Origin of the sequence: Jiangella anatolica, assembly GCF_003236295.1 — a bacterium.
GTDB lineage: Bacteria > Actinomycetota > Actinomycetes > Jiangellales > Jiangellaceae > Jiangella > Jiangella anatolica.
The window spans coordinates 55,256-108,969 of sequence record NZ_POTW01000010.1 but is presented as its reverse complement, the minus strand read 5'-3'; the positions used below and the strand labels follow the sequence as shown (position 1 = coordinate 108,969).

Below are 53,714 nucleotides of genomic sequence, written 5' to 3'. Positions count from 1 at the left end.
CGGCTGCGCTGGGCGATCGCCGCCGACGTCGTGCTGGCGGCGGTCGTGGTGTGGCTGGCGGTCGCCTCGCCCGTGCGCGACTTCTGGGCGGTCGTGCTGACGGTGCTCGCGGCGGCCGGCTGCGTGGTCCTGCTGATGCTCGCCGGCGACGCGTATCGGTCGCTCGGCCACGACCTCGACGGTGAGTTCCTCGTCGCACGGAAGGGCAGCGTCCGGCGGGCGACGGTGTACCTGCAGCGGCAGGGCATCATCGGCTGGCGGGTGAGCCAGTCCGTGTTCCAGCGGCGGGCCGGCCTGTTGACCCTCACGGCCACGACGGCCGCCGGCGCCCGCAGCTACTCCATCATCGACGCCGACGAGCACGAGGTCCTCGAGTTCGGCGCCGACGCCGTTCCCGGCCTGCTCGACCCGTTCCTCGTCCGCGACCCGCCGATCGCGGACGACCCCGAGGAGGTGGTGCTGCACGACGGACGGTGAGCTCGCCTGCGTCACTCCCAGCGGAACCAGCGCGCCGCCGCAGCGAGGCCAGCCACGGCCCAGGCCGCCAGCACGGCGACCGATCCCCACGGCAGCCCGGCGCCGTCGGCCAGCACCGACCGCAGCCCGTCGGCCAGGGCGCCGGTCGGGGTCAGCTCCAGCACCGTCCGCACCCCGGATGGGAAGCCCGACAGCGGGATCACCACGCCGCCGAGGACCAGGAGCAACAGGTAGACGAGGTTGGCGGCCGCCAGCGTCGCCTCGGCGCGCAGGGTCCCGGCCATCAGCAGGCCCAGGCCGGCGAACGCCAGCGTGCCGGTGACCAGCAGCAGGATCACCGCCAGCGGCGATCCGGACGGACGCCAGCCCAGCGCCAGGCCGAGACCGCCGACGAGCACCACCTGCAGCGCCTCGACCACCAGGACGGTCAGCGCCTTGGCCAGCAGCAACGTCCAGCGGGGGAGCGGCGACGCGGCCAGGCGCTTCAGTGCGCCGTAGCGACGCTCGTAACCGGTCGCGATCGCCAGCGACGTGAACGCCGTCGACATCACGCACAGCGCGAGGATCCCGGGCACGAGGAAGTCCACCCGCTCGTAGCCGCCGGTGTCGAAGACCGGCGCCGCCGTCAGCAACCACAGCAGCACGACCGGGATCGCGGCGGTCAGCAGCAGCTGCTCGCCGTTGCGCAGCAGCAGGCGGGTCTCGAACAGGGCCTGCGCGAGCAGCATCCGGCCGACGGGCGCTGCGCCCGGCGCCGGCGCGAACAGCGACGGCACGGCCGGGCGCGGTGGCACGGCCGGGCGCGGTGGTTCCGGTGGCGGCGTCGCGGACCCGTTCACCGCCCGCCCCTCCCGGCTCCGATCAGCTCCAGGTACACGTCCTCCAGCGTCCGATGCCCGACCTGCAGACCCTCGGCCAGGATGTCGTTCGCCGCGCACCAGGAGGTGAGGGTCGCCAGCAGCCGCGGGTCGACCGGGGCGGTGACCTCGTAGCTGCCCGGCGTCACCTCGCGCACCGAGGCGTGGTCCGGCAACGCCGCGCGCAGCGACGCGACGTCAAGGCGGGGCGGTCCGCCGAAGCGGATGACGTCGTCGGGGACGCCGCCGGTCAGCTCCTGCGGCGTGCCCTCGGCCAGCACCCGGCCGGCGTCGATGACGACGACGTGGTCGGCGAGCCGCTCGGCCTCGTCGATGAGGTGGGTCGTCAGCACGACGGTCACGCCGGCGGACCGCAGCTCGTCCAGCAGTTCCCACGTCGACCGGCGACCCTGCGGATCCAGCCCGGCGGTCGGCTCGTCGAGGAACACCAGCTCGGGCCGGCCGATCAGCGCCGCCGCCAGCGCGACCCGCTGCAGTTCGCCGCCGGACAACCGCCGCAGCGGCGCCCCGCGCTCCCGGTGACCGCCGTGCTCCAGGTGACCGCCGCGCTCCCGGCGATCGCCCCTCTCGCGGTCATCGCTCGACGCCCGGTTCCGGTCCAGGCCGAGCCGCGCCATCAGCATCTCCACGTCCAGCGGCGCGGCGTGCAGCCGAGCCAGATGCGTCAGCATCTCCACCGGCCGCGCCCCCGGGTAGAACCCGGCGCCCTCCTGCAGCATGACGCCCACCCGCGGCCGCAGCCGGGCGCCGTCGTGCCAGGGATCCAGCCCGAGCACCCGCACCGCTCCGGCGGACGGACGGCGGAAGCCCTCGCAGATCTCGATCGTCGTCGTCTTGCCGGCGCCGTTCGGTCCGAGGACGGCGGTGATCGTGCCGGCCGCGACCTCCAGCGAGAGCCCGTCGACGGCGGTGAGGGAGCCGTAGCGCTTGACCAGGGAGGAGATCTCGACGGCCGGCGCTGCGCTCATCCCGCGAGTGTCGCACGAGCCGGCGAACCCGCCGACGACCGGTCAGACCTCGCCGACGTCGTCCTGTTCGTCGACGACCTCGGGCTCGCGCGCCGCCCGGGCCGGGCCGACGATGAAGGCGAGGGCGAAGACCAAGAGGCCGACGCCGGTCAGGATCCAGCCGATGACGCTGAGGTCGAACGTGCCCACCCGGTCCCGCACCCCGAGGGCCAGGATCAGCCCCAGGGTCATCAGGAAGATGCCACGGCCAAGGGTCATGTCAGCGACGTACCCCCGGTTGACCCGCACAAACCGGAGCCGGCCCGGGGCTCAGCCGGCGACCGGGCCGCTCCCGTGCCGCCACGCCTCGGCCGGGATCCGGTCCAGCACGTCCGAAAACGCGTCCAAGCCGCTCAGCAGCCGCTCCGGGGTGAGCCGGCCGGGCTGGTAGCCGATCATCGTGTCGCCGGCGAACCGCCAGTCCCACGGCGGTCCGGCGTCCAGCCACTCGACGACGGTCGGCTGCAGCACGGTCGACGCGAACAGCGGGTCGGCGCAGGCGACGCGGTGGTGACGGTGCTCGCCGGCGACGTCCGGAACCGGCCGGTCCAGGACCCGCGCGACGGCGTTCTTCCTGGTCACGGCCAGGTCGGGGACGGAGCCGGGCAGCGAGATCGTGATGACGAGGCGCCGGTGCGGGATCGCCGTCTTCGCCGTCGGCGACGGCGTGATCTCGTAGACGTACTCGAAGGCGACGAACGACCGGCCCCGGTGCGTGCCGCTGACGACGGGGCGCGCGACGCCGCCGCCGGGGTGGAACGGCGGGCCGGGCCAGCGCCGGGTCAGCTGCGGATCGCCGGAAGCGCTGAACCCCCAGCCGCGCGATCGGACGTCCCCGCGCAGGTCGGCATGGCGCCGCTGGGCGGCGAAGCGTCCGTGGCGGACGGCGAGGAAGGCCGCGCCGGCGAGCGCGGCGAAGAGCAGGACGACGACAGCCTCCATGGCCGGCACGTACCCCCGCCCGCCGGCGATCATGTGGCCGGCCGACAAAGGTAAGGCTGACCTGCGTGATGTATCGCACGGCAAGGAGGTTGTGACGGCGAATGAAAAAGAGCACGATGGTGTTGTGAAATACGTGCGCGACGCCACCCAGACACCGGGCGCCGGTCCCGGCGCCGGGCCGGTCGCTGCGCGCGCCCAGGACACACCGCAGGACGCGCACGCCCGCACCCGCGAACGCGTCGCCCGGTCCATCCTCGAGAACGGCCCGTCGACGGCGGCGGCGCTGGGCGAGCGGCTGGGCCTGACCCCGGCGGCCGTCCGCCGTCACCTCGACACGCTGCTCGGCGACGGCGTCATCGAGGCGCGCGAGGAACGAGTCTACGGCCATCGCGGCCGTGGCCGCCCCGCCAAGGTCTTCGTGCTGACGCCCGCCGGCCGCGACGCGTTCGAGCAGGCCTACGACGACCTCGCCGTCGGCGCGCTGAAGTTCCTGGCCGAGACCGGGGGAGAGCACCTCGTCGCCGAGTTCGCGAGACGGCGGATCGCCGACCTGGAGGACCGTTACCGGCCTATCATCGAATCGGTACCTCCGGAGCAGCGCGCGGCCGCGCTCGCCGACGCCCTCAGCGCCGACGGGTACGCCGCGTCGGCCCAGGCCTCGCCGGTCACCGGAGAGCAGCTGTGCCAGCACCACTGCCCGGTTGCGCACGTTGCCGAGCAGTTCCCGCAGCTGTGCGAGGCCGAAACCGAGGCCTTCGCCCGGCTGCTCGACACCCACGTCCAGCGCATCGCGACGATCGCGCACGGCGAGGGCGTCTGCACCACGCACATCCCCCGCAGCCCTGCCGCCACGGGGACCACAGGAAAAATGAACGAGTCCGCGGAGAGGATCTCCTGAATATGACCACCACCGCTCATCCCGAGCTCGAGGGCCTGGGTCGTTACGAATACGGCTGGGCCGACAGCGACACCGCCGGCGCGGCCGCGAAGCGCGGGCTGAACGAGGACGTGGTCCGCGGGATCTCCGCCCTCAAGAACGAGCCCGAGTGGATGCTCGAGACCCGGCTCAAGGCGCTGCGGCTGTTCGACAAGAAGCCGATGCCGACGTGGGGCGCCGACCTCTCGACCATCGACTTCGACAACATCAAGTACTTCGTCCGGTCGACGGAGAAGCAGGCGGCCTCGTGGGAGGAGCTCCCCGAGGACATCAAGAACACCTACGACAAGCTCGGCATCCCCGAGGCGGAGAAGCAGCGGCTGGTCTCCGGTGTCGCCGCGCAGTACGAGTCCGAGGTCGTCTACCACAAGATCCGTGAGGACCTCGAGGAGCAGGGCGTCATCTTCCTCGACACCGACACCGGCCTCAGGGAGCACCCGGAGCTGTTCAAGGAGTACTTCGCCTCGGTGATCCCGGCCGGCGACAACAAGTTCTCCGCGCTGAACACGGCGGTGTGGTCCGGCGGGTCGTTCATCTACGTGCCGAAGGGCGTGCACGTCGACATCCCGCTGCAGGCCTACTTCCGCATCAACACCGAGAACATGGGCCAGTTCGAGCGGACGCTGATCATCGCCGACGAGGACTCCTACGTCCACTACGTCGAGGGCTGCACGGCGCCCATCTACACGTCCGACTCGCTGCACAGCGCGGTCGTCGAGATCGTCGTGAAGAAGGGCGCCCGGGTCCGCTACACGACCATCCAGAACTGGTCGAACAACGTGTACAACCTGGTGACGAAGCGCGCCACGGCCGCCGAGGGCGCCACCATGGAGTGGATCGACGGCAACATCGGCTCGAAGATCACCATGAAGTACCCGGCGATCTACCTGATGGGCGAGCACGCCAAGGGCGAGACGCTGTCGCTGGCGTTCGCCGGCGAGGGCCAGCACCAGGACTCCGGCTCGAAGATGGTGCACCTGGCGCCGAACACGTCCAGCTCGATCGTGTCCAAGTCGGTCGCCCGCGGCGGCGGCCGGACGTCGTACCGCGGCCTGGTGCAGGTCATGCCGCGCGCCAGCCACAGCGCCAGCACGGTGCGCTGCGACGCGCTGCTGGTCGACACCATCTCGCGCTCTGACACCTACCCGTACGTCGACATCCGCAACGACGATGTCTCCATGGGCCACGAGGCCACCGTCTCCAAGGTCAGCGAGGACCAGCTCTTCTACCTGATGAGCCGCGGCCTGACCGAGGAGGAGGCGATGGCGATGATCGTGCGCGGCTTCATCGAGCCGATCGCGCGGGAGCTGCCGATGGAGTACGCGCTGGAGCTGAACCGGCTGATCGAGCTGCAGATGGAGGGCGCGGTCGGCTGACGCCGCCGCCCGAAGCCAGCAGAACCCACGAGAGAGAGCAGATGACCACCGACACCGCTCAGCAGGCGCAGCACGGCCTCACCGAGCACTCGCACGGGGCAGGCGCACCCGACCACGGCGGGAGCGCCTTCGACACCGTCGCCTCGTTCGACGTCGCCGACCACGTCGTGCCGCGCGGGCGCGAGGAGGAGTGGCGTTTCACGCCGATGGCGCGGCTGCGCGGCCTGCACGACGACGCCCCGCTCGACGGCCACGACTACGAGGTCAGCGTCGACGCCGACCCGAAGGTGGTCGTCGAGACGGTCGAGGCGACGGACCCGCGGCGCGGCTCGTCCGGCTACGTGCCGAACGACCGCGTCAGCGCGCGGGCGTGGGCCGAGGCCGACAAGGTGCTGGCCATCACGATCCCGGCCGACGTGGTCACGACGAAGCCGACCATCGTGCGGCTACGCGGCCTGAGCGCGGAGAAGGCCGCCGCCGGCCACGTCGTCATCACCGCCGAGCGGTTCAGCCAGTCCGTCGTCGTCCTCGAGCACGAGGGCTCGGCGGCGTTCGCCGACAACGTCGAGATCGTCACCCACGACGGCGCCCGGCTCACGCTGGTCAGCCTGCAGGACTGGGCCGACGACGCCGTGCACCTGTCGCACCACCACGTCAGCGTCGGCCGCGACGCCGTCATCAAGCACGTCGTGGTGAGCTTCGGCGGCGACCTCGTGCGCACGTCGGTCACGCTCGACTACGCCGCGCCCGGCGGCGACGCGGAGCTGCTCGGCCTGTACTTCGCCGACAGCGGCCAGCACCTGGAGAAGCGGCTGTTCGTCGACCACAACCAGCCCAACTGCCGCAGCAACGTGCTCTACAAGGGCGCGCTGCAGGGCGCGAAGGCGCACACGGTGTGGATCGGCAACGTGCTCATCCGGCCGGCCGCCGAGGGCATCAGCACCTACGAGCTCAACCGCAACCTAGTGCTCACCGACGGCGCCCGCGCCGACTCCGTCCCGAACCTGGAGATCGAGACCGGCGAGATCGAGGGCGCCGGTCACGCCAGCGCCACCGGCCGGTTCGACGACGAGCAGCTGTTCTACCTGATGGCGCGGGGCATCCCGGCCGACGAGGCACGCCGGCTGGTCGTGCACGGCTTCTTCACCGAGCTGATCAACAAGATCGGCGTACCGGAGATCGCCGAGCGGCTGATCGCCACCGTCGAGCGCGAGCTGGCGCTGGGCGAGGGTCTCCCGGCCGCCGCGACGACGCACTGACCACCGAAGAACCGAGAGGCAAGAGAAGACAATGAGCACCCTGGAGATCCGCGACCTGCACGTCTCCGTCGAGACCGAGTCCGGTCCCAAGGAGATCCTGCGCGGCGTCGACCTCACCGTGAACAGCGGCCAGACGCACGCCATCATGGGCCCCAACGGCTCGGGCAAGTCGACGCTGGCCTACTCGCTGGCCGGGCACCCGAAGTACACCGTCACCAGCGGCGAGGTGCTGCTCGACGGTGAGGACGTGCTGGCCATGACGGTCGACGAGCGGGCCCGCGCCGGCCTGTTCCTCGCCATGCAGTACCCGGTCGAGGTGCCGGGCGTGTCAGTGTCGAACTTCCTGCGCACGGCCAAGACGGCCGTCGACGGCGAGGCGCCGAAGCTGCGCACCTGGGTCAAGGACGTCAAGCAGGCCATGGACCAGCTGGCCATCGCCGACGACTTCGCCGAGCGCGACCTCAACACCGGCTTCTCCGGTGGTGAGAAGAAGCGGCACGAGATCCTGCAGCTGGAGCTGCTCAACCCGAAGTTCGCCGTCCTCGACGAGACCGACTCCGGCCTCGACATCGACGCGCTGCGGGTCGTCTCCGACGGCGTCAACCGCTTCGCCGCCAACGGCGACAAGGGCGTCCTGCTGATCACGCACTACACGCGGATCCTGCGCTACATCAAGCCCGACTTCGTGCACGTCTTCGTGGGCGGCCGCGTCGCCGAGGAGGGCGGCTCGGAGCTGGCGGAGAAGCTGGAGGAGAAGGGCTACGTCGACTACGTCGGCACCCCCGCCTGACCCCGCCGCATCCCGAGTAGAGGAGCCATCGTGAGCGCACCGCACAGCCCGCTGGACGTGGATCGGGTCCGCAAGGACTTCCCGATCCTCGAACGGCGGCTCGCCGGTGACCACCCGCTGGTGTACCTCGACTCGGCGAACACCTCGCAGAAGCCGACGGCCGTCCTCGACGCCCTCGCCGAGCACTACACGCAGCACAACGCCAACGTGGCGCGTGCGGTGCACCAGCTCGGCGAGGAGTCGACGGCCGCGTACGAGGGCGCCCGCGACAAGATCGCCGCGCTGATCAAGGCGCCCAGCCGCGACGAGATCATCTTCACCAAGAACGCCTCCGAGGCGCTCAACCTCGTCGCGCACACGCTGGCCAGCGGCCTGGCCGAGGACCCGCGGTACCGCCTGGGGCCCGGCGACGAGATCGTCGTCACCGAGATGGAGCACCACTCCAACATCGTGCCGTGGCAGCTGGCGGCGCAGCGCACCGGCGCGGCGTTCCGCTGGTTCGGGCTCACCGACGAGGGCCGGCTGGACCTGTCGACGATCGGCGAGCTGATCAACGAGCGGACGAAGATCGTCTCGCTGGTGCACCAGTCGAACAGCCTCGGCACCGTCAACGACGTCGCCACCGTCGTCGCCCGGGCGCGTGAGGTGGGTGCGCTGGTCCTGCTCGACGGCTCGCAGTCGGTGCCGCACCAGCCGATCGACGTCACCGAGCTGGGTGTGGACCTGCTCGCGTTCACCGGCCACAAGATGGTCGGCCCGACGGGCATCGGCGTGCTGTGGGGCCGCCGCGACGTGCTCGACGCGCTGCCGCCGTTCCTCGGCGGCGGCGAGATGATCGAGACCGTCGCGATGACGGGCTCCACGTTCGCGCCGATCCCGCACAAGTTCGAGGCCGGGACGCCGCCGATCGCGCAGGCCATCGGCCTGGGCGCGGCCGTCGACTACCTCACCGGCGTCGGCCTGGACCGCATCCACGAGCACGAGCAGGCGCTGACGGCGTACGCGCTGGACCAGCTCAACGCCGTCGACGGCGTCCGGATCATCGGCCCGAACTCCATGGAGTCGCGCGGCGGCACCGTCTCGTTCGTCGTCGACGGCGTCCACCCGCACGACGTCGGCCAGCTCCTCGACGAGCAGGGCGTCGCCGTCCGCGTCGGGCACCACTGCGCCCGGCCGGTCTGCGTCCGCTACGGAATACCCGCGACCACGCGAGCGTCGTTCTACCTGTACACCACGTTCGACGAGATCGACGCGATGGCGGCCGGTCTCCAGCAGGTGAAGAGGTTCTTCGGGTGAGCGACAGCCTGTACCAGGAGATCATCCTGGACCACTACAAGCACCCGCACGGGCGCGGGCTGCGCGAGCCGTTCGGCGGCGAGGCGCACCACGTCAACCCCACCTGCGGCGACGAGATCACCGTCCGGGTCGAGCTGGACGGCTCCACCATCACCGACGTCTCGTACGACGGCCAGGGCTGCTCGATCAGCCAGGCCTCGGCGAGCGTCCTGCACGAGCTGCTCACCGGCCGCACCGTCGAGGACGCGTTCGCCGTCGACAAGACCTTCACCGAGCTCATGCAGGGCCGCGGCCAGGTCGAGCCGGACGAGGACGTGCTCGGCGACGGCATCGCCTTCGCCGGCGTCGCCAAGTACCCGGCCCGGGTCAAGTGCGCGCTGCTGAGCTGGATGGCGTTCAAGGACGCGACCGCCCGCGCGCTCACCGGCGCCGGACCGATCTCGAAGGAGTCCCGATGACCACCACCGTCGACCTCGAGGACCTCAAGGAGGCCCTCCGCGACGTCGTCGACCCCGAGCTGGGCATCAACGTCGTCGACCTCGGCCTGATCTACGGCGTCACCGTCGATGAGCAGAACGTCGCGACCGTCGACATGACGCTCACCAGCGCCGCCTGCCCGCTCACCGACCTCATCGAGGAGCAGGCCAACGCGGCCACCGACGGCCTCGTCACCGAGTTGCGCATCAACTGGGTGTGGATGCCGCCGTGGGGGCCGGACAAGATCACCGACGAGGGACGGGAGCAGCTGCGCGCGCTCGGTTTCAACGTATGAGCGCGCCGCAGGCCGTCGTCTTCGACCTCGGGGGAGTGCTGGTCGACTGGGACCCGCGCTACCTCTACCGGACGCTGCTGCCGTCCGAGGAGTCGGTCGAGCGGTTCCTGGCCGAGGTCACGACGCCGTCCTGGAACGCCGCGCAGGACGCGGGCCGGACCTGGGCGGACGCCGTCGCCGAGCTGACGGCCCTGCACCCTCAGTACACAGCGTTGATCGAGGCCTACGACGCGCGGTGGATCGAGACCATCGGCGGCGAGATCGACGGCACCGTCGAGCTGCTGCGCGAGCTGCGTTCCAGCGGGTCCGTCGGCCTGTACGCGTTGACCAACTGGTCGGCGGAGAAGTTCCCGCTGGCCGTCGAGCGGTTCGAGTGGCTGTCCTGGTTCGAGGGCATCGTCGTGTCCGGGGTCGAGCGGTTGGTGAAGCCGGACCCGCGGATCTTCCGGCTGCTGCTGGACCGGTACGGCCTGGACGCGTCGTCGACGGTGTACATCGACGACAACCCGCCCAACGTCGACGCCGCCGCCGAGCTCGGCATGACCAGCCTGCACTTCACCGGCCCGGACCGGCTGCGCGACGAGCTGTCGCAGCTGGGCCTGGTCGCGTCCGACCGTCCCACCGAGGAGTAAGAGATGGCCGTCCGACCGATCCGGCTGTTCGGCGACCCCGTGCTGCGCACCAAGGCCGAGCCCGTCGTCGACTTCGACCGCGAGCTGCGCCAGCTCGTCACCGACCTCGTCGATACCATGCAGGCCGCGCCCGGCGCCGGCCTCGCCGCCCCGCAGATCGGCGTCTCCCTCCGCGTCTTCACCTACGACGTCGACGACGTCGTCGGTCACCTGATCAACCCGACGCTGGAGCTGTCGGAGGAGGAGCAGTTCGGCCCCGAGGGCTGCCTCTCGCTGCCCGGCCTTGAGTACGACTGCCTGCGCGCCCTGCGCGTCGTCGCGCACGGCTTCAACATGTACGGCGACCCGGTCGCGATCGAGGGGTCGGAGCGGCTGGCGCGTGCGATCCAGCACGAGACCGACCACCTCGACGGCATCCTGTTCATCGACAAGCTTGACCGCGAGGCCCGCAAGGCCGCGATGAAGGTCATCCGCGAGGCCGACTGGGCGGGGGAGCAGGTCCCGGTCATCAGGGACTCGCCGCACGCCACCTTCGGCCGCGCCATCTGACCGCCTCCCGGGTCAGCGGAAGAAGCTCTCGGGCAGCCTGGCGACCGCCCTGGCCATGTGGTCGGCGGTGACCCGCTCGACCACGATCAGCCGGGCGATCGGCACCGTCCGCCCGGCCGCGAGGTCGGCCTCGACGTCGTGCCGGAGCCGCACCGGGTCGTAGAACGTCACCCGGTACGTGGTGCCGTCGGGCGCCGTCACGTCCGCCGGGAACCATCCCTTGGCCTCGACTTCCCACGCATAGTCGCCGAAGTCGGCGGGCAGTCGCAGCTCGTAGGTCATCGGAGCCCGCGCGGGTCAGAGGGCGCCTCGGTCGCCGCTCCCGTCATGACAGCAGGCCCTCGTCGAACCAGACGTCCTCGTGGTCCGGCGCGAGCAGGAACCTCCAGCCCGGCGGCAGTCCGAGGTAGGGGAGCGCCTGCGGGCACCAGTCCGCGAGGTGCGTCACGTGCAGCGGCACGAAGAAGTCCCGTCGCCGGGGCAGCTTCCCACCGGCCCACACGTACCAGCCGCAGGTCCCGCCTTCGGGCGGATGCCGCAATCCGTTGAGCGGCACCAGCCCGTCACGGACGTTGCGCGCGATGCCGATCTTCGCGTCCGGCGCCGGCACGTCCGGCACGACGCCGAACCGCTCTGCGACGCGCGCCTGCGCCGCGGCGAGGTCGTCCGTCATGGCGGCACGATAGCCCTCACCCAGCAGGACAGAGACAGGCGCTGTCGCGGATTTCAGCGGTCCGGCGGGGCGAAGTCGTGCGCGATCAGGCGGGCGAGGCAGTCGGTCCAGCCCTGGGCGTGGTTCGCGCAGTCGCCCGCGTCGGTGAACCGCTCGTGCGTGACGACGACGTCCGTGCCACCGTCGGCGCCGGCCAGGAACTCGACCGTCACCAGCGTCTCCACCTCTTCGCCGTCCCAGCGCCAGGTGTGCACGAGCCGGCCGGCCGGTGGCGGCTCGACGGCGGCGAACTCACCGCTGACGGCCATCGCGGCGGTCGCCGACGCGATCCGGAACCGGCCGCCGACCCGCAGGTCGACGTCGCACGTCGTCTGGAACGAGGCCGGCCAGTACCAGCGGGCCAGCTCGGCGGGGTCGGTCCACGCCCGCCAGACCCGCTCGGGCGCGGCCGGCACATGCCGCTTGAGCTGCAGCGTCAACGGAATCGTCACGGGTTCTCCTTCAGATAGCCGGTCAGGGCGTCCAGCCGCTCGTCCCAGTACGCGGCGTACTCGGCGAGCCACGCGGCGGCGTCGCGCAGCGGGGCGGCCGTGAGCGCGCAGAACCGCTGCCGCCCCCGCTTCGCCGTCGTCACCAGACCGGCCCGCTCCAGGACGGCGAGGTGCTTGGTCAACGCGGGGAGCGTGGCCGACAGGGGAGTGGCCAGCTCCGTCATCGTCGCCGGCCCGAGCCGCAGTCGTTCGACGACGGCGCGCCGCGTCGGGTCGGAGAGCGCGGCGAAGACGACGTCGAGGCTGGCGGGCGCGGACGGGGACACGCCACGCACAATACTTCACCAAGTGGTGAACTATCAAGCTCTCGATTGCGTTCTTCGGTTCACTGGTGCTACGGTTCATTAGTCAAGTAATGAACCTAGGAACCGGAGGGGGTGCACATGTTCGACGATCGGAGCCCGATCTACCACCAGATCGCGGAGGCCATCAAGAACGACATCCTCAGCGGCGAGTTGGGAGCTGACGAGCAGGTGATGTCCACCAACCAGTACGCGGCGTTCTACCGCATCAACCCGGCGACGGCCGCCAAGGGGTTCCAGCAGCTGGTGGACGAGGGCGTCCTCTACAAGCGGCGGGGGATCGGCATGTTCGTCAGCGCCGACGCCCGCGACGCGCTGTTGGCCCAGCGGCGCGAACGGTTCTTCGCCGACGTCGTCGAGCCGATGGTCGCCGAGGCCCGGGTCATCGGCATCCCGCTCGACGACGTCGTCGCCCACCTCCAGACGCTGAAGGGTCGTGATCAGGCATGACGTTCGGCATCGAGATCCAGGACCTGACCGTCCGCTACCCGGGCGTCACCGCGATCGACAGCCTCACGCTGAAGCTCGAGGGCGGCAAGATCTACGGGCTGCTCGGCCGCAACGGCTCGGGCAAGACGACGCTGCTGTCGCTGATCGCGGCGTTCCGCCGGGTCACCGAGGGCACGATCCTCGTCGACGGCGAGGCGCCGTTCGAGAACGAGCGGCTGACCCAGCAGATCTGCCTGATCCGCGAGAGCGGCGACCTCGTCGTCGAGGGCGAGTACGTCAAGGGCATCCTGCACCGGGCCCGGATGCTGCGCCCCGGCTGGGACGAGGAGTTCGCGCAGCGGCTGCTCGACCTGTTCGAGGTGCCGGTGAACCGCGGCGTCACCAAGCTGTCGCGCGGGCAGCGCTCGGCGCTCGGCATCACCGTCGGGCTGGCCTCGCGGGCGCCGCTGACCATGCTCGACGAGTCCTACCTCGGCATGGACGCGCCGTCGCGGTACGCGTTCTACGACGTCCTGCTCGAGGACTACATCGCGCACCCGCGCACGATCATCCTGTCGACCCACCTCATCGAGGAGGTCGCGCGGCTGTTCGAGCAGGTCGTGATCATCGACAACGGCCGGCTGGTCGCCCACGAGGACACCGAGTCCCTGCGCATGCGTGGCGCCGCCGTCGTCGGACCCGCGGCGGCCGTCGACGACTTCACCACCGGCATGACGGTGCTCGGCGAGCAGCGGCTCGGCGGCACCAAGTCGGTCACCGTCTACGGCGAGATCGGCCGCGACGCGCGCGCCGTCGCCGCCGACTGGGGCCTGGAGCTGTCGCCCGTCGCGCTGCAGGACCTGTTCGTCCACCTCACGAAGGGAGACCGGGCATGAGCGCCCTCACGTTCCGTCGCGCCCGCGCGTCGTTCCTGGACCTCTCCTACGGGTACGCGCGGTCCGTCGGGTGGTTCCTGCTGATCGTTGTGGCGATCTTCCTGGCGATCGGCGTGATCATCGCGCTGACGGCGGGGCTGGGCGGCGACGAGGGCGAGAGCATCTGGGAGAACTCCGCCTACGCGACGCGCTACTTCCCGCTCTCGATGGGCGTCATGATCACCGCCGCCTACCTGCCGGTGGCCGTCGCCTCCGGGGTGACGCGGCGCAGCTTCGGCTGGGCCGGCTCGGCCGTCGTCATCGCGATGGCCGGCGTCATGGCGCTGATCGAGGCCCTCGGCTACCTCGTCGAGTACGGGGCCTACCGGCTGTCCGACGCGACGCCGCAGTTCACGCAGCCGCACCTGTTCGAGCACGGCTACGAGTTCTGGATCGTCATCCCCGAGGTCTGGATCGTCGTCGCCGGCAACGTGGCCGGCGGCTGGCTGATCGGCTCGGCGTACTACAAGTGGGGCTGGTTCGGCCCGACGATCGCGTTGCCGCTGCTGGTGCTGCCGATCCTCGCCGTCGAGGCGGTCATGTCCGTCGGCTGGGGCGGCGCGGCCATGGAGGCGATGGGCTTCGAGCGGCTGCCGAACGCCGCCGCCATCGCCGTCTCGCTCGCCCTCGTCGTCCTCACCCTCGCGGGCATCCAGCGCTTCGTCCGCAGCATCGACCTCCGGCCGCAGAAGGCCTGACCCTCCGACCTGGAAGGACGGCAGCACCATGCCGATCATCGACGTCACCAACCTCCACAAGGTCTACGGCTCCACGGTCGCCGTCGACGACGTGTCGTTCACCGTCGAGGAGGGCGAGATCTTCGGGATCCTCGGTCCCAACGGCGCCGGCAAGACCACCACCGTCGAGTGCATCGGCGGGCTGCGGCGGCCCGACGGCGGCAGCGTCCGCGTGCTGGGCCTGGACCCCGTCCGCGACCGTGCCGAGGTGCGCAAGGTGCTCGGCGCGCAGCTGCAGGAGAGCGAGCTGCCGGAGAAGATCACCGTCGCCGAGGCGCTGGACCTCTACGCGTCGTTCTACCCGTCGCCGGCGAACCCGGCCGAACTGCTCGGCGACCTCGGCCTGGCGGGCAAGGCGGACACCCGGTTCGAGAAGCTGTCCGGCGGGCAGAAGCAGCGGCTGTCGATCGCGCTCGCGCTGGTCGGCAACCCGCGCATCGCCGTCCTCGACGAGCTCACCACCGGGCTGGACCCGCAGGCGCGGCGCGACACCTGGCAGCTGATCGAGCAGGTCCGGGCGCGCGGCGTCACGATCGTCCTGGTCACGCACTTCATGGACGAGGCCGAGCGGCTGTGCGACCGGCTCGCGCTGATCGACGGCGGCCGGGTCGCGGCCATCGACAGCCCGGCCGGCCTGATCGCTCGCGTCGCCACCGAGCAGACGCTGCGGTTCCGGCCGTCGTCGCCGCTGGAGGAGTCGGTGCTGACGGCGCTACCGGACGTCACCGCGGTCAGCCGCGAGGGCGCCCACTACGTCGTCACCGGCACCGGCAACCTGCCCTACGCCGTCATCACCACCCTGGCCGCGCACGACGTCGTCGCCGCCGAGCTGCGGATGGACCAGGCCAGTCTCGAGGACGCGTTCGTCGCGATGACCGGCCGCACGTTCGAGCCCGCGGCCGGCTGAGAGGAGCTTGCCATGTCCACGCTGACCAAGATCACCACCGTCGAGTCCAAGCTGTTCCTGCGCGACAGCACGTCCGCCGTCATGACGTTCGCCCTGCCGATCGGCCTCATGGTCGTGTTCGGCTCGATCGGGCTGGGGGAGGACGACCCCGAGACCGGAATCACCAAGGCGTTCCTGCCGGTCATGGCGCTGGCGCTGTCGGCGGCGCTGCTCGGGCTCAGCATCCTTCCCACGGTGCTCGCGACCTACCGCGAGAAGGGCATCCTGCGCCGGATGTCGACGACGCCGGTTCACCCCGGCAACGTCCTGGGCGCCCAGTTGCTGGTCAACCTGGTCGCGCTGGTGGCGGCGGCGGTGATGGTGCTGCTGCTCGCGGCGCTCGTCTTCGACCTGGGCACCCCGTCGAACATGCTCGGGTTCGTCGTGGCGTTCGTGCTGACGGCGACGGCGCTGTTCGCGATCGGCCTGCTGGTCGCGGCGCTGGCCCCGACCGGCAAGGCGGCGACGTCGATCGGGATGCTGCTGTTCTTCCCGAGCATGTTCTTCGCCGGCGTCTGGACGCCCGGCGACCTGATGCCGTCGTGGGCGCGGCCGATCCGCGACGTGTCGCCGCTGGGCGCCGGCATGGAGGCGCTGCAGGACGCGTGGAACGGCTCCTGGCCCGGCGCGACGAACCTGCTCGCCCTGGCCGTCGTGACGGTGGTCGTCGGCGCGATCGCCGCGCGGACGTTCCGCTGGGAGTGAGGCCTACTCAGACGACGTCGGCCAGCTGCGGCGCCTGCCCGGCCGGCAGGACGGGGAGCGAGCGCGCGGTGTCCGCCAGCAGGTGGACGCCGCGCGTGAGCTCGTCCACCCGGCCCGTGTAGGGGAGCCGGAGGAACCGCTCGAACGCGCCGTCCACGCCGAACTTCGGGCCGGCGGTGAGGCTGACGCCCCTGGTCAGGCCGAACAGAGCCAGGGCCGAGCTGATCGGCGCCCCGAGCCCGACCCACAGCGACGCGCCGCCGTCGGGCACAGGCACGTCCCAGTGCGGCAGGCGCTCCCGCAGCTCCCGCACCAGGACGTCGCGGTGGTGGCGCAGCTGGGCGGTGCGGCGCTGCACCAGCGCGGTGTAGTCGTCGAACACCTCGGTGGCGACGAGCTGCTCCAGCTCCGGCGTGCCGAGGTCGCCGGCGGCGCGGGCCCCGTGCAGCGCGCCGATGACGTCGTCGTCGGCCCTGATCCAGCCGATGCGCAGGCCGCCCCACACCGTCTTGGCGAGCGAGCCGATGGTGACGGTGTGGTGGTCGTCCGCGCGGACGGCGAACGGCACGTCGGTCCAGCCGCGCTCGATGTCGAGATCGGCCGTCGTCTCGTCGATGACGAGGACGGTGCCCGCCCGCCGCGCGTGGCGGACGACGTCGTCGCGCTGCCCCGGCGGCATCGAGGCGCCGGTCGGGTTCTGGAAGTCGGGGACGAGGTACGCGACCGCCGGCCGGGCCCGCTCGAACGCGTCGCGCAGCCGGTCGCCGTCCCAGCCGCTCGTGGTGACCGGCGTGGTGACCAGCCGCCCGCCGCTCAGCCGGAACGCGTCGATCGCGTGCGGGTACGTCGGCGCCTCGACCAGCACCCGGTCGGCCTGGCGGACCAGCGTGCGCGCGATGAGGGCGATCGCGTGCTGCGCGCCGAGCGTGATCATGAGCTGCCCCGGTCGCGTCGGCAGGCCCCGCTCGGTGTAGTGGTGTGCGATCCGCTCGCGCAGCACGAGGCTCCCGACCAGGTCGAACCCGCTCTTCGCCAGCACCCGAGGCACGTCGCTCATCGCCCGCTGGATGACTGCCTCCAGCCCGCCGATCGCCGTCGGCGCCGCCTTCGAGAACTCGATGACGGCCGGCTGCGGCCGCGCGCTGGGCGGCTCCTGTGCGTGCGGAAGCGCGACGACGCTGCCGGATCCTCGGACGCTGACCAAGTGCCCGGACTCCCGCAGCTCCCGGTACGCCGACACGATGGTCGTCCGGCTCTTCTGGATGGCGTCGGCCAACTCCCGCTCCGCCGGCAGCCTCGTCCGCGTCGGTATCCGCCCGTCGATGATCAGCAGCCGGATCCGGTCGGCCAGCGCCTGGTAGGCGCTGCGCCCGCCGGTCTCCCATTCCCCGAGCAGGGTCCGGAGATCCTTCGGCCCCAGTCGTCCACCGTCGTTCATCAGTCCAGTTGTACCTGATTGGCATCTTGTTGGAAAGGGTGGACTGGTGTTTTGTGGGAGGTGGTAGTGGATTGGCCTTCTCTCTAGGGTGTGGATGATCATGGGCGCGATGTTGGTCGTGACGGTGCTGCTGCTGGCCGCTCTCGTGGCGTCCGGGCTCTGGACCGTTCGCTACGGCGACGTGCGGCCGCAGCCCGACCGCTTCGACTACGACAGCCGGCGGCCGCTGCCCTGAACGCCGCGGGGTGGTCTTCGCGCCGTCCGGGAGGTTGTAGACTGTCCACGCCTCGCCGCGCTCGTGGCTGGGGCAGCCACGGGCTGTGGCGCAGCTTGGTAGCGCACCTGACTGGGGGTCAGGGGGTCGCAGGTTCAAATCCTGTCAGCCCGACTCGTGGACGAGTCCCGTTGACGCAGGTCAACGGGGCTTTTTTCTGGTCCAGAACCGCCGCCGATCACCCGGAGCCGGGGCGGCTTTGGACCAGGCTTGGACCACCAGGCCGAGAACGACTCCCCGGCGGCCTTCAACGCCGACAGGTCCGGGTGCAGGTAGCGCGACGTCACGTCGGGGGACTGGTGCCCAGCGACCTGCTGCAACACGTCGAGCGAGATGCCCGCGTCAGCCATCCACGTGAGCGCGGTGTGCCGCAACCCGTGCCGGACCAAGGCTGGGTGACCGAGGCGCGTCACCAGCTCGTCCCACCGGGTCGCGTCGCGCAGGGTCGCCGTGGTGATCACGCCCCCGCGGGGACCACGCAGCAGCCGATCATCTGGCTTCCGACCCTTCATCAGGCGCTCCAGCGTCGGCATCAGCGGTTCGATGATCGGGACCTTCCGCCGGCGCCGGCCTTTCGTGCGCTTGCGGACCAGCCCGCCGCGACCAGGGTAGAGCTGCCACTCGACCCGGATGATCCCGTTGTCCCAGTCGACGTACCGCGCTTCCAGACCGGATGCCTCGCTGATCCGCATTGCTGTTGTGGCCAGCATCGTCACCATGTCGCCCCAACACGGATGCCGCCCGGCCTTGACCACTTCGGCCACCAGCTCCTCTAGCGCGGCGACGTCGGGCAGCGCGAAGTCGCGCGGGTTCGGCGCTTCCTCCTCGTCGTGGCCGGTTCGTCGGCCGACGGCAGTCCGGCGGGCGCGGTCGTCGGCCGGGTTGCGCTCGATCAGCTCGTCCCGCTTGGCCTCGTTGAGCACCAGGACCAGGGGAGCGATGGTGTTCTTGATGGTCGACCGGCCGATGCCCTTGTCCTCCCAGTCATCGATCACGCGATCGATCAGCCCCGCCGTGATCATGTTCACCGGCAAGTGACCAAGAGCCGGGACCACCCGCAGCCGCAGGCCGGACGAGTACCCATCGAACGTCGAGGTCTTGTCGATCTGACGCGCCCAGCGATCACCGATGCTGGCGATGTAGTCCGCGAGCGTCTGGCCGGGGTCCAGGCCGGTCGCTGCGGTGCGCCTCATGCGGTCGAACCACGCCTCGCACTCGTCCTGGCTGTTGTGGGTCTTCTTGACGACCTCGCGCCGCTTGGTGACCGGGTCGGTCCAGCGGACTCGTGCCCAGTAGACAGTTCCGCGTTTGAGCTGGCCCACCTCGACATCACAGAAGATCCGCACGCCGAGTGGTGGAAGGCGTTCCGGGCGGGTCACGAGGCTGCCCGCCGGCTCAGGTTGGCGGCGATCCACGCTTCCAGCTCCCGGGCCGGGTAGCGATACGTGGTCGCCCCGATCTGAAGGAACCGAGGCCCGACGCCCGCCTGTCGCCAACGGCGAAGCGTGGAGTCGTCGACCCGAAGGCGAGCAGCGGCCTCCTGAGTCTTGAGAAGCCGACCGAGGTTCGGCGGGTTCATGGGGTTCTCCTTCTGTAATCGCCGGAAGATCTTCTGTTCGAGCAGCTGGCCGGCGGGCGAATCCGGCAGCCGCGGTCGAAGGATTTACGCCGCTCGCCGGATGCGGGTGAGGGTGTGCGTCCTGACGGCCTGGGCGGCGTCGTGGTCGGTGAGGTAGCCGCGACCGGCATAGACCCAGGACCCGAGCGTGATGACAGCGTCGGCCTGGTCGACGGCGGTGGGGTCGAGGTCGAGCACGTCACGCACCAGGGCATCGGCCTCGAGGCGGGCGCGGCGGCGTCGCCAGGTGCGGCGTGCCTCGCGGCGGGACCCGAACGTCACCGAGTACGCGCGTGACTTGGTGATCGGGTGCCCCCGGTAGCCGAGCGTGCCAAGCCGTCGAACGATGGGCCGGTAGTCCTCGTGGACGGTGACGAGCCGCGCGGCGGCGGCAATGATCCGGCAGGCGTGGTCAGTGGCCCCGGCATGCCGAGCGTCGCTAACGGAGCGGACGCGGCCGGTCGTCGGCAGCCCGAAGTCCTCGACACCCTTGGTCAGATACTTGCTGAGGTACGCGCCGACCATCTCCGGGTGAGCCGGGCCGGTGGAGTCGTCGCGGCCCGCACCCTGGGTGATGGTGCGGGTGTCGAGCTGGGCACCCCAGCGCAGCCGCAGCGTGCCGCCCTCCGGGGTGGGCGCATCGACGGCGACGGCGGATGCGGCGGCCCAGACAGCGGCGGTGATGTCGTCGGCGGTCAGGTCAAGCCGCGGTGGCGTGTCGGGACCGTCCGGGCCGTCGAGCCGGATCACGGCGTGGAAGTGCACGACCCCGCGAGCCTGGAACTCGGTCACCTTGGTGTAAGAGAGCCGGGCGAGGTCACGGAACCGCGTGACCGTCATGCCGCAGGCACGAGCGAGCTGACGGCGCAACGCGATCGTGGTCCGCCGCCACAGCTCCGGGGCGTGCCACTGCCACACGGCGTGGGCGGTGTAGTCGTAGCAGTCCCGGCACAACGGCTGACCGGTCCACCGGTCGTCGTCGGTGTGGCGGCGCGTGCACGACAGCGCCCGGCCGTGCGGGCAGACAGGCCGGTCCCGGCGTGCCCGACACGGTGTCTTGCCCTTGTCGCCCTTCTTGCCGGCGGCCCGGTGCACGGGGCCGAACGACGGCGCGGTCAGGGTGACGAACACCGACGGATGCGTGGTCACCGACTCGGGCACACCGAGGCCGCCAGCCAGCCCACACATCAGCACATGCCAGGCGTCGCCCTTGTACTCCCGCGAGCACGACGGGCACACCGAGGCGCGGCGATTGCCGCAGCGGACGTAGGTGTGACCGTCGTGCTCGTCAGCGGAGGAGTAGGTGCCGACAACTTCACCCGTCCGGGCGTCGATGTGCACCGAGCTGCCTTGCAGGCGGATCGGGTTGGTACACCCCCCGCGTCGACTGCTCGGCGCGCGACTGCGAGAGCCGGGCGGCGAGCTGGTCGACGTCGAGGGCGTCCAGGCTGGCGGTCGAGGTCACGACCGGCTCCGAGCGCGGATCGTGACGACCCACTCCGCCGGGTGCGAGCCGTAGGCGGGGCGGTACTCCTTCTCTGCCGTCTCGGTAACTTCGAGCAGGTCTGACAGCAGGTCGGCCAGGTCGCGGCAGGCGGCGCGGGTGCCGTAGATGCGGATGCGGATCATGCCGCCACCGCCGCACGGTCATCGTTGTCGGGGACAGCGACCAGCGCGGCGGCCGGGGGTGCCGGTGGTGGTGTCGGGTTGGTCCAGGCCAGGGCGCGGACGTCGTCGTCGGAGAGGTAGGAGAACCGCACACGGCGCGGGGTGGGGTCGCCGTCGATGAGGACATAGCCGACGCCGGGCAGACCCGTGGGGATGGCTTCGCAGTGGCCGCCCCGCTCGTAGCCGGCGTCGCCGAGGATCATCCGGGACTCCGACGCGCTGTCGAGCCGAAGCCCGATCTTGACCGGGAACAGCGACCGTTCCGGCACGGTCTCCTTGCGCGGGTCCTGCAGGAGGCCCACGATGGTGACGCCGACGGCGCGGCCCTGGGTCAGGACGGTGGCCATCGCCTGACTGAACGTCTTCTTGAGCGCGGGGAAGGGCATGTACTTCGTCAGGTACGCCAGCTCGTCGATGACCAGCACGATGTACGGCTCGTCCGGCGAGGGAGCGAATTTGCGCAGCTTCCCCGCGTACCGGGCGGCCCTGGCGGCGGACACGTCGGCCAGGTCTTCCATCACGCGGACGAGGTCGGCGGCGCGTTCCTCCCCGGTCCGGTCGTCACCGGTATCGTAGGCCAAGCGGTGGAACAGCGACCGGCCAAGAGCGAGTTCCATGCCGCCCTTGGGGTCGATGCCGTAGAGCCGCACCAGCCCGACCGGGATGCCCGGCGCGAGCGCGTTGACGATGGACCACAGCACCGAGCCTTTGCCGGAGCCGGTCGCACCCGCGACCAGGACGTGCGTGTACAGCAGCGGCAGCCGGTAGGCGTCCATCGTGGAATCCAGGCGCGCCACGGGCAGTGCGGACAGGTCGAGCCGTTCGGCCGGCGGATGCCGGAACGGTGGCACGTAGTGGCGCAGCGGGTCCGCCCGGGGGAAGGTGATGGTGACCATGCCGGACTTCGTGCAGGTCGCGGTAACCCGGTCGATGTACTCGGGGTGCGAGCTGGCGATGCGGAACGCGTGCGCCAACGGGACCACCCGGGTCAGGTACAGGTCCGGGGTCTGGCCGGGCAGCATCCGCACCTTAAGTTCGTCGCGCCCGGGCTTGGACAGCACCCGCACCAGGCGCGGGGTGATGACCTCGCCGTCCTTGTCGCGCATGCCCAGCCCGCAGGCGATCGCGTGGTGACGCCACCGCCACCGGTACAGCAGCCCGCAGCGGACACAGCCGAGCAGCCAGGCACCGACCGGCGCGAACGACGAGCGATGCGCCGTGCGCCAGGCCGCGAGCAGCACGACGGGCGCCACTGTCGCGGCCGCGACTAGGGTCCAGTCCGCTACCAGGTAGCTCGCCGCATAGACCGCGCCAGCGGCGACGACCAGGGCGGCGACGAGGATCGGGAACTTCCACACCAGCACCAGCGGCCAGGCGATCAGCAGCAGGGCCATCCTGGCGAGCTGGCGGGGGAAAGAGTCGGGATCCCGCAGGCCCTTGGCGAACGTGGCCGCCTGGGACGGAGTGATCGGCGAAGTGGTCGGAGCGGGCATCGGGGTTACACCACCCTCACGAGGTCATCGGGATTGAAGCCGCGACGGCAGTCGTCGCAGTAGAAGAAGGCCGTGACGATGTGCTGCCAGAGCGGATCGCAGCCGGTCCGGCCGCACACGTCACAGGCGTAGTCACCGGGCAGGTGACGCACGAACGAGCGAGTCATCGGGGCGTCCCTCGGGTCAGAGCCGGGACGGGTCGGGCAGCGTCACGGGTCGGACTGGTCGGGCAGACACTCCGGGCAGCGGGCATTGCCACCCACGTCCCCGGAGTCGTTGAAGACGAACCAGTCACCGGCCGACCCGGTGTCGACGGTCGAGGCGGGACAGGAGTCGCAGCACAAGATGCGGTAGCTCACGGCTCACGCCCCCTTGGCCCGGGCGGGCCGGGACTTCACCGCACGACGCCGTGACGGCTTGACAGCCTTCTCGCAACGCGGGCATGGGCTGTCGGGCTGGGCGGCCTGGTGCAGACCGCACGACGGGCAGGCGAATCCGTAGGTCGGCCCGGTAGCTGTGGACATGGCCGCGAACAGGACCGGGTCGCCGTTCACCGGGACCACAGCCCAAGAGCGGTGGCAGTCGTGCCGACGACGCCGGTCAGGACCAGCAGCGCGGCGAGCAGCAGTGGGAGCGCCCACGAGGTCGCGCGGGCGGTACGGTTGAACATGCCTCTCCCCTCCTTCTAGGGGTTGGAGATGGAAGCCGCCCGGGACCGAAGGTGTAGGAGCCAGTCCGGTCCCGGGCGGTGCTCATCGAGGGGCGGCAGCCCTCGTGGTGCTCGCGGCCTGGGCGGCGAGCTTCGTCGTCAGGGTGTCGGCGGCGACCATCGCGCACGCGGCGATCCGGTACAGCACGCCCGGATCGAGCGTGACGAGCTGGACCGGGCCACCGTCGATACCGTCGAAGGTGACGCCGCAGTCGAGCGGGTCGACCGACACGGCGTCATCGACGTACAAGACACCACCGGACGGGGCGAGAACCCCGGCCATCACGCGGCCACCTTGGACAGCGCCGCAACCAGGTTGGCGCGAGCCTCCGGGATCACGGCGGCGAACGCGTCCAGCACAGCCAGGTCGTGCACCAGGAACGCCACCCGCGCATCCCTGCCCGCCACCACCACGGTGACGAACGGACCAGCCGCGCAGTTCGGGAACGCGTCAGTCGTGACCGGCATCGAGGCGTCTGCGACGACGCTGATATCGAAGGCGGACACGGTGATCACGCGGCCTGGTTCTCGCCGGACTTGCGGGCACCCTTGGACGGGGCCTGCACGCCGGTGGCGCGGAAGCTGTACGCGATACTCCGTCGAGTGCCCCGCTCATCCACGTACGGCGTCACCGTCATGCCGGTGAACTCGACCGGACGGAACGGCAGACCGGGGATGGTGTCCGGCAGCGACGGGCACACATCGGCCAGGATCTTGACCGTGATCGTGTCCTGACCCTTCCGCGCCTCCGGATCAAGGTCATCCACGCGGACCTGCCACACCCGGAGCTTGGTGACCTTGTCGATCTCCTGAACCCGGTTGTCCTTCGTGGACTGGTCGAAGTCGTCGACCTGGGTGACCTCACCACGCACCATCGCGCCGTGCGGGAACACCATGTCGTGGGTGACCGGGATACGTCCCTGCAGAGCCATCTCGGCTCTCCTTCCTTGTTGCGGCCCGCTAACCGGACCTGACATTGACCTAGACTGTACTAGGTCAGTATGGGTCGGTCAATAGATCAGACTAGGTCGATCTACATTGACCTACGTTCCGGAGTACGCTGGTCTTCGTGGCGAAGATCAGTGACGACGACCCCCGACCGTCGTACGTGCAGATCGCTGACGACCTGAGGTCGGCCATCGCATCCGGTGCGTTGAAGCCGGGGCAGCGAGTGGAGTCCGGGCGTGAGCTCGCAAGCAGGTATGGCGTAGCGCTCATGACGGCCCAAAAGGCCGTGCAGCTCCTGGGTAGCGAAGGCGTCCTAATCACCAGCCAGGGTCGGGGCATCTTCGTCGCCGAGCCGCAGCCGCAGTCGACGACCCGCGTCGGCACCGTCGAGCAGCGCCTCGCGGATTTGGAGCGCCGCGTCCAGGCACTCGAATCCGACCGGGGTGAATAACCCACTGCTGTCAACCTCATGCCGACCAGTCAAGGCGGGCGGCAACTCCAGCGGGAGAGCGTGCGCACCTGCCCTTCGTGCACTCGGTTCACACGGGGTGTGAATGCGTGCTCGTTACTCTGAGTAAGCACGGTCAGTACCAGCGAGAGGGAGTGAGACGGTGGCAGGGCCGAACTCGCTGCTGGACGCGTTGCTCTCAGAGGCCGGGATGTCCAGGCAAGGACTGGCGGTCCGAGTCAACCAAGCAGCCTCGCGACATGGCCGCGTTTTCCGGTACGACCACACCGCCGTCGCTCGTTGGCTCCGTGGTCAACGGCCAAGAGGCCCGGTCCCGGACCTGATATGCGAGGTTCTAGGCGCGCAGCTCGGGCGGCCCCTCACGCTGGCAGACATCGGACTCGACACGTCGGAGACCGACCCATCGGCCCCGGTGCCACTGCCTACCTTCGTCAACCGCGCAACGTCGATGTGGCGCGCAGACCACATGCGGCGACCCGAGCTGCTGTCGTCACCCATAGTCACTGGCATGGACGCGGTGCGGCCGGTATGGGAGTGGGAGAACCCGCCCGGCGACGTTGACTTGTCGGGGCACGGTGAGCGTCACGTCGGGGTCAACGACGTCCGCACGCTCCACGACGCAAGGCAACACTACGAGCACATGTACCGCAGCGCAGGCGGCCTCGCGACGCATGTTCGAGTGGCGGGCTTCCTGAGCCAGCAGACCACGCCGATGCTCTACGGGACGTTCACAGATGCGGTTGGCAGAGAGCTGCACCGCGCCGTCGGCGGCCTGACTGCCATAGCAGGCATCAGCGCCTATGACGCGGAATTCCACGGCGTCGCACAGAGGTACTTTCACCAGGCACTGCGGCTCGCGAAGTCGTCAGGGGACCGCGCGTTCGGCGGATATGTGCTGGCCCTGTTGGTCAACCAGTCGTTGGCACTTGGTGACCCGCGTCAGGCCATAGCGTTCTCGCAAGCTGCCCTTCGCACCGCCGGCGCGGCCGTCTCTCCAGCGCTCAACGCCGATCTGCACGTGATGCAAGCCAAGGGCTTTGCCATCATCGGTGACGCAGCAGCGGCGCGCCTGGCCATGCACGAAGCAGAGCGCGCTGCCGCTCGCATCGACATTGGCAGTGAGCCGGCGGAGACAAGCTACGTGCAACCTGGCCTGATCGAAGCGCAGATGACTGAGGCCCTGATCAGCCTTGGCGACCTACGGCCAGCGGCCGACCTAGTAGCGGCTTCACTCGACGCTCCGACGCACGCGCGGGGCCGCGTGAACAGACTTGCCACCGCCGCCACCTTGGCACTCCGGGCAGGCGAGGCCGACCGAGCTGCGGGCTTGGTACTCGATATGCTCGACCACGCCCAGGGCATGGAGTCCGGCCGCCTCGTGCAGCGGTTCCGCAAGCTGCGCCACGCATTGGCTACTCACCAGTCGGCAGCCACCCGCGACGCCATTGAACGACTTGACCGAACGCTCGACCTGCTCACCTGAAACCGGTCCACGGAAGGCTACGCACCATGCAGTGGAAGAACCTCGGTGAACACACGGTCTACGAGAACCGTTGGTTCACCGTGAACCTTGCCGACGTCGAGCTTCCTGACGGCCGCCACTTGGATCACTACCTCATCAGGCAACGTCCGGTGGTTCTCACTGCCGCTGTGGCCAACGGGGCGGCGCTCCTTCTCTGGCGACACCGTTTCATCACGAACACGTGGGGCTGGGAGTTGCCGGCGGGTGTGGTCGACGACGGCGAGACCCTCGAAGAGGCAGCAGCGCGGGAAGCGCTCGAAGAGACGGGTTGGCGGCCCGGTCCACTCCACCACCTGATGACCCTTGAACCAGCCAACGGGCTGTCCGACTCGCGCCACCACATCTACTGGGCCGAAGGTGCAGAGTACGTCGGGCATCCAGAGGACGACTTCGAATCGTCGCGACGCGAATGGGTGCCGCTGTCGCAAGTTCCCGAACTCGTGCGCAAGGGCGAGATTCCTGCCGCCAACACTGCGGCCGCACTAATGTTGCTGTTCCATATCAACGGCGAAGTAGCGTAAACAGTCTAGGTCTCCGAGAAGTCGCCTGCTATTTCTTGCAGTCGAGTTAGCGACATGCGCTGCTCAACGATCCAGAGAAACTTGTCCACTGACATAGCTATCGCGCGCGCTGTATCGTCCCGTGTAGTCGGAAACGGGCCGACCCCATTCGATGGCGGTGGATAATGGCTCGCCTGTCGCCCAACAACGCTTCCGGTCAAGTATTGCCCTGCGGCGTTTTGGAATGGACCCACACATGCGCTACTTATCGCAGGTGTCGCTCCATTGTACCAAAAAGGTGCTGAGTTAGACACAATGAGGTCAACATCGACCGCGTCACCGGGCTGCGCGGGCGGAGGCACCGCAAACCCGGTGGCACGATGCTTCAAGTCTCCGGGCGAGGGCGCGACTCCCATTCGTGTGCAGGCGTCCCAAGTCCACCGAAGACGCGCTACCAAGGTCGCGTCCTCAGTTAGGGAAACGCCAGGAAACCATATCGGCCATTTACCGCGACGGCGCACCAGCACGTCGCCGCGCGCGATTGCCGCTTGAAGGTCAGACTCGCGGTCCGCCGCGATCTTGAAACCTGCCCGGCCTACGTGCTCAGGACGTGGGTCATCACCGTGAATGCTGAGCTTCAAATGCAGGGAGTTAGGTACCTTGGACGTCATGTAGAAGGATGTCCTGCTAGCCCACAACCTCCACGTGTACCCGCGAATTCCTACCGTCTTGTTTCCGACGGTCACGTACGTCGCTCCGGTCATGGGGTCACCTTTACGGGTGGGTGCAGTCATATTCCGAGCAGGAACGACAGGTGCTCGCGGACCGCCACCATCTCGGAATCGGTCAGCTCGCCACCCTGGTCTGAGAGCCAGTGCCGGGGGTGCGTCAGGAGCCGGTCAGCGAGCACGTAGCCGGCACTGACCCGGACCACGAACGGCTGGAACGACTTCATCTCAGGGACGACCTGGCACGTGACGACCATGTTCCCCTTTGACGCGTTGTACGTAGGGTGCGACAGCACCAACCGCAGGGTCCCGTCAGGCAGGCTCCACAGCTCGCCGGGGTTCACGCCTCGGCCTGCAACCGCAGCGCGGCACGAGCCAGCGTCTCGTCATCCTCCGTCCACGACGGACCCTCGACCTGATCGAGCAGCCGCCGGTAGTGCTCGTTCCTGACAGCACGTTCGACGAACTCCGAACGGTTCAGGCCCGACGCCTTCGCGTCGGCGTCCAAGAGCGCTAGCGACGACGAACTGATCGCTACAGTAACCTTCTCTTTCGCCATACAGTCATCATACCGCATCCCATACAGATGGGCGGCCGTCGGCTAGCCCACGTCACTCCACCGACTGTTGCCCGCACGGGAGTTCTCGCGAGTCTTGTTCATCGTCTCGATCGCTAGCTCCATGCCGCCGTTACCGATCTCCGCTCCGCCGGCCCGGATGAGGAACCCTGCCGCGATCAGCGGTTCGCCATGCGGTAGGGGATTGGCCAGCCACCCGCCGACATGCACGCCGGCCGCCACGGCGAGCAGATCGAACCGGCCAGCGGCTAGCGCCCGTAACTCCGACGCGGCATCCGCCGGCGTTGGCATCGACGAACGCGAGTCGCCGGGCGGTTGCGTTCAGCGAGGCAGTGAGGAGCCGATCAGGGTTCGGAGCAGGTCTGCGAGTTCCCATAGTGCCTAGTATCGAATCTGTGTTCGATTAACGCAACTAGGCTGCCGCTGAGCAGTAACGATGTTGAGTCCGGCTCATCCAGTAGAGTCCGCAAATGACCTGGGAACTACTCGTTGCGTTAGGCGCGGCGGTCGTTGGCACCGCTGGCGCTGCGGGCTTGGTGACCGCCCTGAACGAGCTGACGAAGCCAGCTCGGTTGCGTCGGCAGATCGACGGCTTGGTCAAGACTCGTGAGGAAGTTGACGCCGGCGAGACCAGAGATCGACTCACGAGCGTCATCCACGAGCTTGCCGAGGAGCTGGCCGCGCACATTCGGTTGCGTAAGCGGCGACCCCGGGCATTTGTTAGTGCCTTCAAAATGGCCCTCTTCGCCGCAGTCGGCGGCGTTCTAATCGTCGAGGGTGCAATCCGGATCCGTCCCGAAGGCAACCCATTCGATCGCCCGGGCTTCTACTGGAGCTACGTCTTTGGCGCGGCGGCCGCTGGTTGGGCCCTCGGGTTCGAGCTCGTTATGCGCCGTAAACGCGCGCAGCGGTGGATTATGACAACAACGATCCCGCCACTCCGAGCGCCAATGGTCAAGTTGTACCTTTGGGGCGTCGAGCGCGAAAAGCGCAAGAAGAATAAGCCTCCTAGCCTGGTCGACCGATTCTACGCCTGGACTTGGGAGCCAGATTCACCGGATGCTCCCTATAAGCCATTCACTGATGAGGCAGAACGGCAAGCGTTACAGGCTGGCGATCAGAAAAGGGATCAGTCGGATTAAGTGAACCTCCAATTCTTGACGAGACTGATGGAAGGGCTGCCATATCATGCGATTCATGAGCGACCAGACCTCGTGTTTAGCATCATCGGACATCTCCGTTGCCGATGTGGCAACGGACATGGCACCCGTTGTGGTGGGCGGCGTTCTTGTGTTGTTCAGCTCCTTCCTCCAGCACGTCTGGACTACGAGGAAGGAGGATCGACGCTTACGGGAATCCGAGAAGGCCATGCGGGTTCAGCACGACCGGGATGTGATAGCGGACCTCCTAACCGCGCTCCAGCGGTGGGCTACCGCGATCGCCAACCTTTCAGTGGCCTACGAGGCCGCCCAGAATGGAGCGAAGCTAGATGCCGCTCGCGTGCGAGAGTTTCATCAAGACACCGATGCGTTCTGGGCATTGCTCACTCGCGCCCGCCTTTCCGTTCGCAACCCTGCTGCGAGGCAAACGTTGGATGCTCTCCAAGAGCAATTTATTCTAATGACGAACCATTTGAATCTTGCGGCGGCGGGACAAACCTCATCCAAGTTCGTGGCGGACTTCCAGGATTATCGGACCATTGTCGGGAACGCCAAAATTGCGCTAGAGCAGGCCGCGCTCAATTGGGATGGAGAGTGAACTGGAGTACCGCTCGGGAAGATTCGAGCCTTTGAGCCGCGGGCTGTGGGCGGAGCCGCTCAACCGACCATGACGGCGGAGCCTGTGAACTGGCCCGCACCGGCCGAACGAGCCACCGGCCCGACCGGTGCGGCCCCCGGCGCGGCTCGACCCGTCTACGGGCCGCGCAGCGGGCCAGCCGGAGTCCCTCGCCTCAACTCCGGCCAGTGGCCTGCGAGCGCCGTGTCTCACCACCGAAGCCCGCCCCGGCCCGGCACCGGCACCCGGCACCGCTGGGGCGTGGTGAGAACTTTCTTTACTCCGTCAAGGCGGCTCGCTGCGCTCGCCGCAGCCGCCCGCCCGGCACGCCGGGCGTGCGGCCTTCGGCCGTTCCGGGCGACCGGGACGGGCGGCCCGCAGCGCAGACAGGCCGGCGACGAAGTGAGAACTCGTCTCACTTGTCACCGGCCTGGTGATCCAACAACGGCCCGTCGGCCACTGTCCGAATCAGCCGAGTCACGCGGCCAGAGCGTCCGCCGTCGACCACGAGACGAGATCGAGTCGTCCTGGTCGCCGGGATCGAACCGTGCCCGTCCGAGCTGGGCGGTCCGGTCCCACCCCCTCATGCCGTGATTGTCCGGCCTCCACTCCACGAGTCAAGGGCGGCCTTCGGCCGTCGCACGCGATCGAGCAAGCTCGACCCTTGACACGCTCCGCTACGGCCTTGGGGCGGCAGTTATGAGGGGGATGGGGAGGAGTGGTGGATGGGAGGGGCAGGGTCGAGGCCGAGTCGGGCGCGCAAGACCTTGTCGGCCCGGCCGACGAGCTGGCCGTCAGCCCCCAAGGGTGAGTAGCCAAGGTAGTCGGCCAGGTCGACCAGCTCCTGAGTGATCTCCTCATCGTCGACCCCGAACAGGTACGTGGCGTTCATGTGCGCGAGCACGTCCGGGGAGCTGTACTCGACGCGGCGGGCAGCATCAGCGACGGCGGCGAGCTGGCCCGCGAAAAGGAGCGCAGCGCCCGGCGTCAAGTCGAGATCGAAGACCCGTTCCAGCCCGGACGGGGCAAGGTGGAGCCGAACGACCGGCGAGGCGTTCTCGCGCCGCTCCGCCAGGACGTAGCCGGTCGTGTCGTCGACAACGTAGGACCACGTGATCGTGGACGGTCGACGCGGTATGTTCCGCATGGGTTCTCTCCTGGTCTGATCAGGTGGGGCCAAGTCCCCGGCTGGTGTTCGCGCACCGGCCGGGGGCGTACGGGGATGTGGTCGAGCACGCGTACCGGTGGGCCGCGAGCTGGCAGAAACCTTGGACCAGGTTTGGACCAACGACCTGTCCGCGGGGGCACGCCGTGCACGCTACGCACGCCCGCCGCACGATGAGGGAAGCGCTCTGACCTGGGAAGACGCATATCCGTTCACCTGGGGGTCAGGGGGTCGCAGGTTCAAATCCTGTCAGCCCGACAGATCGGTCCTGGTAGCTGGCGGTTCCCAGGACCTTCCTGGCAGGTGGAATTTGAACCGCCCATCGAAAACCCATCGCAAACCCCGCCGCTCGGCGGCGCTTGGTCGCGTCGTGCTCGGTTGCTGCGGGTCGGCTGCCGATGCCCCCGATCGTCAGGGCGTCGGCCACGCACCTGACCGGCATGGACGACATGGCGAAGCCTTCGGGCCGGTGGGGCCTGGAACCACTGATCGACATCGAGGAGCTGGCCGCCTACCTCGGCGTCCCGGTGACGACGATCTACGACTGGCGCACGAACGGCAAGGGTCCGCCGGCGTACAAGTTCGGGAAGCGGCTCAAGTTCGCGGTCTCGGACGTCCGGGCATGGCTGGCCGCGCAGCGCGAGCCCGGGGCGGGATGATCCGCGATGCCTAGGCCCCGGCTGCCGATCGGCACCTTCGGTGAGATCACCACCCGAAAGACTTCTCGCGGGCGATTCGAGGCGCGCACCCGCTACCGCGACTGGGACGGCAAGACGCGTATCGTCCAGGCCACCGCCGACACCGTGCGCGCCGCCGAACGGGCATTGAAGGTGAAGCTGTCCGAGCGGTCGCTGTTCCAGGGGTCCTTCACCGCGCTCACACCGGACAGCGGGTTCCCCGCACTCGTGGAGTACTGGCTAGAAGACCTCGACCTCGAGGACCGGCTGTCGCCGTCCACGCGGAAGCTCTACGAGCGGGACATGCGCACCCTCGTCCTGCCGGCGTTCGCCGAGCTCACGCTCCGCGAGATCGGCGTTGCCAGGTGCGACCGGTTCATCAAGCATCTCGCGAAACAGAGTTACAGCCGCGCCAAGCACGCCCGCGTCGTGCTCCGGCTGGCACTCGCGCTGGCGGTACGGCACGAGATCATCCCCAGGAACCCGATGGACCACATCGCCCGCCTGCACCGCACCCCGTCGACTCCGGATGCGCTCACCGTGGCCGAGGTCGACGCCGTCCGCGCCGCAGTCCGGCACTGGGAGTCCGGGCTGTCGCGGTCGGGCCCTCGTCCCGACGGTCAGCTCGGCCAGATCATCGAGGTCATGCTCGGTTCGTCTGCCCGCATCGGGGAGGTGCTAGCGATCCGGCGCTGCGACGTCGACGTCGCCGACTCGCCTCCGACGCTGCGGATCGCCGGAACGATCGTGACCCGCCGTAGCGAGCCTGCACACCGTCAGGATCACCCGAAGACTGCCAAGTCGCGCCGGACCGTTGCGCTGCCGTCCTTCGCGGCTGAAGCGGTTCGCCAACGGCTCGCGCTGACGGGGGAGCGGTCCCCGGAGGCGCTGCTGTTCTGCAGCCGCAACGGGACACCGCTGACACCGAACAACGTGCGGCGCCAGCTCCGCCGCGCCATGAAGCTGGCCGAGATCGACGGCGCCACCCCGCACGCGTTCCGCCGCACCGTCGCGACCGCGGTCAACGAGGCCGCCGGCGTCAACCTCGCCGCTGAGCTGCTCGGCCACAGCGACCCCAAGATCACCATCGACCACTACATCCGCCGCAACGAGATGGTGAACCCCGTCACCGCCGACCTGCTCGACCAGACCTTCCGGCGCTCCTAGCTGAATGCCGACCGCTCGGCCCGGTGTCGTCGAATCGACGACACCGGGCGGGCTGCGCCTCCGACCGCCTTAGCTCGTCGACTTCTCAGCGGTGCCCTGGACGAGATGCTTGCACGGCGCCGCAGCCGTGGGCAGGACCTCGGCTGCTGTCGGCAACCGTAGCGCCGACGTCGGCTATGGCTCGCCGATCTTCTTGAACGTGACCGACATGATCACCTGCTCATGGTGTGCGCTATCCGACCACAGGAGGACGGCGCCCTTATCGAAGCCCCGCGTGCGGAACGCCACGGCGCCGGGCCGATAGACCGCGTTCGCGAACGGTCCGCGAGTTTCGTCTGGAGCGGGTTGGAACAACGCGAGCGCAAGAGCCACTCCTCCGAGCCATACCAGACCGCCGATCAGCTCGCCATCCTTGCGGACGAGCGGTTGAATGCCGCCCCACGGCGCGCGAACAGATTCCTTCGTCAGTGGATCGCTCGCCGTACGCGAGACATAGAGCCCCCAACCTGGTGGCCACGGGCGCTGGCCGAAAAGAAGGTCGACGGCTTGCGTTCGGTCCAAAGTCGCAACGGGCTTCCCGTTATCCTTGAGCACGGATGCAAGCTGGTGCACTACGAGCGTCTTGAGTACCCATCGCTCGAGCTGATCGCCGTCAACGCTCAGGACTTCGGATGCGGACTCGAACTCGACCGAGGTGCGGATCTGTAGTCCTGCCCACGCCAGGGCCATGGCGAACGCCTTGGCGGCCTCATCCGCCTTGGAGAGTGCCGAATTGTGCTCCTGGCATAGGACCTTAGTCTTGAAGGACGAGATTCCGACCGTCTTCAGTTCGCCGTCAACGTTCCACGGGTAGTCCCGTGTGGAGATGTTCGTCGCGCCGAGCATGCGAAGAATGCTGTCGCTGACGTAGTGCTCGCCGGACATCTTGTCCGAGCATCCACCCAGACGGGAGGCGAAGCATTCACGACCGGCGAAGCTCCGACTGACCTGCTTGGCTGCCACAAAACCATCGTATCCGTCCATGACGTTCCGGCGTAACGCTCCATCCGAGCGTTGCCTTGGACCGGCCGAGCCTGAGTACCCGCTGATCTTGTTGTTATCAATGACACACGTCTTGCACTTGTCCGGCTCGGGGGCCAGCATCCCCGGTCGCGCGGGCGCCGTGCGGCGCGCGGTTGCACCGGTGTTGCACGGGCGCCGCAATACGACGCGCGCGTGTTGCAACACGCGACGCAGCGCCGGCAGGGGCGCATGGCCATCTCGGCGAGCAAGCCAGCATCCATGCCGCATGTTTCCGTCCAACACTCGCGGCGGGCGAAGAGTAAGTCGCGCGGGCCATGGCCAGCCTGGGGTGGAGACGCCCGCACTATTGGAAGAGGTACTCGGGATCGAGCCCGAACACCCATGAACGAGTAATATGGTTCCAGCCGTAGACTGCCTGAGATGAGGCGAAATTGTCGCCGCCGAGCCACTTTATTGGATCGGCACTACTACCGTAGGTGATGACTCTGTTCTCGCCGTTCACTGCGCAGGTGATTTCAAAGTATCCTGAATATACAAAGCCCGGTTCGGACGCTACCATAATCGATGCGCCGAAAGCGCCAGCTTCCGACAATGAGACGGTTGCGGGCGGCATCTCTGAAGATTCTCCGGATTCAAGGTCCGTGAGAATGGTCGATTGCTCCGCCGTATTCAGGTGGATCTCGATTCCTGGCTCGACTCCACCACCGTAGCTGCATCGGATGATTGAGGGTGGCGCTGCGACTGGATCCTTCCCTATGAGCACACTCCTAATCTCGGAAATGACCACCAGATCGTTTTTGCCACCTACGACCATAATGTCAAAGTCGGGCGATGCTAGCACTCCTGAGTTCTCAGTCAGCCAGCCGTCCCATGGTTCGCACCTTTCGAACAGTTCTTCCTCTGCGAGTTCGGGTGGTGGCGGCAAGGTCGCTGGGTCGCCGAACACGACGTAGTCGGGAGGAAAGCTCGGGCCAATAGTAAGGTCAGCGTAACTGGGTTCAGAGGGATCAGCCTCCACGCAAGTGACAGTGTTTCCCTGGCCGACGGCGGAACAATCGCCGACGTCGCCAGAATTCTCGGCTGTCGACTCGCCGGGACGATTCGATGATTCAGCTGGGTCGTCACGAGATGAAAATAGCTGAATTCCTGTCAGTATCAGCGCACCAACGCCGATGATTGCGCCAAACCCTTGCCACCACGGTTTCCCAAAGGCATGCGCAAGTCTGTGCCACCCTCGGGCGATACCTGAGTCGCGCCTGTCTGGCTTAGTCGACTTTCGTTCGCTGTTCACACCTCAGCCCTCGACGGGAACGCGAGACCGCAAGCGATACTGCAGGTGTTCATCCATCGACCTGAGCTGCGCCGCGTTGCAGTGCCGCGAAGGCGGCGCTGACCCGGCCGAGGTGATCGACCACATCGGCATTGTGTCACCGACAAGATCGGTAGCACACCCCTCAGCTGGTCTGTCTTTCCGGTGGTCTGTGGCGCCATGCCCAGGACTGGCGGTGTGGGCTCACGATGGGGCTGGCCGTGTATAGGGTCGTGGACGATGCGGCCGCTCCAGCTCCATTGCCAGGTCGCGCTGGACCCGTCGTGGATCTCGGGGCGAGGCAAGGACGTAGGCGGGTCCTGGCCCGGGCGCATGAGTCAAGTGCGTTGGGCCCACCTGTCGTCGCGGATTTCGGCCCCAGCCGGTGGCGGCGAACGGTGATCCGTTCGTCGCTCGGCCGAGCGCGTATAGTTGTTGCAGATGGTTCAGTTGAAGCAGATGGGGTGGCGAGATGACAGAGCTGCTCGCACGCGACGTCGAGGCGGTCCACCGTGCTCTGGACGCCGGCGGCGATGAGGTGCAGGTGTCGCTCTCTCGCGAGACGGCGGAGCTGCTCGCACGTGTGGTCGACGCGCGCGCTCGCGGACAGCAGGTTCTCCTCACCCGTGGACATGCCGAAGTCACTCCGAGCGAGGCCGCTGAGCTGCTGGGAATGTCGCGGCCACAGGTCCGCAAGCTGATGGACCAGGGCGTGCTCGACTTCCGTATGGTCGGCGCCCATCACCGCATCCGAGTCTCCTCCATCCGGGCGTTCCTCGACGCCGAGCGTCCACGGCGTCGGGCAGCGTTGGAGGATCTTGCCGGGTTGCAGAACGAGCTGGGCCTTGCCGAGTGACCGACGATCTCGACCTGCCGGGCATGGTCCGGGTCGTACTGGTCGACGCCAACGTCCTGTACTCGCGCGTCCTGCGTGACTACCTGCTCTACGCCGCTGATGAAGAGATCATCGCCATCGCGTGGAGCCGGCGGATTCTCGACGAGGTCACCGAACATCTGGCGGCGAAGGTCGCTGGCTTCACAGTCGAATCCGGTGCGCGCCTCGCGGCCGCGATGAACCGCGCGTTCCCGTATGCCGAGGTCGAGCCGACACTCGAGGATCACGAGCGGCTGTCCGAGCTGGCGCTGCCTGACGAGGACGACCGTCATGTGATCGCCGCTGCCGTCGCTGCGGAGGCCACCGTCCTGTGCACGGCGAACACGAAGGACTTCCCGGAGGAAGTCGCGGGGGCGCTCGGGTTCGAGGTGATGACGCCCGATGCGCTGTTGAGTGTTCTGATCGCCGAGTACCCGGCGCAGATGCTTTCCGTACACGCGACCGCCGTTGCCCGGCTGCGCGGCGCCACGGACGCATCGACCATGGCGGCGCTGGAGCGTGCTGGCGCGCCGATCGTGGCCGCCAGGATGATGCCTCTGCTGGCGTCGGCCGGCGGTGCCCTGGACTGAGTCGGTGCCCCACCTGGTCCATCGCTTACCCATCGCAAACAACCCGTACCGACCCTCGAAGACCCGATAGAGTCGGATAGCGAGAACCGACCGGTTCCCAGCTAAGAGCAGGGGATCCGCAAGCTTACGAGATGACCGTAAACCGGCTTTGACCAGCGGTTTTATCCAGGGGGTCGCAGGTTCAAATCCTGTCAGCCCGACTCGTTGACGAGTCCCGTTGACGCAGGTCAGCGGGTCGGTAGGTCCTTGACGGACCGGCCGCGCGCATCGTGGCATGAGCGGTCACGCCATGCCGTCCGGGCGGCAGCAGCTGCGCGCGTCGTAGCCGGAAGGTTTGTCCGCCCGCGGGCATGCCTTGGGCAGGAGTGGCGGCGCTAGCGCTGCGGCTGAGTCAGGGCTACGGTCCCCGTCCATGGAAATGGTGAAGGGCGAACAGATTGCCGCGGCCAATCTGACCGATTGGCGCAAGCTGGCCCAGGGATTGCATGCCCGCTACCTGGTGGACGACTTCGGCACCGGCGCACGATTCGTCGCCGCGGTGGGCGAGGCGGGCGACGCGATCGGACACCACCCGAGCGTGTCGATCGGTCACGGATACGTCGACCTCGAGCTGGTCAGCGACGACGCCATCTACCGCGACGACGAGGGCACCGAACACGTCGTCGAATGGGTGACCCAGCAGGACGTCGACCGCGCGCGACGGATCACCGAGATCGCCGCCGACCACAGGCTCGACGCAGACCCCGCCTCGGTCAGCGTCATCGAGCTCGGCCTCGACACGGCGCACTCCGCGACCATCGCCCCCGTGTGGGCCGCCCTGCTGACCGGGAACGCCGAGGCCCAGGGCCACGGGACCCCCAGCGACGAGATCCGTGACGCCACGGGACGGGTACCGAACCTGTGGTTCGGGGACGCCGGCACACGCGAGACCCCGCGCCAGCGATTCCACCTCGAGGTCTACGTGGCGCCCGAAGTGGCCGCGCAAAGGATCGCCGCCGCCCTCGCCGCGGGTGGGACCGTCGTCGATGACAGCGACGCACCCTCGCTCACCGTGATCGCAGACCAGGACGGCAACGAGGGAATCGTGTGCGTCGACATGTCCGCCGCGAAGAAGGACTGAACCGTCGACCGGCCCCCTTGTCAGCGCAAGCGAACCGTCACGTGGGCGTCATGCGGCCCGTGCTCAAGCTCCGTCTGCGACGCTCCGAACTGGGTACTGCTTGGATGTGATGGTTCTCGTGGTCGTCTTGCTGGCCCTCTGGTTGGTGCTGTCGATCGTGGGGTTTGCGATCGAGGGCATCCTGTGGCTGGGTTTCATCGGGGTGGTGTTGTTCGTGGCCACTGCGATGGTCGGCTGGCTCCGGCGGTCGGCTCATCGAAAGGCGTGACGTAGCGGCTCGTCGTCCGGTCTCATCGGCCCCAGGGCGGGGGAGCCGGTCGGCTACCTCTGGCAGCGGCGGGAACGGCGCGTGCGGTTCGGTCTGGTACCAGTAGGCGGTGCTGGACCAGTCGTCGGAGCGGCGGTTGTCGTGACCGTGCTCGATGGTCACCTTGATCGACTTCTGGAACCGGACTGGGCCCTCGATGTGGTCGCCCTCGCCGTACCAGTTGAACACCGCGGGACCGACCTGCCGCAGGTTCTCGATGTCGAGGCGGTGTGGAACCGGCCGGCTCGCGGGTCAGACGTCCCGGTGAGCTCGTAGTCGACGTAGTAATAGAGGATCACGTCCGTGGCGCACTCGTTGGTCACCTCGATGCGCGCGGAGTCGAACGGCATCGGGAACCAGCAGTTGAACGCCTTGCCGTCCTGCGGACTCATCTGCAGCGGCGCCGACACGAAGTTGCGCAGGTAGTGCTCGTCATCGCAGGCGATGGTCACCCAGATGTGCCGCACCACACCGGGCTCGTCGACGGCCGCGAGCCCAGCCGTACCGCCCGGTGCGATCGTCAGCCGATCGTCGTTGCCGCCGGTGGGGTCCCAGCTGGAAGCGCGGGCACTCCTCGTCCCGGTCAGACGTGGGAGGTTCGACAGGGGTCCAGTCATGCAGTGCTCCGCTCCCGTCCAAGACTCAGTAGCGGACCGGCTCGTGGACCTTGCGTTCGACCAGGGGCCGGACGATGTCGGCGCGGAGTACGGCGCGGGCTGCTTCGGCGGGGACGTCGCGGGCGTCGAACGTGGTGCGCAGCAGCAGCAGTGCTGGTGATCCGGCCGGCCGGTCCAGCGCGTCGGCCTCGTACGCCGTCAGCAGCGCCGGCTCGAACGACTCGACGGCGCGCTCCAGGACGACGCCGTATTCGGTGCGCAGTGCTTCGTAGAGGCTGCGTTGGGTGAGGTCGAGGGTGTCCAGGCCGGGGAGGCGGCTCAGGGGGAGCCAAGTGCGTTCGACCATGAAGGGGACGCGGTCGGCCAGCCGCAGCCGTTCGATGTGCAGGACGTGGGCGCCGGGGTCGACGTCGAGTTCGCGGGCCATCGTGCGGGTGGCGGGGACGACCCGCTCGTCCAGCAGCCGGGTGGACACCGCCTGACCGGACGCCCGCAGCGACTCGACGATGGAGAAATGCCCGAGCAGCGACTGCTCAAGCCGACGCGGCGCGACGAAGGTGCCGCGGCCTTGGTGGCGCAGGATGAGCCCGGATCGTTCCAGGTCTTCCAGGGCTTCGCGGACCACCGTCCGGCTGACCTCGTGCTGACCGGCCAGCTCTCGTTCCGGTGGGAGCCGGTCGCCGACCTTCCAGCGGCCGTCGAGGATCTGTGCCTCCAGTGTGGCCGCGAGTTGTTGCGCCAGCCGGGTCAGCACGCCTCACACCCTTTCGAGTAGACCAATTGTCTGGCCGCGAACGCTACGCCTGGACGGTGTGGGGCGTCAAGGGCGAACCAATTGAGCTGCAGTGATACGTGGATGTAACGGTTCAGTAGTGATTGCTTGACCGCCATTGGGGTGCCGCGTACAGTCGCCGCCACAACCAATCGAACCAAAGCGCAACCAATCGAGGACGGCGATGACGGATCGAGAGCTGACCGCTGAGGTGGTGGTCGTCGGCACCGGCGACGACGTGCTGGTCGGCCTCTCGCCCGACGACGTCACGGTCGGGCCCGTGGAACCCGCGGGTCACGGGCCGACCGGCGTCCTGGACCAGGCGGACCGCACCGATCCGGTGACGCTGCCGCCGCCCGGGGTGGTGATAGCCGAGCTGCTGGAGCGGTAGCGCCGGGGGACGCGACCGAGGCACACCGTCCAGTTCAACCGTCGAACGAGGTGAGCTCATGAGAATCAGAACCCTGCTGGCCGCCGTGCTCTTGGCGGTCCCAGCACTGCTCGCGGTCCCCGCGGCGGCGGCCCCGCCGCCCGGCACCCCGCCGGCACACCCGAAGCCCCATCCGCATCTGCGAGTGCTCGAGACCTTCACGTTGCCGGGCGCGGACGCGAATGGCGACCTCAACTACCCGAACATCGTCTCGGCCTTCCCGGCCGTCGACTGGCAGGACATCGACCGGCTCTACATCCCCGCCGGCCAGTACCGCTCGATCCATCTCGGCGGGCTGCCGCTGCGCAGCGCCGCCGACCCGCTGGTCATCACCAACAGCGGCGGGCAGGTCCGGGTGGGCGGGGAGAACCACCCGTACGTCTTCGCCCTCAACGGCGGCCGGAACTGGATCCTGACCGGACGCTACAACCCGGTCGCCCAGACCGGGCACACCGACTACCGCGGCCACGCCGACGGCGCCTGGGCGGACAGCCAGGACACCTACGGCATCGTCGTCGACGACGAGTTCAGCCGCCAGGGCGGCATCGGGCTGTCCATCAGCAACGGTGCCAGCCATTTCGAGCTGGACATGATCGAGGTCAGGCGGGCCGAGTTCGCCGGTCTCGTGATGAAGACCGACAACGCCGGCGCGGCGACGATGCGCAACGTCCGCGTGCACGACCTCTACATCCACGACACCGGCTCCGAGGGCATCTACATGGGCAGCACCCAGCCCCAGCCGCAGCACACGTTCGAGAACGTCGAGATCTACAACAACCGCATCCTGCGCACCGGCACCGAGGCGCTCCAGGTCGGGCAGGCCGGCGACCAGGTCGCCGTCCACCACAACGTGCTCGGACCCGCCGCGACCCGCTGGCGCTCGGCGTTCAGCCACTGGCAGGACGGCAACATCCAGTGGGGGCAGCGGTTCGGCAGCGCGGCCTTCCACGACAACGTCGTCATCGGGACCGGCGACCTGTTCATCGAGTTCTTCCCCACGACGGTGGCGGGCGACCCGTACAGCCCGTCGGACACCGTCACGTTCGAGGACAACTACTTCGCCGACACCTCCTACGGCGGCGTCTTCACCCACGCCGGCGGCACCGGCGTCGACGTGGAGTTCACCGGCAACACCTGGCGCGGCTTCAACTTCAACTACAACGAGGTCTATCCGAACGTGACGGCGCCGGCGGACATGTTCAGCCCGGCCGACACCACGTCCATCACGCACCGGTGGACGGACAACGTGATCGACGGGCCGCCGCTGCAGGCCACGTCGCGGCCGAACGTCACCGACACGAACACCACCTACGCGACGGTGCCGCGGGTGCAGTTCCGCGACTTCATGGGGTCGTATCTGGACGCGGACTACCGGCGGCTGGAGTGGTGGACCGACCGGGAGACGCTGCAGGACGGCCAGCCCGTCATGGTCTACGAGGAGGGCGACGTCGTCGTGCACGGCGGCACGCTCTACCAAGCGCTGGAGGACAACCAGCAGGTCCCGCCGGGCTCTGACGCGTCCGTCTGGCAAGCGCTTCCCCAGCCGTCCGACGACGTCAGGCTCACCGTGACGTCGCCGCACGCCGGCATCGGGGTCGGCGACAACGTGACCGGCTACCTGGTGCCTGACCCGGACCCGGTCACGCCGTCCGGCCAGATCGCCGGCATCGCCGGCAAGTGCGTCACCGTCGAGAACGGCAACACCGCGAACGCCACGCCGATCGAGCTGGAGCCGTGCGTCACCGGCAGTGCCGCGCAGACCTGGTCGCTGCCGGGCGACGGGTCCATCCGGGCGCTGGGCAAGTGCCTGGATGTCCAGTGGGGCCTGACCGCGAACGGCACCGTCATCCAGCTCTACGACTGCATCGGCAGCGGGTCGCAGCAGTGGGTCGAGCAGAGCGACGGCTCGCTGAAGAACCCGCAGTCGAACCGCTGCCTGTCCACCACCGGCGGCTCGTCCGCGAACGGCACCCGGCTGATCATCTGGGACTGCCTGACCCGGGCGGACCAGCTCTGGACCCTTCCGTAACAACCCTCGAGGAGGTGCGATGACCATCTGGGACCGCCTGAGGCGGGACCGCGTGCTCCTGCTGATGGCGGTCCCAGGCATCGGCCTGCTGCTCGTCTTCTGGTACCTGCCGCTGCTGGGCAACGTGGTCGCGTTCCAGGACTACCTGCCCTACATCGGCATCGCCGACAGCCCGTTCACCGGACTGGAGAACTTCCGCCGGCTGTTCGAGGACCCGCGGTTCTGGGACGCGCTCCAGAACACCTTGGTGCTCGCGTTCTGCCAGCTCGTGCTGCTGTTCCCGGTGCCGATCGCGCTGGCGCTGCTGCTGAACTCGGTCCTGTCGCCCGGGGTGCGCAAGCTGGTGCAGAGCGTGCTCTACCTGCCGCACTTCGTGTCGTGGGTCATCGTCGTCGCGCTGTTCCAGCAGGTGCTCGGCAACGCCGGCGTCGTCAACCAGTTCCTGCGCGAGCAGGGCTGGGGGACGTTCGAGTTCATGACCAACCCGGACCTGTTCGCCTTCCTCGTCACGTCGCAGGTGATCTGGAAGGAGGCCGGCTGGGGCACGATCATCTTCCTCGCCGCGCTGTCGACCATCGACGACTCGCGGTACGAGTCCGCGGCCGTCGACGGCGCGGGGCCGTGGCGGCGGCTGTGGCACATCACGCTGCCGGGGATCCGGCCGATCATCGTCCTGCTGCTGATCCTGCGGCTCGGCGAGGTGCTGTCGGTCGGGTTCGAGCAGATCCTGCTGCAGCGCGACGCCGTCGGCTCGGCCGCCGCCGAGGTGCTGGACACGTACTCGTACTTCTACGGCGTCGTCGGCGGCGAGTGGGGCGTCGCGGCCGCCGCCGGCCTGTTCAAGGGCGTCGTCGGGCTGGTGCTGATCCTGGCCGCGAACCGGGTCGCCCATGCCCTCGGAGAGCAGGGGGTGTACTCCCGTGAGCGGTAGCCGTGTCATGCGCCCGGTCTGGATGGAACGGCCATCCGTCGCCAGCCACGTCTCCAAGGCGGCCGTCCTGGTCGCGGTCTGCCTGCTGGTGGCGTTCCCGTTCCTGGTCATCGTCTCGACCAGCCTGTCCAGCGCGGAGACGCTGGACCGCACCGGCGGCTACGTCGTGTTCCCGACGTCGCTGGACTTCTCCGCGTACGAGGCGATCCTCAGCGGCGGCATCGTCACCCGCGCCGTGCTGGTCAGCGTCGGTGTCACGGTCGCCGGGACGGCGGTCAGCCTGGTGGCCACCGTCCTGCTGGCGTACGGGCTGAGCCGGCGCGGCTCGTTCGCGCACCGGACGCTCCTGGCGATCGTCCTCCTGACGTTCCTGTTCCCGCCCGGCGTCATCCCGAGCTACCTGGTGGTCAAGGAGCTCGGCCTGCTCGACACGTACGCGTCGCTCGTGCTGCCGACCGCGGTCAGCGCGTTCAACGTCGTCATCATGCGCGGGTTCTTCATGAACGTGCCGCAGGAGCTGCTCGACAGCGCCCGCATCGACGGCGCCGGCGAGTGGCGGGTGCTGCTGACCATCGTGCTGCCGCTGTCCAAGGCCGTCCTGGCGGTCATCGGGCTGTTCTACGCCGTCGCGTACTGGAACGCCTTCTTCACCGCGATGCTCTACCTCAACGACACCGCCAAGTGGCCGCTGCAGCTGCTGCTGCGGACCTACGTGCTGGGCGGCTCGACGCTCGGCGGATCCAGCTCGTTCGACCCCGGCGGGGCGGCGTCGCTGCCGCCCGTGCAGTCGGTGCAGATGGCGGTCGTCGTCATCGCGCTCGTCCCCATCCTCTGTGTCTACCCCTTCCTGCAGCGGCACTTCGCCACCGGCGTCCTCACCGGCGCCGTCAAGGGCTGAGCCGCCCGTCTCGTTCCTGGAGGACCTCATGAACCAGTCGATCAGCCGCAGGTCGATCCTGCGCAGCGCCCTCTTCGGCGCCTCGGCGGTCGCATTGGGCGGGCCGTTGCTGGCCGCCTGCGGATCGTCGGACTCCGGCTCCGGTGGCTCCGGCTCCGGCAGCCCGAGCGCCGGCAGCGGCCCCGTCGACCTGCCGTCGTACCGGCCGGCCCGCTACGTCGAGCCGGACCTGCCCGGTACCGCCGACGGCGTCCAGGACGGCTACCTGCGGTTCCCGTCGCAGCTCCAGCGGTCGGTCGAGGAGCTACCGACCGACTGGGAGCGGCTGACGTCGCTGGTGCTGACGTACGACCCGCCGCCACCCGCCGCCGGCGACAACGCGTACTGGACGGCGGTGAACGAGCGCATCGGCGGCGAGCTGGCGCCGACGATCGTCCCGCAGGCCGACTACCGCGAGAAGTTCAACGCCGTCATGGCCGGCAACGACATCCCCGACACCGTCCTGCTCACCGGCGACCAGCTGACCATGCCGCGGCTGACGGAGCTGCTCGGCGCCCGGTTCGCCGACCTGTCCGAGCACTTGTCCGGCGACGCCGTCGAGGCCTACCCGAATCTCGCGAACATCCCGACCTACGCCTGGCGTAGCGCTCGCGTCAACGGCCGGCTGTGGGGCGTCCCCGTCGAGCAGCAGGTGCTGACGAACGTGATGATGGCGCGCGTCGACCTGTTGTCGTCGATCGGGGTGACGCCGGCCGACGTCAAGACGACCGACGACTTCACCGACCTGTGCGCGGAGCTGACGGCGCCGCAGTCGGGCCGGTGGGCGATGGGCCCGTTCGGCCCGACGATGATGCTGCTGTTCTGGGCCGCGTTCGGGGTGCCGAACAACTGGCGGCTCGAGTCGGACGGCACGCTGACGAAGGACTGGGAGACCGACGAGTACTTCGCCGCCGTCGAGTACCACCTCGAGCTGTCCAAGCAGGGCTACTTCCACCCCGACTTCACCGGCTTCACGGTCACACAGGCCAAGCAGTCGTTCTCGTCCGGCACCACCGCGCTGTACATGGACGGGCTCGCGGGCTGGCGCGGCTTCATCGAGCAGGAGCGGCGCACCGTCGACGAGATCGGCGTCATGCTGCCGTTCGCCCAGCCGGGCTCGGATCCCGTGTTCCACGTCTCGTCGGGCATCTTCGGCATCACCGCGCTGCGTCAGGACGACCCGGGCGTCCTCCAGGACCGGCTGCGGCTGCTGGACTTCCTCGCGGCGCCGTTCGGGACGGAGGAGTGGTTCCTGCTCAACTACGGTGTCGAGGGCGTCGACCACGAGATGACGAACGGACTGCCCGTGCTGACCGACAAGGGCATCGAGGAGATCCGGACCATGTTCAAGTTCATCGGCGCGCCGCCCGGGGTGATGTTCAGCGGGCAGTCGCCGGAGTGGGTCGAGGCGCAGCACGCGTGGGAGTCCGCGGTGATCCCGGCGACCATCCCGGACCCGACCGTCGGCGTCTACATCGAGCCGGTCGAGGACACGACAGGGGCGCTGCAGGCGGTCTACGACGCGGTGGCCGACGTGACGGCCGAGCGGATCTCGATCGACGACTTCCGCGCGATCACGCAGAACTGGACCGAGAAGGTCGGCAACGAGACCCGCGAGCGGCTGCAGGAGGCGATGGGGTGACGGCGCGCCGGCCACGGAAGGTGGTGGTGGGAACGGCGGTCTTCGGCGGCGGGCGGCCGTTCCCCGGTGTGCCGGAGCGGGCGGCGGAGGTGTCTGCGCTGGTCGAGTCGATGGCGGCTGCCGCGGCGTCGGGGACCACGCGGGGCGGACTGGACCTGGTCGTGCTGCCGGAGCTGGTGGCGAGCCCGCCCGGTCCGGACGCGGACGAGCGGGCGTTGTCGCTGGACGACCCGGTGTTCGAGGTCTACCGCTCGGCGGCGCGGCGGCACCGGACCCACCTCGTCGTCACCCTGGACCTGGCCGAGGACGGTGCGGTCTCGAACGCCGCCGTCCTGCTGGACCGGGCCGGTGCGGTGGCGGGCGTGTACCGCAAGGCGCACCCCGTCGCCGAGGCCCGGTCGGCGACGTTCGAGGGCGGGGTGACGCCCGGCTCGGCGTTTCCCGTGTTCGCCTGCGACTTCGGCGCCGTCGGCATCCAGATCTGCTGGGACGTCATGTACGACGACGGATGGCAGGCGCTGGCGGCGGGCGGGGCGGAGATCGTCGCGTTCCCGTCGGCGTCGCCGGCCACCGTGCGCACCGCCGCTCACGCCGCCCGGCACCGTTACTACGTCGTCTCCAGCACGCCACGGGACAACGCGGCGGTGTACGCGCCGTCCGGGCTGGTGGCTGCGCGGCGGTCCGGCCCCGGCGTCCTGGTGCACGAGCTGGACCTCAGCTACGCGGTGCTCGGGTGGTCGGCGTCCCTGCGCGACGGGCTGGCGTTCCGCGACGCGTTCGGCGACCGCGCGGGCTACCACTACTCGCCGCGTGAGGACGTCGGCCTGTTCTGGTCCAACGACCCGGACCTCGGGATCGACGCCATGGTCGCGCAGCTCGGCGTCGAGGACCTGCGTGACCAGCTGGCGCGCAACGCACGGCTGCGCGCCGGCTAGCCCCGTCACTCCCGGGGCGGGCCGGAGTCGAGTCCACGGGCGAGCGCCGCGCAGTGCTCGAACGGGATCTGCCGGACCAGCGGATCGGCGTGCCGATGCACGATCTGCCAGCGGCTGCCGGCGCGGCGGAAGACCAGCGTCAGGCGGAGCGACCAGTCCTGGTCGGGGAGGCCGCCCACCACGCCGTGCTGCCGCTCCACACCGACCAGCACCGCGAGATCGCCCGACACGTAGGACTGGTCCACGTCGAAGGTCGCCTCGCCTGAGGCGAAGAAGCGGCTCGTCTCCTCGAGCTGTTCATCGGTGCGATCGAAGGCCGGCATCGTCTCGCCGCCGTACGGCGCCATCAGCGTGTAGTCGTCCGCGTGGTCGAACAGCGACAGGTACTGCCGGATGTCACCACGGATGTAGGCATCGGCGGCCTGATCCATCGTGGCGATCAGGTCGGCGAGCTCGGCGTCGGTGATCCCCGAGTTCATGGTCATGGCTCAGTGTGCACCGTAGCCCCGCGCCAGGCCTACCGGCGGGCGCGGGGCTTCGGGTTGGCGTCGGTGTCAGAGGCCGCCACACTGGCCGGCTCGTGACCCGTCGATCTGGTTGGCCGTCCCGCCGTCGACGGGTGGCGCCTCGTTGGCGCCGCAGCTCAGCGGGCCGTCGACGGTGTTGGCGCCGAACCGGACGGGGCCGGCGTTCTGGTCCAGCGCGACCGGGCCGTGGACCTGGTTGCCCGCGCAGCCGTTGGCCGGATCGCCGACGACCGTGGCGCCGATGGTGCCGGAGACCGCCACCGGCCCGTTCACCTCGGTGTCGCAGACCAGGACCGCGGCGGCGTCGGCCGCCCGGATCGGGCCGTCGATCACCGAGTCCCGGACCACCAACCGGCCGCCCGCGGCCACCGTCACCGCCCCGGCGACGATCGCCTGGTCGACGCAGGTCACGCCCTCGCCGGCCACCAGCGGCGCGTCGTGCGCACCGGCGATCGTCGTCGTGCACGGGACCGGGCCGAACTCGACGCCGATGTCGGACCGCGCGTTGCCGAGCACGAAGCTGAACGACCCGTCGCCCCTGTCCTGGGCGATCTTGAGGTACCGGTCGGTGACGGCGAAGCCGTCGAACCGGTGCACCAGCCGGCCGCCCTCGACCCGGGACGAGAAGGACCAGCCGTCGACCTCGGTGTAGTGCTCGTTGTCCGGGCTGCTGAGCACCCGGTAGTTGGCCGCGGTCAGCCGGCTCGCGGTGTCCTCGTCGGTGAGCTCGACGGCGGTGACGGCCTGTCCGGCCGGCGGGGTGACCTCCAGGCCGAGGCTGCGCCGGCGGTAGTCGAAGGCAATCCGGCCGGGTGCGCAGGCTCGGTCCCAGTTGGCCACCGACCGGTCCTCAGGGGCGATGTCCAGCTCGGTGTAGCCGATCCGGTACAGGCTGCTGGAGCTGGACGTGCCGGCCAGCTGTACGACGGCGCCGTTGCCGATGCCCGCGGCGGCCAGTGTCGCGGCCGGATCGAGCGGCTGCCCGTCCCGGGTGAGCGTGAGCGAGTCGCCCGGCTGGCAGACCAGGCGGCTGGCCTGGGCCGCGAGCACAGCGCCGACGGTGGTGGTCGCCGGGTAGCTGACCCGCAGGTTCGACATCGGCAGGAACCAGTCGTCGCGGTCGGCTCGCTCCACGACGAAGCTCGGCTGCGCCGTCGCCCGCGCCGCGGCGGCGTCCGCCTGCGCCTGGCAGGAGGCCGCGTCCGGTGCGTCCTCCAGCACGTTGGCCGCCAGCCGGTACGGCCCGCCGCCGGACTGGATCTGGAAGATCGTCAGCACCCGGCCGTCGTCGAGCCGGTGATAGTCCGGCTCCGCCGAGGTGAAGCTGGCCTGGTTGCGGGGGTCGCGGAGGAAGATCTGGCCCTGGAACGAGCTGCCGCCGTCGAAGGAGACGCTGATCGCCGCCCGGCTGCCCGGGCCGCGGTAGCCCAGCATGAGCTTGGACCGGCCGTCGCCGAGGTGGTCGCTGCACGGCGCCATCGTCGCCGACAGGGTCGAGCCGCCGAGGCCGCTGGCCAGCGGCGTGCTCCAGGTCCGGCCGCCGTCGGTGGAGCGGGAGACGTAGAACTGGCCGGACGTCCCGCCGACGCTGATGTCGAACCGGACGAACGCCACGATCGTGCCGTCCGGCAGCACCTCCAGGGTCGTCTCGTTGGCCCCGCCGGGGAACAGCTCGCCGGCGCCGAACTGGTAGGCCGGCGAGTGCTCGTCCCGCAGGATGCGGTGGTACTCCGGCCAGGTCTCGCCGCCGTCGAAGGAGAGCAGCACGCCGGACTCGTACGGGTCCGGGTCGGTCTCCCAGTCCTCCGGCAGCTCCCGGATGCCCCAGATGGTCTGCACCAGGGTGCCGTCGTCGAGCTCCAGGATGCGCCCGCCACCACCCCAGGCCTCGCGGAACTCGACCGGCAGGTCGACGGGCTCGTCGGTGCCGGCCCAGGTGTGCCCGCTGTCGGTGGACCGGGCCACGAACAGGGCTGCCTCGCGGTTGTTGTACCGGACGTGGTTCACGCCGTCGTTGTACGGCAGCAGGATGGTTCCGTCGCGCAGCGTGGTCATGCCGCGCTGCAGGTGGATGCTGCCGCCCGGGAACATGGTCGGCTCGGCGAGCACCTCCGACGCGCCCCAGGTGCGGCCGTCGTCGGTGGACCGGATCAGCCGGAGCTGACCGCCCGGGTGGGCGTCGGTGGTGGTGTTGAAGCCGGCCAGCAGGTCCCCGTTGGGCGCCTCGGTGATGGCCGGGCGGAACGCCGGCAGCACCCCGCCGCCGAGGTCGGGGAACGTGTGCTCGCCGGTCACGTCCCACGCGTCGACGACGCGCATCGCGGGGTCGTCGGCGGCGATGGCCGCCGCGGCGCCCTCGGCTCCGGCTGGTGTCGTCGCGCCGAGGGCGGCGGCGGTGACGCCAGCCGCGAGCAGGGGGAGGAGGTAGTGGCGGCGTGGGCGGTGGCCTCTCATGATCATCTGCGCTCCTTGTCGGAAGATCGCTGACGGTCGTGCGGCACGAGCATGTTTCAGTGGCTGGAACTGATGGTTCCGGCAGTTCGAACAGGATCATGCGCGCTTGATCGCCTGTCAAGGGTCAGATCGACGACTCACCTCTGGGGCAACGGGCCACACTTCGACTGGACGCGGCCGACGACGTCGAGTGCGAGCGGCTCCACCTCGTGCATCGTGACCGCGACGACATGGCCGGGCGCGTATCGCGCGAAGATCCCGGCGAAACGATCAGCGACAGTCGTCGGCCGGCCGGCGCTGGACGTGGTCAGATCACAGAACGTGATCACGTCGAGCAAGTCGGCAAGGTTGCCGTCAGGCAGCGGGAACTCCGCCCCCAGGGTGGCGCCGAGGTCCCTGTTCCGAGCCTCCGCCCGAGCGAACGTGTGGTGCGCGACCAGGCGACACACCTCATCGTCGTATCCAAGGCCGCGAAGGAACCGGGCCCCGTCGAGCTGGTGCATCCCAGTTGCGGCCGCGGCCTCCGCATAGCCGACATCGTGCAGGTACGCCGCCACGATCGCGGTGTCACGCCGGGCGAGTCCGAGCCGGCGGGCGACGAACTCGGCTCGGCGCCCGACGGCGAGGGTGTGCGCCAGCCGGTCCGACTCGGCGGGGAGCGCCTGGCGCAGCAGCCCGACGACGTCGTCGACGGACGGCCTACGGCTCGATGCCATTCCTTCAGGTGTGGTGGCGGTCCGGCGGCGGGGAGACGGTGCCGAGGTCGAGCGGGTCGATCTCGTCGAGGGCGCGGTCGAGCGGACGGAGCTCGGGTGGCGCCGGGTCGTGACCGCGGAGCGCGCCGCCGAGGCGGGCCCAGAGGCCGCGGCGCGGCGGTGGCGTCCGTGACTGGCGTTCGGCGACGGCGCCGGCGGTGATCTCGGCGACGAGGGCCGGGCCGCCGTAGTGACGGGCGACGACGAGGGCGGCGCGGAAGACGGTGGGGCCGCCGGAGCAGGTGATGATGCGGCCGTCGACGATCAGGCGCTCGGGGGAGGCGTGCGCTCCGTAGTGCTCGAGCAGCGGCCCGGCGAGCCAGTGGGTGGCCGCGGTCGCGTCGTCGAGCAGACCTGCGGCCGCCAGCAACGTCGAGCCGGTGGAGCTGGCGAGCAGCCAGCGCGGCGAGACCCGGCGCAGCCAGGCGGCGATCTCGGGATGGCGGTCGGTTCCGACGCCGCCGGGGACGGCGACGACGTCCGGCGCGTTGACCTGGTCGAACGTGGCGTCGACGAGCTGAGCGCCGCCGGGACCGGCCATCAGCCCGGGCGCGCTGCCGACTGTCACGGTGCGGAAGCCGGGGAGCCGGGACAGCACGTAGCGGAAGATCTCGGCCTCGTCGGCGGAGACACCCTGGTAGGCGACGATCGCGGTCGTCGAACTGGCATCCATCGGCAACTCCTCGCCAGCGACCAGTCTAGCCGCGCCCGCGCGCCGAGAAACCGTCCGAAAGTCGGAGAGTCGGGAATACAGCCTGCCCGCTATGCCTTATCGTGGTCATTGGTGACCAGTCGCGTCCCGATCCGGTGACGCAGGGTCCCACCTGCCGTGGGAAGGCGCAGACCAGCGGGGCGCTGGCTTGCTCGCGTCGATCCATGAGACCGAATGGCGTCATGGGGGAGTCGCACAGCCTTCCTCGACGGACGTCGAGAGGACGGAGCATTTGGCGAGAGAGGCTCGGCGCCGGCCCGGCGCCGGTCGGACGGCTGCCCGCTCACGCGGACGAGGCCGAGGCCAGGAGAACGAGGGCATCATGTCGGTACTCGCCCGCGCCGTGCGCGAGGTCGAGGCCAGTGTGCAGCGCGGCTCGGTGAAGCCGTCCGTACGCACGAAGTTCCACGTGATCGCGCTGCTGGTGCGCGACGAGCGCGCCAGCGTCAAGGCCGACGACTCGCACAGCGAGGCCTACCGAGCCGAGCAGCTGAAGCGGCTGGACGGGATCGCGACGATCCTCGCGAAAGTCGCCGTGCGCGACGCCGGGCTGCTCGCTCTGCTGGCCGACGACGCGCCGGTCAGCGCCGAGGCCCGGGAACTGCAGCGCGAGATGCTGGTCGCGGCCGGCCGCACCCCGCCGGCCGAGGAGGCGCCCGTCGCGGCGCCGGTGTCCACCGACACCGCGCCGAAGCGGCAGGTCGTGCCGCAGGCGGTGGTGTCGCGGCAGCTCGCCAACCCGTTCCTCGCGCCCGACTACGGCGCCGTCGTGACCCGCCCGGCCCACACCGAGCCCCGCCCGCGCCGGCTGGTCAACTGGGAGCTGATGGAGCCGCTGCTGCGCTCGTTCGAGACGGCCACCGACGGCGCTGCCGCGTCGATGGCGCTGCCGGGGCCGGCCACCGTCCGCACCCCGGCCGGGCTGGAGCTGATGCCGCACCAGGCGCGGCTCGTCGCCGCCGCCGAGGACGGCCACCGGACCTTCCTGCTCGCTGACGAGCCCGGCCTGGGCAAGACGGCGCAGGCGCTGCTCGCCGCACAGGCCGCCGATGCCTACCCGCTGCTGGTCGTCGTGCCGAACGTGGTCAAGACGAACTGGGCCCGCGAGGCGCAGCTGTGGACCCCCGACCACCCGGCGACGGTCATCCACGGCGACGGCGACACGATCGACGGCTTCGCCGACATCATCGTCGTCAACTACGAGCTGCTCGACCGGCACATCGGCTGGCTCGGGGGTCTGGGCTTCCGCGGCATGGTCGTCGACGAGGCGCACTTCATCAAGAACAAGAAGTCGCAGCGATCGCAGCACGTCCTGCAGCTGTCGGCGCAGATCCAGGCCCGGGCGCCCCGTCCGCTGCTGATGGCGCTCACCGGAACCCCGCTGATCAACGACATCGACGACTTCCTCGCGATCTGGCAGTTCCTCGGCTGGATCGACGAGCGCAAGCCGCGTCCGGAGCTGATGGCGTCGCTGGAGGAGACCGGCCTGACGCCGATCGACCCCGGGTTCTCCGCCGCCGCGCGGGCCAGCGTCATCGACCTCGGCATCGTCCGGCGCCGCAAGACCGAGGTCGCCGCCGACATTCCCGCGCGTCGCGTCGCCGACCTGCCCGTCGAGCTCGACGACGCCGCCGGCCGGTCGATCCGCGCGGCCGAGCGCGAGCTGGCCGGCCGCCTGGTCTCCCGGTACCACGCCGCCCTCGAGGCGCGCGGCGGCTCCCTGGGCGACGGCGTCGACGCCGAGCTGGTGCGCCGCGTCGCCGGCGCGGAGCTGGCCGACAAGACGACGAAGACCGGCGAGAATGTGTTCAGCATGATCCGCCGCATCGGCCAGGCGAAGGCCGGGCTGGCCGCCGACTACGCCGCGCAGCTGGTTCGCAGCGTCGGCAAGGTCGTGTTCTTCGCCAAGCACATCGACGTGATGGACGCCGCCGAGGCGATCTTTGCCGAGCGCGGCCTGCGCTACGCGTCGATCCGCGGCGAGCAGACCAACCGCAAGCGGCAGCAGAACATCGACGCGTTCGTCAACGATCCCGACGTCGCCGTCGCGGTCTGCTCGCTGACCGCCGCCGGCGTCGGCATCAACCTGCAGGTCGCGTCGAACCTGGTGCTGGCCGAGCTGTCCTGGTCGGCGGCCGAGCAGACGCAGGCCATCGACCGGGTGCACCGCATCGGCCAGGCCGAGCCGGTCACCGCGTGGCGCATCATCGCCGCGCAGACCATCGACACCCGGATCGCCGAGCTGATCGACGGCAAGGCCGGGCTGGCCGCCCGGGCGCTGGACGGCTCGGACGAGGAGATGTCGTCGGCGGCGGACCTGCAGCTCGAGGCCCTGGTCACGCTCCTGACCGACGCGCTGACGGCGACCCGCTAGGCGGGCCGGTCAGGGCCGCTGGTCGGCGGCGCGGTCCAGGAACTCCTCGAGGATCGCCCGCTCGCCCGGGCTGTAGAGCCCGTCGGCGTCGTCCAGGACGGCCTTCAGCCCCGCCGCGCGCTGGGCGGCGACCGGGGGACCGCTCGGCTCCGTCGTCGTGATAGCGCCGATGACAGCGTCGCGCAGCCGTGCGACGACGGAGAGATCCCGCTGGTCCGGCGGCGTGGCGATGAGCGTCAGGGTGAGGCCGGTACCGGCCGCGTGCACCATCGTCATGGCGGTCGCGACGCCGACAGTGAGGCGGCCCGCGACGGCAACGCGGCTGACCAGGAGGTGCAGGCGCTCCTCCGTCCGATCCGCGGCACGACTGCGGACGCCGGGAGCCGGCTGGCCGTACATGAGCACGTAGTGCGCGGGGTTCTCCAGGCCGAACTCGACGTGCGTGTCCCACCCC

At 69.4% G+C, this 53,714-nt stretch carries 65 protein-coding genes, 1 tRNA gene and 1 pseudogene (2 of these 67 running past the window's edge); 35 read left to right on the top strand and 32 right to left on the bottom strand.

What is annotated here, in order from left to right; all coding sequences use genetic code 11:
• The coding region annotated (locus tag C1I92_RS06370) for a PH domain-containing protein (protein ID WP_199521003.1) crosses the window boundary (this coding region is incomplete at its 5' end): on the top strand, positions 1-477 show 477 of its 1,689 nt. Its footprint begins 1,212 nt before the window's first position.
• An 11-nt stretch (positions 478-488) separates the two neighbouring features.
• Here C1I92_RS06370 and C1I92_RS06365 read toward each other — a convergent pair.
• From C1I92_RS06365 to C1I92_RS06350, 4 genes are all read right to left on the bottom strand, one after another.
• On the bottom strand, positions 489-1,205 hold the full coding sequence (locus tag C1I92_RS06365; RefSeq protein ID WP_111253837.1) for an ABC transporter permease: 717 nt from the start codon (positions 1,203-1,205) through the stop codon (positions 489-491).
• A gap of 107 nt (positions 1,206-1,312) precedes the next feature.
• On the bottom strand, positions 1,313-2,323 hold the full coding sequence (locus C1I92_RS06360) for an ABC transporter ATP-binding protein (protein WP_111253820.1): 1,011 nt from the start codon (positions 2,321-2,323) through the stop codon (positions 1,313-1,315).
• Between the two features lie 42 nt (positions 2,324-2,365).
• Positions 2,366-2,581 carry a DUF6458 family protein gene (locus C1I92_RS06355; RefSeq protein ID WP_146605043.1) on the bottom strand — a complete coding sequence of 72 codons (216 nt, stop codon included), beginning with the start codon at positions 2,579-2,581 and terminating at the stop codon, positions 2,366-2,368.
• Positions 2,582-2,632: 51 nt separating this feature from the next.
• Positions 2,633-3,304: a hypothetical protein gene (locus C1I92_RS06350; protein WP_146605042.1), complete on the bottom strand. Its 672-nt coding sequence runs from the start codon at positions 3,302-3,304 to the stop codon at positions 2,633-2,635.
• A 124-nt stretch (positions 3,305-3,428) separates the two neighbouring features.
• Here C1I92_RS06350 and C1I92_RS06345 point away from each other — a divergent pair, with 124 nt between their 5' ends.
• The 9 genes from C1I92_RS06345 to def are packed head-to-tail and all read left to right on the top strand — an operon-like array spanning position 3,429 to position 10,915.
• Positions 3,429-4,202, top strand: a complete 774-nt coding sequence (locus C1I92_RS06345) for a helix-turn-helix transcriptional regulator (RefSeq protein ID WP_438940522.1) — start codon at positions 3,429-3,431, stop codon at positions 4,200-4,202.
• Positions 4,203-4,204: 2 nt separating this feature from the next.
• Positions 4,205-5,617, top strand: coding sequence for a Fe-S cluster assembly protein SufB (gene sufB, locus C1I92_RS06340; RefSeq protein ID WP_111253817.1), 1,413 nt, complete (start codon positions 4,205-4,207; stop codon positions 5,615-5,617).
• A gap of 41 nt (positions 5,618-5,658) precedes the next feature.
• Positions 5,659-6,876 (top strand): Fe-S cluster assembly protein SufD, encoded by a 1,218-nt coding sequence (gene sufD, locus C1I92_RS06335; protein WP_111253816.1) that lies wholly within the window; start codon positions 5,659-5,661, stop codon positions 6,874-6,876.
• Positions 6,877-6,907: 31 nt separating this feature from the next.
• Positions 6,908-7,666, top strand: a complete 759-nt coding sequence (gene sufC / locus C1I92_RS06330) for a Fe-S cluster assembly ATPase SufC (RefSeq protein WP_111253815.1) — start codon at positions 6,908-6,910, stop codon at positions 7,664-7,666.
• 30 nt (positions 7,667-7,696) lie between these two features.
• Positions 7,697-8,962, top strand: coding sequence for a cysteine desulfurase (locus tag C1I92_RS06325; RefSeq protein ID WP_325048131.1), 1,266 nt, complete (start codon positions 7,697-7,699; stop codon positions 8,960-8,962).
• Positions 8,959-9,420, top strand: coding sequence for a Fe-S cluster assembly sulfur transfer protein SufU (gene sufU / locus C1I92_RS06320; RefSeq protein WP_111253813.1), 462 nt, complete (start codon positions 8,959-8,961; stop codon positions 9,418-9,420). The genes C1I92_RS06325 and sufU overlap by 4 nt, the downstream gene beginning before the upstream one ends.
• A complete protein-coding gene (locus tag C1I92_RS06315; protein WP_111253812.1) occupies positions 9,417-9,734 on the top strand; it encodes a metal-sulfur cluster assembly factor in 318 nt (105 codons plus the stop codon). Before sufU ends, C1I92_RS06315 begins: the two co-directional genes overlap by 4 nt.
• Positions 9,731-10,366, top strand: a complete 636-nt coding sequence (locus tag C1I92_RS06310; protein WP_111253811.1) for an HAD family hydrolase — start codon at positions 9,731-9,733, stop codon at positions 10,364-10,366. The genes C1I92_RS06315 and C1I92_RS06310 overlap by 4 nt, the downstream gene beginning before the upstream one ends.
• A 3-nt stretch (positions 10,367-10,369) precedes the next feature.
• A complete protein-coding gene (def, locus tag C1I92_RS06305) occupies positions 10,370-10,915 on the top strand; it encodes a peptide deformylase (protein ID WP_111253810.1) in 546 nt (181 codons plus the stop codon).
• Positions 10,916-10,927: 12 nt separating this feature from the next.
• On the opposite strand, the gene C1I92_RS06300 is transcribed toward def, so the two are convergent.
• Genes C1I92_RS06300 through C1I92_RS06285 form a run of 4 tightly spaced genes read right to left on the bottom strand, consistent with a single transcriptional unit; the run spans position 10,928 to position 12,405 of the window.
• Entirely contained in the window at positions 10,928-11,197 is a 270-nt protein-coding gene (locus C1I92_RS06300) for a hypothetical protein (RefSeq protein ID WP_111253809.1), read from the bottom strand.
• 43 nt (positions 11,198-11,240) lie between these two features.
• Entirely contained in the window at positions 11,241-11,588 is a 348-nt protein-coding gene (locus C1I92_RS06295; protein WP_111253808.1) for an immunity protein Imm33 domain-containing protein, read from the bottom strand.
• A gap of 53 nt (positions 11,589-11,641) precedes the next feature.
• Complete coding sequence (locus tag C1I92_RS06290; protein ID WP_158564026.1) at positions 11,642-12,079, bottom strand: SRPBCC family protein; 438 nt, start codon at positions 12,077-12,079, stop codon at positions 11,642-11,644.
• Positions 12,076-12,405 carry an ArsR/SmtB family transcription factor gene (locus C1I92_RS06285; RefSeq protein WP_111253807.1) on the bottom strand — a complete coding sequence of 110 codons (330 nt, stop codon included), beginning with the start codon at positions 12,403-12,405 and terminating at the stop codon, positions 12,076-12,078. Before C1I92_RS06285 ends, C1I92_RS06290 begins: the two co-directional genes overlap by 4 nt.
• A 117-nt stretch (positions 12,406-12,522) precedes the next feature.
• Between C1I92_RS06285 and C1I92_RS06280 the strand changes: the two genes are divergently transcribed.
• Genes C1I92_RS06280 through C1I92_RS06260 form a run of 5 tightly spaced genes read left to right on the top strand, consistent with a single transcriptional unit; the run spans position 12,523 to position 16,193 of the window.
• Positions 12,523-12,891: a GntR family transcriptional regulator gene (locus C1I92_RS06280; RefSeq protein ID WP_111253806.1), complete on the top strand. Its 369-nt coding sequence runs from the start codon at positions 12,523-12,525 to the stop codon at positions 12,889-12,891.
• Positions 12,888-13,766, top strand: a complete 879-nt coding sequence (locus C1I92_RS06275; protein ID WP_111253805.1) for an ATP-binding cassette domain-containing protein — start codon at positions 12,888-12,890, stop codon at positions 13,764-13,766. Before C1I92_RS06280 ends, C1I92_RS06275 begins: the two co-directional genes overlap by 4 nt.
• Positions 13,763-14,503 carry a hypothetical protein gene (locus C1I92_RS06270; RefSeq protein ID WP_111253804.1) on the top strand — a complete coding sequence of 247 codons (741 nt, stop codon included), beginning with the start codon at positions 13,763-13,765 and terminating at the stop codon, positions 14,501-14,503. Before C1I92_RS06275 ends, C1I92_RS06270 begins: the two co-directional genes overlap by 4 nt.
• A 28-nt stretch (positions 14,504-14,531) precedes the next feature.
• Positions 14,532-15,449 carry an ABC transporter ATP-binding protein gene (locus C1I92_RS06265; RefSeq protein ID WP_111253803.1) on the top strand — a complete coding sequence of 306 codons (918 nt, stop codon included), beginning with the start codon at positions 14,532-14,534 and terminating at the stop codon, positions 15,447-15,449.
• A gap of 12 nt (positions 15,450-15,461) precedes the next feature.
• Entirely contained in the window at positions 15,462-16,193 is a 732-nt protein-coding gene (locus tag C1I92_RS06260; protein ID WP_111253802.1) for an ABC transporter permease, read from the top strand.
• Positions 16,194-16,200: 7 nt separating this feature from the next.
• Here C1I92_RS06260 and yczR read toward each other — a convergent pair whose 3' ends face one another.
• Entirely contained in the window at positions 16,201-17,631 is a 1,431-nt protein-coding gene (gene yczR, locus C1I92_RS06255) for a MocR-like transcription factor YczR (protein WP_111253801.1), read from the bottom strand.
• Between the two features lie 100 nt (positions 17,632-17,731).
• On the opposite strand from yczR, the gene C1I92_RS35230 reads away from it, so the two are divergent.
• Together C1I92_RS35230 and C1I92_RS06250 are read left to right on the top strand one after the other, a co-directional pair.
• Positions 17,732-17,866 (top strand): hypothetical protein, encoded by a 135-nt coding sequence (locus tag C1I92_RS35230; protein WP_267896713.1) that lies wholly within the window; start codon positions 17,732-17,734, stop codon positions 17,864-17,866.
• A 79-nt stretch (positions 17,867-17,945) separates the two neighbouring features.
• Positions 17,946-18,019 (top strand) — tRNA-Pro (locus tag C1I92_RS06250).
• Here C1I92_RS06250 and C1I92_RS06245 read toward each other — a convergent pair.
• The 10 genes and pseudogenes from C1I92_RS06245 to C1I92_RS06215 all read right to left on the bottom strand — a co-directional run bounded on the left by C1I92_RS06245 (position 18,001) and on the right by C1I92_RS06215 (position 24,325).
• Positions 18,001-19,320: a tyrosine-type recombinase/integrase gene (locus C1I92_RS06245; protein WP_199521002.1), complete on the bottom strand. Its 1,320-nt coding sequence runs from the start codon at positions 19,318-19,320 to the stop codon at positions 18,001-18,003. The two genes, C1I92_RS06250 and C1I92_RS06245, sit on opposite strands and share 19 nt — an antisense overlap.
• Positions 19,281-19,484 carry a helix-turn-helix transcriptional regulator gene (locus C1I92_RS35550; protein WP_111253799.1) on the bottom strand — a complete coding sequence of 68 codons (204 nt, stop codon included), beginning with the start codon at positions 19,482-19,484 and terminating at the stop codon, positions 19,281-19,283. Before C1I92_RS35550 ends, C1I92_RS06245 begins: the two co-directional genes overlap by 40 nt.
• Before the next feature lie 84 nt (positions 19,485-19,568).
• A pseudogene (locus C1I92_RS06235) lies at positions 19,569-20,900 on the bottom strand (replication initiator); the annotation flags it as partial.
• Between the two features lie 84 nt (positions 20,901-20,984).
• Positions 20,985-21,152, bottom strand: a complete 168-nt coding sequence (locus tag C1I92_RS33675; RefSeq protein WP_158564025.1) for a hypothetical protein — start codon at positions 21,150-21,152, stop codon at positions 20,985-20,987.
• Entirely contained in the window at positions 21,149-22,684 is a 1,536-nt protein-coding gene (locus C1I92_RS06230; RefSeq protein WP_146605040.1) for an FtsK/SpoIIIE domain-containing protein, read from the bottom strand. The genes C1I92_RS33675 and C1I92_RS06230 overlap by 4 nt, the downstream gene beginning before the upstream one ends.
• A 5-nt stretch (positions 22,685-22,689) precedes the next feature.
• Positions 22,690-22,851 (bottom strand): hypothetical protein, encoded by a 162-nt coding sequence (locus C1I92_RS33670; protein ID WP_158564024.1) that lies wholly within the window; start codon positions 22,849-22,851, stop codon positions 22,690-22,692.
• Between the two features lie 42 nt (positions 22,852-22,893).
• Positions 22,894-23,043 (bottom strand): hypothetical protein, encoded by a 150-nt coding sequence (locus tag C1I92_RS33665; RefSeq protein ID WP_158564023.1) that lies wholly within the window; start codon positions 23,041-23,043, stop codon positions 22,894-22,896.
• A gap of 393 nt (positions 23,044-23,436) precedes the next feature.
• A complete protein-coding gene (locus tag C1I92_RS06225) occupies positions 23,437-23,676 on the bottom strand; it encodes a hypothetical protein (RefSeq protein WP_111253796.1) in 240 nt (79 codons plus the stop codon).
• A complete protein-coding gene (locus C1I92_RS06220; RefSeq protein ID WP_111253795.1) occupies positions 23,676-23,909 on the bottom strand; it encodes a hypothetical protein in 234 nt (77 codons plus the stop codon). The genes C1I92_RS06225 and C1I92_RS06220 overlap by 1 nt, the downstream gene beginning before the upstream one ends.
• Positions 23,906-24,325: a plasmid replication, integration and excision activator gene (locus C1I92_RS06215; RefSeq protein ID WP_111253794.1), complete on the bottom strand. Its 420-nt coding sequence runs from the start codon at positions 24,323-24,325 to the stop codon at positions 23,906-23,908. Before C1I92_RS06215 ends, C1I92_RS06220 begins: the two co-directional genes overlap by 4 nt.
• Before the next feature lie 137 nt (positions 24,326-24,462).
• Here C1I92_RS06215 and C1I92_RS06210 point away from each other — a divergent pair, with 137 nt between their 5' ends.
• The 3 genes from C1I92_RS06210 to C1I92_RS06200 all read left to right on the top strand — a co-directional run bounded on the left by C1I92_RS06210 (position 24,463) and on the right by C1I92_RS06200 (position 26,853).
• A complete protein-coding gene (locus C1I92_RS06210; protein WP_158564022.1) occupies positions 24,463-24,792 on the top strand; it encodes a GntR family transcriptional regulator in 330 nt (109 codons plus the stop codon).
• A 160-nt stretch (positions 24,793-24,952) separates the two neighbouring features.
• Complete coding sequence (locus C1I92_RS06205) at positions 24,953-26,293, top strand: NsdA family TPR-like regulatory protein (RefSeq protein WP_499797825.1); 1,341 nt, start codon at positions 24,953-24,955, stop codon at positions 26,291-26,293.
• A 26-nt stretch (positions 26,294-26,319) separates the two neighbouring features.
• The gene (locus C1I92_RS06200) at positions 26,320-26,853 is read left to right on the top strand and encodes an NUDIX domain-containing protein (RefSeq protein WP_111253792.1); all 534 of its coding nucleotides are present in this window, start codon (positions 26,320-26,322) and stop codon (positions 26,851-26,853) included.
• Positions 26,854-27,622: 769 nt separating this feature from the next.
• Here C1I92_RS06200 and C1I92_RS33660 read toward each other — a convergent pair.
• The 3 genes from C1I92_RS33660 to C1I92_RS06185 form a co-directional block, all read right to left on the bottom strand.
• A complete protein-coding gene (locus C1I92_RS33660; protein ID WP_158564021.1) occupies positions 27,623-27,787 on the bottom strand; it encodes a hypothetical protein in 165 nt (54 codons plus the stop codon).
• A gap of 113 nt (positions 27,788-27,900) precedes the next feature.
• Positions 27,901-28,119, bottom strand: a complete 219-nt coding sequence (locus tag C1I92_RS06190; RefSeq protein WP_111253790.1) for a ribbon-helix-helix domain-containing protein — start codon at positions 28,117-28,119, stop codon at positions 27,901-27,903.
• A gap of 42 nt (positions 28,120-28,161) precedes the next feature.
• Positions 28,162-28,428 carry a hypothetical protein gene (locus C1I92_RS06185; protein ID WP_111253789.1) on the bottom strand — a complete coding sequence of 89 codons (267 nt, stop codon included), beginning with the start codon at positions 28,426-28,428 and terminating at the stop codon, positions 28,162-28,164.
• A 179-nt stretch (positions 28,429-28,607) separates the two neighbouring features.
• Between C1I92_RS06185 and C1I92_RS06180 the strand changes: the two genes are divergently transcribed.
• Together C1I92_RS06180 and C1I92_RS06175 are read left to right on the top strand one after the other, a co-directional pair.
• Positions 28,608-29,279: a hypothetical protein gene (locus tag C1I92_RS06180; RefSeq protein WP_111253788.1), complete on the top strand. Its 672-nt coding sequence runs from the start codon at positions 28,608-28,610 to the stop codon at positions 29,277-29,279.
• A gap of 55 nt (positions 29,280-29,334) precedes the next feature.
• Complete coding sequence (locus C1I92_RS06175; RefSeq protein WP_146605039.1) at positions 29,335-29,895, top strand: hypothetical protein; 561 nt, start codon at positions 29,335-29,337, stop codon at positions 29,893-29,895.
• Between the two features lie 715 nt (positions 29,896-30,610).
• Here the strand turns inward: C1I92_RS06175 and C1I92_RS06170 are convergent.
• On the bottom strand, positions 30,611-31,060 hold the full coding sequence (locus C1I92_RS06170; protein WP_111253786.1) for a hypothetical protein: 450 nt from the start codon (positions 31,058-31,060) through the stop codon (positions 30,611-30,613).
• Positions 31,061-31,476: 416 nt separating this feature from the next.
• Here C1I92_RS06170 and C1I92_RS06165 point away from each other — a divergent pair, with 416 nt between their 5' ends.
• Both C1I92_RS06165 and C1I92_RS06160 read left to right on the top strand, forming a co-directional pair.
• Positions 31,477-31,737, top strand: coding sequence for a helix-turn-helix transcriptional regulator (locus C1I92_RS06165; protein WP_199521000.1), 261 nt, complete (start codon positions 31,477-31,479; stop codon positions 31,735-31,737).
• Positions 31,738-31,743: 6 nt separating this feature from the next.
• Complete coding sequence (locus C1I92_RS06160; RefSeq protein ID WP_111253785.1) at positions 31,744-32,922, top strand: tyrosine-type recombinase/integrase; 1,179 nt, start codon at positions 31,744-31,746, stop codon at positions 32,920-32,922.
• A 174-nt stretch (positions 32,923-33,096) separates the two neighbouring features.
• On the opposite strand, the gene C1I92_RS06155 is transcribed toward C1I92_RS06160, so the two are convergent.
• On the bottom strand, positions 33,097-33,924 hold the full coding sequence (locus tag C1I92_RS06155; protein WP_146605038.1) for a hypothetical protein: 828 nt from the start codon (positions 33,922-33,924) through the stop codon (positions 33,097-33,099).
• A 364-nt stretch (positions 33,925-34,288) separates the two neighbouring features.
• Complete coding sequence (locus tag C1I92_RS33320) at positions 34,289-34,963, bottom strand: hypothetical protein (protein WP_146605037.1); 675 nt, start codon at positions 34,961-34,963, stop codon at positions 34,289-34,291.
• Between the two features lie 763 nt (positions 34,964-35,726).
• Between C1I92_RS33320 and C1I92_RS06150 the strand changes: the two genes are divergently transcribed.
• From C1I92_RS06150 to C1I92_RS34795, 4 genes are all read left to right on the top strand, one after another.
• A complete protein-coding gene (locus tag C1I92_RS06150) occupies positions 35,727-36,110 on the top strand; it encodes a helix-turn-helix domain-containing protein (RefSeq protein ID WP_111253783.1) in 384 nt (127 codons plus the stop codon).
• The gene (locus C1I92_RS06145; RefSeq protein WP_111253782.1) at positions 36,107-36,718 is read left to right on the top strand and encodes a PIN domain-containing protein; all 612 of its coding nucleotides are present in this window, start codon (positions 36,107-36,109) and stop codon (positions 36,716-36,718) included. The genes C1I92_RS06150 and C1I92_RS06145 overlap by 4 nt, the downstream gene beginning before the upstream one ends.
• A 412-nt stretch (positions 36,719-37,130) precedes the next feature.
• Positions 37,131-37,838 (top strand): VOC family protein, encoded by a 708-nt coding sequence (locus C1I92_RS06140; protein ID WP_111253781.1) that lies wholly within the window; start codon positions 37,131-37,133, stop codon positions 37,836-37,838.
• 118 nt (positions 37,839-37,956) lie between these two features.
• Positions 37,957-38,106 (top strand): hypothetical protein, encoded by a 150-nt coding sequence (locus C1I92_RS34795; RefSeq protein WP_233506866.1) that lies wholly within the window; start codon positions 37,957-37,959, stop codon positions 38,104-38,106.
• A 158-nt stretch (positions 38,107-38,264) separates the two neighbouring features.
• Here C1I92_RS34795 and C1I92_RS06130 read toward each other — a convergent pair whose 3' ends face one another.
• Both C1I92_RS06130 and C1I92_RS06125 read right to left on the bottom strand, forming a co-directional pair.
• Positions 38,265-38,762, bottom strand: coding sequence for a DUF2961 domain-containing protein (locus C1I92_RS06130; RefSeq protein WP_111253780.1), 498 nt, complete (start codon positions 38,760-38,762; stop codon positions 38,265-38,267).
• A 25-nt stretch (positions 38,763-38,787) separates the two neighbouring features.
• Positions 38,788-39,516 carry a GntR family transcriptional regulator gene (locus tag C1I92_RS06125; protein ID WP_111253779.1) on the bottom strand — a complete coding sequence of 243 codons (729 nt, stop codon included), beginning with the start codon at positions 39,514-39,516 and terminating at the stop codon, positions 38,788-38,790.
• Between the two features lie 202 nt (positions 39,517-39,718).
• On the opposite strand from C1I92_RS06125, the gene C1I92_RS06120 reads away from it, so the two are divergent.
• Genes C1I92_RS06120 through C1I92_RS06095 form a run of 6 tightly spaced genes read left to right on the top strand, consistent with a single transcriptional unit; the run spans position 39,719 to position 46,438 of the window.
• Positions 39,719-39,925 (top strand): hypothetical protein, encoded by a 207-nt coding sequence (locus C1I92_RS06120; protein ID WP_111253778.1) that lies wholly within the window; start codon positions 39,719-39,721, stop codon positions 39,923-39,925.
• A gap of 58 nt (positions 39,926-39,983) precedes the next feature.
• Complete coding sequence (locus C1I92_RS06115; protein WP_146605036.1) at positions 39,984-41,993, top strand: ricin-type beta-trefoil lectin domain protein; 2,010 nt, start codon at positions 39,984-39,986, stop codon at positions 41,991-41,993.
• A 19-nt stretch (positions 41,994-42,012) separates the two neighbouring features.
• Entirely contained in the window at positions 42,013-42,924 is a 912-nt protein-coding gene (locus tag C1I92_RS06110; RefSeq protein ID WP_111253776.1) for an ABC transporter permease, read from the top strand.
• A complete protein-coding gene (locus C1I92_RS06105) occupies positions 42,884-43,822 on the top strand; it encodes a carbohydrate ABC transporter permease (RefSeq protein WP_438940521.1) in 939 nt (312 codons plus the stop codon). Before C1I92_RS06110 ends, C1I92_RS06105 begins: the two co-directional genes overlap by 41 nt.
• 28 nt (positions 43,823-43,850) lie before the next feature.
• Entirely contained in the window at positions 43,851-45,503 is a 1,653-nt protein-coding gene (locus C1I92_RS06100) for an extracellular solute-binding protein (RefSeq protein WP_111253774.1), read from the top strand.
• Between the two features lie 26 nt (positions 45,504-45,529).
• Positions 45,530-46,438 (top strand): carbon-nitrogen hydrolase family protein, encoded by a 909-nt coding sequence (locus C1I92_RS06095; protein ID WP_146605035.1) that lies wholly within the window; start codon positions 45,530-45,532, stop codon positions 46,436-46,438.
• A 5-nt stretch (positions 46,439-46,443) separates the two neighbouring features.
• On the opposite strand, the gene C1I92_RS06090 is transcribed toward C1I92_RS06095, so the two are convergent.
• From C1I92_RS06090 to C1I92_RS06075, 4 genes are all read right to left on the bottom strand, one after another.
• A complete protein-coding gene (locus tag C1I92_RS06090) occupies positions 46,444-46,923 on the bottom strand; it encodes a YybH family protein (protein WP_111253772.1) in 480 nt (159 codons plus the stop codon).
• Between the two features lie 69 nt (positions 46,924-46,992).
• Complete coding sequence (locus C1I92_RS06085; protein WP_146605034.1) at positions 46,993-49,419, bottom strand: exo-alpha-sialidase; 2,427 nt, start codon at positions 49,417-49,419, stop codon at positions 46,993-46,995.
• Positions 49,420-49,556: 137 nt separating this feature from the next.
• Complete coding sequence (locus tag C1I92_RS06080; protein WP_111253770.1) at positions 49,557-50,135, bottom strand: HD domain-containing protein; 579 nt, start codon at positions 50,133-50,135, stop codon at positions 49,557-49,559.
• Positions 50,136-50,139: 4 nt separating this feature from the next.
• Positions 50,140-50,847: a DJ-1/PfpI family protein gene (locus C1I92_RS06075; protein ID WP_111253769.1), complete on the bottom strand. Its 708-nt coding sequence runs from the start codon at positions 50,845-50,847 to the stop codon at positions 50,140-50,142.
• Between the two features lie 271 nt (positions 50,848-51,118).
• Here C1I92_RS06075 and C1I92_RS06070 point away from each other — a divergent pair, with 271 nt between their 5' ends.
• Positions 51,119-53,260 (top strand): DEAD/DEAH box helicase, encoded by a 2,142-nt coding sequence (locus tag C1I92_RS06070; RefSeq protein WP_111253768.1) that lies wholly within the window; start codon positions 51,119-51,121, stop codon positions 53,258-53,260.
• 9 nt (positions 53,261-53,269) lie between these two features.
• Here C1I92_RS06070 and C1I92_RS06065 read toward each other — a convergent pair whose 3' ends face one another.
• On the bottom strand, positions 53,270-53,714 hold the 3' portion of the coding sequence (locus C1I92_RS06065; RefSeq protein ID WP_111253767.1) for a TetR/AcrR family transcriptional regulator. 251 nt of this gene lie beyond the right edge of the window; only the last 445 of its 696 coding nucleotides appear in the window; its start codon lies beyond the right edge, outside the window; it ends in the stop codon at positions 53,270-53,272.

Excerpts from the sequence above, each read along its gene's own strand:
- C1I92_RS06175 (WP_146605039.1), top strand. The coding sequence starts at position 29,335 with ATGAGCGACCAGACCTCGTGTTTAGCATCATCGGACATCTCCGTTGCC.
- C1I92_RS33675 (WP_158564025.1), bottom strand. The coding sequence starts at position 21,152 with ATGATCCGCATCCGCATCTACGGCACCCGCGCCGCCTGCCGCGACCTG.
- C1I92_RS06225 (WP_111253796.1), bottom strand. The coding sequence starts at position 23,676 with ATGGCCGGGGTTCTCGCCCCGTCCGGTGGTGTCTTGTACGTCGATGAC.
- C1I92_RS06185 (WP_111253789.1), bottom strand. The coding sequence starts at position 28,428 with ATGCCAACGCCGGCGGATGCCGCGTCGGAGTTACGGGCGCTAGCCGCT.
- C1I92_RS35230 (WP_267896713.1), top strand. The coding sequence starts at position 17,732 with ATGGGCGCGATGTTGGTCGTGACGGTGCTGCTGCTGGCCGCTCTCGTG.
- C1I92_RS06265 (WP_111253803.1), top strand. The coding sequence starts at position 14,532 with ATGCCGATCATCGACGTCACCAACCTCCACAAGGTCTACGGCTCCACG.
- C1I92_RS06270 (WP_111253804.1), top strand. The coding sequence starts at position 13,763 with ATGAGCGCCCTCACGTTCCGTCGCGCCCGCGCGTCGTTCCTGGACCTC.
- C1I92_RS06075 (WP_111253769.1), bottom strand. The coding sequence starts at position 50,847 with ATGGATGCCAGTTCGACGACCGCGATCGTCGCCTACCAGGGTGTCTCC.
- C1I92_RS06085 (WP_146605034.1), bottom strand. The coding sequence starts at position 49,419 with ATGAGAGGCCACCGCCCACGCCGCCACTACCTCCTCCCCCTGCTCGCG.
- def (WP_111253810.1), top strand. The coding sequence starts at position 10,370 with ATGGCCGTCCGACCGATCCGGCTGTTCGGCGACCCCGTGCTGCGCACC.
- C1I92_RS06165 (WP_199521000.1), top strand. The coding sequence starts at position 31,477 with ATGCCCCCGATCGTCAGGGCGTCGGCCACGCACCTGACCGGCATGGAC.
- C1I92_RS06130 (WP_111253780.1), bottom strand. The coding sequence starts at position 38,762 with ATGACTGGACCCCTGTCGAACCTCCCACGTCTGACCGGGACGAGGAGT.
- C1I92_RS06355 (WP_146605043.1), bottom strand. The coding sequence starts at position 2,581 with ATGACCCTTGGCCGTGGCATCTTCCTGATGACCCTGGGGCTGATCCTG.
- sufD (WP_111253816.1), top strand. The coding sequence starts at position 5,659 with ATGACCACCGACACCGCTCAGCAGGCGCAGCACGGCCTCACCGAGCAC.
- C1I92_RS06180 (WP_111253788.1), top strand. The coding sequence starts at position 28,608 with ATGACCTGGGAACTACTCGTTGCGTTAGGCGCGGCGGTCGTTGGCACC.
- C1I92_RS06140 (WP_111253781.1), top strand. The coding sequence starts at position 37,131 with ATGGAAATGGTGAAGGGCGAACAGATTGCCGCGGCCAATCTGACCGAT.
- C1I92_RS33660 (WP_158564021.1), bottom strand. The coding sequence starts at position 27,787 with ATGAAGTCGTTCCAGCCGTTCGTGGTCCGGGTCAGTGCCGGCTACGTG.
- C1I92_RS06105 (WP_438940521.1), top strand. The coding sequence starts at position 42,884 with ATGCCCTCGGAGAGCAGGGGGTGTACTCCCGTGAGCGGTAGCCGTGTC.
- C1I92_RS06360 (WP_111253820.1), bottom strand. The coding sequence starts at position 2,323 with ATGAGCGCAGCGCCGGCCGTCGAGATCTCCTCCCTGGTCAAGCGCTAC.
- sufC (WP_111253815.1), top strand. The coding sequence starts at position 6,908 with ATGAGCACCCTGGAGATCCGCGACCTGCACGTCTCCGTCGAGACCGAG.
- C1I92_RS06350 (WP_146605042.1), bottom strand. The coding sequence starts at position 3,304 with ATGGAGGCTGTCGTCGTCCTGCTCTTCGCCGCGCTCGCCGGCGCGGCC.
- C1I92_RS06110 (WP_111253776.1), top strand. The coding sequence starts at position 42,013 with ATGACCATCTGGGACCGCCTGAGGCGGGACCGCGTGCTCCTGCTGATG.
- C1I92_RS06190 (WP_111253790.1), bottom strand. The coding sequence starts at position 28,119 with ATGGCGAAAGAGAAGGTTACTGTAGCGATCAGTTCGTCGTCGCTAGCG.
- C1I92_RS06115 (WP_146605036.1), top strand. The coding sequence starts at position 39,984 with ATGAGAATCAGAACCCTGCTGGCCGCCGTGCTCTTGGCGGTCCCAGCA.
- C1I92_RS06080 (WP_111253770.1), bottom strand. The coding sequence starts at position 50,135 with ATGGCATCGAGCCGTAGGCCGTCCGTCGACGACGTCGTCGGGCTGCTG.
- C1I92_RS35550 (WP_111253799.1), bottom strand. The coding sequence starts at position 19,484 with ATGAACCCGCCGAACCTCGGTCGGCTTCTCAAGACTCAGGAGGCCGCT.
- C1I92_RS06315 (WP_111253812.1), top strand. The coding sequence starts at position 9,417 with ATGACCACCACCGTCGACCTCGAGGACCTCAAGGAGGCCCTCCGCGAC.
- C1I92_RS06200 (WP_111253792.1), top strand. The coding sequence starts at position 26,320 with ATGCAGTGGAAGAACCTCGGTGAACACACGGTCTACGAGAACCGTTGG.
- C1I92_RS06365 (WP_111253837.1), bottom strand. The coding sequence starts at position 1,205 with ATGCTGCTCGCGCAGGCCCTGTTCGAGACCCGCCTGCTGCTGCGCAAC.
- C1I92_RS06295 (WP_111253808.1), bottom strand. The coding sequence starts at position 11,588 with ATGACGGACGACCTCGCCGCGGCGCAGGCGCGCGTCGCAGAGCGGTTC.
- yczR (WP_111253801.1), bottom strand. The coding sequence starts at position 17,631 with ATGAACGACGGTGGACGACTGGGGCCGAAGGATCTCCGGACCCTGCTC.
- C1I92_RS06260 (WP_111253802.1), top strand. The coding sequence starts at position 15,462 with ATGTCCACGCTGACCAAGATCACCACCGTCGAGTCCAAGCTGTTCCTG.
- C1I92_RS06230 (WP_146605040.1), bottom strand. The coding sequence starts at position 22,684 with ATGCCCGCTCCGACCACTTCGCCGATCACTCCGTCCCAGGCGGCCACG.
- C1I92_RS06280 (WP_111253806.1), top strand. The coding sequence starts at position 12,523 with ATGTTCGACGATCGGAGCCCGATCTACCACCAGATCGCGGAGGCCATC.
- C1I92_RS06170 (WP_111253786.1), bottom strand. The coding sequence starts at position 31,060 with ATGCGGAACATACCGCGTCGACCGTCCACGATCACGTGGTCCTACGTT.
- C1I92_RS06100 (WP_111253774.1), top strand. The coding sequence starts at position 43,851 with ATGAACCAGTCGATCAGCCGCAGGTCGATCCTGCGCAGCGCCCTCTTC.
- C1I92_RS06300 (WP_111253809.1), bottom strand. The coding sequence starts at position 11,197 with ATGACCTACGAGCTGCGACTGCCCGCCGACTTCGGCGACTATGCGTGG.
- C1I92_RS06090 (WP_111253772.1), bottom strand. The coding sequence starts at position 46,923 with ATGACCATGAACTCGGGGATCACCGACGCCGAGCTCGCCGACCTGATC.
- C1I92_RS06215 (WP_111253794.1), bottom strand. The coding sequence starts at position 24,325 with ATGGCTCTGCAGGGACGTATCCCGGTCACCCACGACATGGTGTTCCCG.
- C1I92_RS06310 (WP_111253811.1), top strand. The coding sequence starts at position 9,731 with ATGAGCGCGCCGCAGGCCGTCGTCTTCGACCTCGGGGGAGTGCTGGTC.
- C1I92_RS33670 (WP_158564024.1), bottom strand. The coding sequence starts at position 22,851 with ATGACTCGCTCGTTCGTGCGTCACCTGCCCGGTGACTACGCCTGTGAC.
- C1I92_RS06275 (WP_111253805.1), top strand. The coding sequence starts at position 12,888 with ATGACGTTCGGCATCGAGATCCAGGACCTGACCGTCCGCTACCCGGGC.
- C1I92_RS06160 (WP_111253785.1), top strand. The coding sequence starts at position 31,744 with ATGCCTAGGCCCCGGCTGCCGATCGGCACCTTCGGTGAGATCACCACC.
- sufB (WP_111253817.1), top strand. The coding sequence starts at position 4,205 with ATGACCACCACCGCTCATCCCGAGCTCGAGGGCCTGGGTCGTTACGAA.
- C1I92_RS06120 (WP_111253778.1), top strand. The coding sequence starts at position 39,719 with ATGACGGATCGAGAGCTGACCGCTGAGGTGGTGGTCGTCGGCACCGGC.
- C1I92_RS06150 (WP_111253783.1), top strand. The coding sequence starts at position 35,727 with ATGACAGAGCTGCTCGCACGCGACGTCGAGGCGGTCCACCGTGCTCTG.